The sequence below is a fragment of the Dyella sp. genome (genome assembly GCF_035508675.1).
In the GTDB taxonomy this organism is placed as follows: domain Bacteria; phylum Pseudomonadota; class Gammaproteobacteria; order Xanthomonadales; family Rhodanobacteraceae; genus Dyella_B.
The window spans coordinates 1-46,233 of the sequence record NZ_DATJMN010000037.1 but is presented as its reverse complement, the minus strand read 5'-3'; the positions used below and the strand labels follow the sequence as shown (position 1 = coordinate 46,233).

Annotated in this window: 37 protein-coding genes and 1 riboswitch; of the genes, 14 read left to right on the top strand and 23 right to left on the bottom strand. The window is 62.7% G+C overall.

Going from position 1 to position 46,233, the window contains the following annotated elements; genetic code table 11:
- Positions 1-115: 115 nt before the first annotated feature.
- The gene (locus VMA74_RS02335; protein WP_325364414.1) at positions 116-1,108 is read right to left on the bottom strand and encodes an aldo/keto reductase; all 993 of its coding nucleotides are present in this window, start codon (positions 1,106-1,108) and stop codon (positions 116-118) included.
- Between the two features lie 111 nt (positions 1,109-1,219).
- On the opposite strand from VMA74_RS02335, the gene VMA74_RS02330 reads away from it, so the two are divergent.
- Positions 1,220-2,119 (top strand): LysR family transcriptional regulator, encoded by a 900-nt coding sequence (locus VMA74_RS02330; RefSeq protein ID WP_325364412.1) that lies wholly within the window; start codon positions 1,220-1,222, stop codon positions 2,117-2,119.
- Between the two features lie 36 nt (positions 2,120-2,155).
- Here the strand turns inward: VMA74_RS02330 and VMA74_RS02325 are convergent, their stop codons facing one another.
- From VMA74_RS02325 to VMA74_RS02315, 3 genes are all read right to left on the bottom strand, one after another.
- On the bottom strand, positions 2,156-3,319 hold the full coding sequence (locus VMA74_RS02325) for an alpha/beta hydrolase (protein WP_325364410.1): 1,164 nt from the start codon (positions 3,317-3,319) through the stop codon (positions 2,156-2,158).
- A gap of 182 nt (positions 3,320-3,501) precedes the next feature.
- Entirely contained in the window at positions 3,502-4,035 is a 534-nt protein-coding gene (locus tag VMA74_RS02320) for a TlpA disulfide reductase family protein (protein ID WP_325364408.1), read from the bottom strand.
- A 180-nt stretch (positions 4,036-4,215) separates the two neighbouring features.
- Complete coding sequence (locus VMA74_RS02315) at positions 4,216-4,965, bottom strand: glutathione S-transferase family protein (protein ID WP_325364406.1); 750 nt, start codon at positions 4,963-4,965, stop codon at positions 4,216-4,218.
- 189 nt (positions 4,966-5,154) lie between these two features.
- Between VMA74_RS02315 and VMA74_RS02310 the strand changes: the two genes are divergently transcribed.
- Together VMA74_RS02310 and VMA74_RS02305 are read left to right on the top strand one after the other, a co-directional pair.
- Positions 5,155-7,500 carry a S9 family peptidase gene (locus VMA74_RS02310; protein ID WP_325364404.1) on the top strand — a complete coding sequence of 782 codons (2,346 nt, stop codon included), beginning with the start codon at positions 5,155-5,157 and terminating at the stop codon, positions 7,498-7,500.
- 4 nt (positions 7,501-7,504) lie between these two features.
- Positions 7,505-8,473 (top strand): hypothetical protein, encoded by a 969-nt coding sequence (locus VMA74_RS02305; protein WP_325364402.1) that lies wholly within the window; start codon positions 7,505-7,507, stop codon positions 8,471-8,473.
- Between the two features lie 260 nt (positions 8,474-8,733).
- On the opposite strand, the gene VMA74_RS02300 is transcribed toward VMA74_RS02305, so the two are convergent.
- The 4 genes from VMA74_RS02300 to VMA74_RS02285 all read right to left on the bottom strand — a co-directional run bounded on the left by VMA74_RS02300 (position 8,734) and on the right by VMA74_RS02285 (position 13,583).
- Entirely contained in the window at positions 8,734-9,948 is a 1,215-nt protein-coding gene (locus tag VMA74_RS02300; RefSeq protein ID WP_325364400.1) for an ABC transporter permease, read from the bottom strand.
- A 10-nt stretch (positions 9,949-9,958) separates the two neighbouring features.
- The gene (locus VMA74_RS02295) at positions 9,959-11,260 is read right to left on the bottom strand and encodes an ABC transporter permease (RefSeq protein WP_325364398.1); all 1,302 of its coding nucleotides are present in this window, start codon (positions 11,258-11,260) and stop codon (positions 9,959-9,961) included.
- 96 nt (positions 11,261-11,356) lie between these two features.
- Positions 11,357-13,195 (bottom strand): M56 family metallopeptidase, encoded by a 1,839-nt coding sequence (locus VMA74_RS02290; protein WP_325364396.1) that lies wholly within the window; start codon positions 13,193-13,195, stop codon positions 11,357-11,359.
- Between the two features lies 1 nt (position 13,196).
- Positions 13,197-13,583: a BlaI/MecI/CopY family transcriptional regulator gene (locus VMA74_RS02285; protein WP_325364420.1), complete on the bottom strand. Its 387-nt coding sequence runs from the start codon at positions 13,581-13,583 to the stop codon at positions 13,197-13,199.
- A gap of 190 nt (positions 13,584-13,773) precedes the next feature.
- On the opposite strand from VMA74_RS02285, the gene VMA74_RS02280 reads away from it, so the two are divergent.
- Positions 13,774-14,448, top strand: coding sequence for a DUF2076 domain-containing protein (locus tag VMA74_RS02280; protein WP_325364394.1), 675 nt, complete (start codon positions 13,774-13,776; stop codon positions 14,446-14,448).
- An 87-nt stretch (positions 14,449-14,535) separates the two neighbouring features.
- Here the strand turns inward: VMA74_RS02280 and VMA74_RS02275 are convergent, their stop codons facing one another.
- From VMA74_RS02275 to VMA74_RS02235, 9 genes are all read right to left on the bottom strand, one after another.
- Positions 14,536-14,967 (bottom strand): GNAT family N-acetyltransferase, encoded by a 432-nt coding sequence (locus tag VMA74_RS02275; RefSeq protein WP_325364392.1) that lies wholly within the window; start codon positions 14,965-14,967, stop codon positions 14,536-14,538.
- Positions 14,968-14,982: 15 nt separating this feature from the next.
- Positions 14,983-15,990: a ribonucleotide-diphosphate reductase subunit beta gene (locus tag VMA74_RS02270; protein ID WP_325364390.1), complete on the bottom strand. Its 1,008-nt coding sequence runs from the start codon at positions 15,988-15,990 to the stop codon at positions 14,983-14,985.
- Between the two features lie 16 nt (positions 15,991-16,006).
- Positions 16,007-16,243 (bottom strand): hypothetical protein, encoded by a 237-nt coding sequence (locus VMA74_RS02265; protein WP_414649542.1) that lies wholly within the window; start codon positions 16,241-16,243, stop codon positions 16,007-16,009.
- A 66-nt stretch (positions 16,244-16,309) separates the two neighbouring features.
- Complete coding sequence (locus VMA74_RS02260) at positions 16,310-18,712, bottom strand: ribonucleoside-diphosphate reductase subunit alpha (protein WP_325364416.1); 2,403 nt, start codon at positions 18,710-18,712, stop codon at positions 16,310-16,312.
- 305 nt (positions 18,713-19,017) lie between these two features.
- A riboswitch (cobalamin riboswitch) is annotated at positions 19,018-19,224 on the bottom strand.
- Positions 19,225-19,327: 103 nt separating this feature from the next.
- The gene (locus VMA74_RS02255; protein ID WP_325364388.1) at positions 19,328-19,624 is read right to left on the bottom strand and encodes a hypothetical protein; all 297 of its coding nucleotides are present in this window, start codon (positions 19,622-19,624) and stop codon (positions 19,328-19,330) included.
- Positions 19,625-19,635: 11 nt separating this feature from the next.
- Positions 19,636-20,031 carry a peptidase C13 gene (locus VMA74_RS02250; protein WP_325364386.1) on the bottom strand — a complete coding sequence of 132 codons (396 nt, stop codon included), beginning with the start codon at positions 20,029-20,031 and terminating at the stop codon, positions 19,636-19,638.
- Between the two features lie 140 nt (positions 20,032-20,171).
- Complete coding sequence (gene zapE / locus VMA74_RS02245; RefSeq protein WP_325364384.1) at positions 20,172-21,281, bottom strand: cell division protein ZapE; 1,110 nt, start codon at positions 21,279-21,281, stop codon at positions 20,172-20,174.
- Between the two features lie 109 nt (positions 21,282-21,390).
- Positions 21,391-22,077: an alpha/beta hydrolase gene (locus tag VMA74_RS02240; RefSeq protein WP_325364382.1), complete on the bottom strand. Its 687-nt coding sequence runs from the start codon at positions 22,075-22,077 to the stop codon at positions 21,391-21,393.
- Between the two features lie 126 nt (positions 22,078-22,203).
- Positions 22,204-22,725: a c-type cytochrome gene (locus VMA74_RS02235; RefSeq protein WP_325364380.1), complete on the bottom strand. Its 522-nt coding sequence runs from the start codon at positions 22,723-22,725 to the stop codon at positions 22,204-22,206.
- Between the two features lie 438 nt (positions 22,726-23,163).
- On the opposite strand from VMA74_RS02235, the gene VMA74_RS02230 reads away from it, so the two are divergent.
- The 4 genes from VMA74_RS02230 (at position 23,164) to VMA74_RS02215 (ending at position 31,809) form a co-directional block, all read left to right on the top strand.
- A complete protein-coding gene (locus VMA74_RS02230) occupies positions 23,164-24,423 on the top strand; it encodes an efflux RND transporter periplasmic adaptor subunit (protein ID WP_325364378.1) in 1,260 nt (419 codons plus the stop codon).
- 183 nt (positions 24,424-24,606) lie between these two features.
- The gene (locus tag VMA74_RS02225; protein ID WP_325364376.1) at positions 24,607-27,846 is read left to right on the top strand and encodes an efflux RND transporter permease subunit; all 3,240 of its coding nucleotides are present in this window, start codon (positions 24,607-24,609) and stop codon (positions 27,844-27,846) included.
- 201 nt (positions 27,847-28,047) lie between these two features.
- Entirely contained in the window at positions 28,048-31,191 is a 3,144-nt protein-coding gene (locus tag VMA74_RS02220; RefSeq protein WP_325364374.1) for an efflux RND transporter permease subunit, read from the top strand.
- Positions 31,192-31,254: 63 nt separating this feature from the next.
- The gene (locus VMA74_RS02215; RefSeq protein WP_325364372.1) at positions 31,255-31,809 is read left to right on the top strand and encodes a GNAT family protein; all 555 of its coding nucleotides are present in this window, start codon (positions 31,255-31,257) and stop codon (positions 31,807-31,809) included.
- Positions 31,810-32,100: 291 nt separating this feature from the next.
- Here VMA74_RS02215 and VMA74_RS02210 read toward each other — a convergent pair whose 3' ends face one another.
- Positions 32,101-35,181 carry a TonB-dependent receptor plug domain-containing protein gene (locus tag VMA74_RS02210; RefSeq protein WP_325364370.1) on the bottom strand — a complete coding sequence of 1,027 codons (3,081 nt, stop codon included), beginning with the start codon at positions 35,179-35,181 and terminating at the stop codon, positions 32,101-32,103.
- A gap of 510 nt (positions 35,182-35,691) precedes the next feature.
- A complete protein-coding gene (locus tag VMA74_RS02205) occupies positions 35,692-36,057 on the bottom strand; it encodes a hypothetical protein (RefSeq protein WP_325364368.1) in 366 nt (121 codons plus the stop codon).
- Between the two features lie 305 nt (positions 36,058-36,362).
- Here VMA74_RS02205 and VMA74_RS02200 point away from each other — a divergent pair, with 305 nt between their 5' ends.
- On the top strand, positions 36,363-38,588 hold the full coding sequence (locus VMA74_RS02200) for an NADP-dependent isocitrate dehydrogenase (RefSeq protein ID WP_325364366.1): 2,226 nt from the start codon (positions 36,363-36,365) through the stop codon (positions 38,586-38,588).
- A gap of 157 nt (positions 38,589-38,745) precedes the next feature.
- Positions 38,746-39,735: a TraB/GumN family protein gene (locus VMA74_RS02195; RefSeq protein WP_325364364.1), complete on the top strand. Its 990-nt coding sequence runs from the start codon at positions 38,746-38,748 to the stop codon at positions 39,733-39,735.
- A gap of 88 nt (positions 39,736-39,823) precedes the next feature.
- Here the strand turns inward: VMA74_RS02195 and VMA74_RS02190 are convergent, their stop codons facing one another.
- Positions 39,824-40,774 (bottom strand): aldo/keto reductase, encoded by a 951-nt coding sequence (locus VMA74_RS02190; RefSeq protein WP_325364362.1) that lies wholly within the window; start codon positions 40,772-40,774, stop codon positions 39,824-39,826.
- 84 nt (positions 40,775-40,858) lie between these two features.
- On the bottom strand, positions 40,859-41,038 hold the full coding sequence (locus VMA74_RS02185; RefSeq protein ID WP_325364360.1) for a hypothetical protein: 180 nt from the start codon (positions 41,036-41,038) through the stop codon (positions 40,859-40,861).
- Between the two features lie 114 nt (positions 41,039-41,152).
- Here VMA74_RS02185 and VMA74_RS02180 point away from each other — a divergent pair, with 114 nt between their 5' ends.
- Positions 41,153-42,070 (top strand): LysR substrate-binding domain-containing protein, encoded by a 918-nt coding sequence (locus VMA74_RS02180; RefSeq protein ID WP_325364358.1) that lies wholly within the window; start codon positions 41,153-41,155, stop codon positions 42,068-42,070.
- A 6-nt stretch (positions 42,071-42,076) separates the two neighbouring features.
- Here the strand turns inward: VMA74_RS02180 and VMA74_RS02175 are convergent, their stop codons facing one another.
- Positions 42,077-42,913 carry an energy transducer TonB gene (locus VMA74_RS02175; RefSeq protein WP_325364356.1) on the bottom strand — a complete coding sequence of 279 codons (837 nt, stop codon included), beginning with the start codon at positions 42,911-42,913 and terminating at the stop codon, positions 42,077-42,079.
- Between the two features lie 184 nt (positions 42,914-43,097).
- Here VMA74_RS02175 and VMA74_RS02170 point away from each other — a divergent pair, with 184 nt between their 5' ends.
- The 3 genes from VMA74_RS02170 (at position 43,098) to VMA74_RS02160 (ending at position 45,445) form a co-directional block, all read left to right on the top strand.
- Complete coding sequence (locus VMA74_RS02170) at positions 43,098-43,760, top strand: NYN domain-containing protein (RefSeq protein WP_325364354.1); 663 nt, start codon at positions 43,098-43,100, stop codon at positions 43,758-43,760.
- Between the two features lie 152 nt (positions 43,761-43,912).
- Positions 43,913-44,821: a methyltransferase gene (locus tag VMA74_RS02165; protein WP_325364352.1), complete on the top strand. Its 909-nt coding sequence runs from the start codon at positions 43,913-43,915 to the stop codon at positions 44,819-44,821.
- 87 nt (positions 44,822-44,908) lie between these two features.
- The gene (locus VMA74_RS02160; protein ID WP_325364350.1) at positions 44,909-45,445 is read left to right on the top strand and encodes a pseudouridine synthase; all 537 of its coding nucleotides are present in this window, start codon (positions 44,909-44,911) and stop codon (positions 45,443-45,445) included.
- 9 nt (positions 45,446-45,454) lie between these two features.
- Here the strand turns inward: VMA74_RS02160 and VMA74_RS02155 are convergent.
- The coding region (locus tag VMA74_RS02155; protein ID WP_325364348.1) for a TatD family hydrolase at positions 45,455-46,233 on the bottom strand (779 nt) is incomplete at its 5' end.

Below are 46,233 nucleotides of genomic sequence, written 5' to 3'. Positions count from 1 at the left end.
TGAGCGCAGCGAACCCCAACGTCGCTCAGCATGGCAATGTTGGGGTTCGCTGCGCTCACCGCCAACCTACGGCGGCCCGCGTCGATTCATGCATTGGGTTCGCGCCCATCGCGGCTCACCGCCCGATATGGGTCATGCCGGTCGGCGCATAGCGTGCACCAGCAACCGCTTCTGCCGGGAAGATGCGGTCGATCGACGCCAGCTCGTCCTCGCTCAACTGCACGTCGAGTGCGCCGATGTTTTCGTCCAGGCGTGAACGCCGGCGCGTGCCCGGAATCGGCACGATATCCTGCCCTTGTGCGAGTACCCAGGCCAAGGCGAGTTGCGCCGGCGTGCAGCCTTTTTCCGCGGCCAGCGTTTCCACCTGCTTCACCAGCTGCAGGTTGCGCGCGAAGTTTTCGCCCTGGAAGCGGGGGTTATTGCGACGGAAATCGCCTTCTTCGAAATCGTCGGGCGAGGTGATCGCGCCAGTAAGAAAACCGCGGCCCAGCGGCGAATACGCCACCAATGCGATGCCCAGCTTGCGGCAGGTGGCCAGCGTATCGTTTTCTTCCACGTCGCGTGTCCACAACGACAGCTCGTTCTGCAGCGCGGTGATGGTGTGCACCTTGGCGGCCCGCTCGATGGTTTGCGGCGCGGCTTCCGACAAGCCCAGGTAACGCACCTTGCCGGCTTTCACCAACTCGGCCATGGCGCCCACGGTTTCTTCGATCGGCACGTTGGGGTCGACACGGTGCTGGTAATACAGGTCGACGTGATCCACGCCCAGGCGTTTCAGGCTGGCATCACAGCTGGCATGCACGTATTCCGGGCGGCCGTTGACGTCACGGAAGGCGGGGTTGGCCGGATCGCGTACGATGCCGAACTTGGTCGCCAGGAACACCTGCTCACGGCGTCCCTGGATGGCTTTGCCGACCAGCTCCTCGTTGGTATGGGGGCCGTAGACGTTGGCGGTGTCCAGAAAATTCAGGCCACGCTCCAGTGCGTGGTGAATGGTGGCGATGGATTCGGCATCGTCATGCGCGCCATAAAACTCACTCATGCCCATGCAGCCGAGGCCGATGGCGGAAACCCTGGGACCGTGCTTGCCGAGTGTGCGTGTCTGCATGATGGTGATCTCGCGGCTGGGGGAGGGGGAAACCGAAGCATCATCGGCCGATGCGGTCCTCTGATAAATGCTCAATAATGAGCTTCACTATTTCATCAACGCCAACAATCCATGGACCGCCTCGATGCCATGCGCCTGTTCACGCGAATCGTGGAACTGGCCAGTTTTACCGCTGCGGCCGACGACCTGAACCTGCCGCGCGCCACCGCCACCCACACCATCAAGCGGCTGGAAGCGCAACTGGGTACGCAGCTGTTGCAACGAACCACGCGCCGCGTGCACACCAGCCGCGATGGCGAAGCGTATTACCGCCACTGCGTGCGGCTGCTGGCCGATGTCGACGCCGTGGAAGCGGATTTTCGCCAGGCCGCAGCGCAGCCGCGTGGACGATTGCGCGTCGATCTGCCCACCCAATTGGCAAGGCTGTGGGTGATTCCGGCGCTGCCGGCCTTCTTCGCACGCTACCCCTTGCTGGAACTGGACATCGGTACCGGCGATCACTTCGTGGATCTATTACGCGAAGGCGTCGATTGCGTCTTGCGCGTCGGCAACTTGCCCGACTCCGGATTGGTCGGCCGGCGCGTCGGTGCGCTGGAGCAAGCCACCGTCGCCAGCGCCGATTACGTACGCCGGCACGGTGTGCCGCGCAACCTGGCTGAGCTGCAGGACGGTCATTACGCGGTGAACTGGGCATCGCCCACCACGCATCGCGTAGAGCCGCTGGAATTCATGGTCGGACGCAAACAGCGGCAAGTAAGCCTGCCTGGGCGCGTCACCGTCAGCGGCGTGGAAGCTTATCGGGGATGCTGCGAGGCAGGCCTGGGCATTGCGCAATTCCCGCGCTATCACTTGACCGGTGCATTGGCGAGCGGGCAGCTCAAGGAATTCCTGCCATCGACGCCGCCGCCATCCTTGCCGGTCACCGTCCTGTATCCACCGCACCGGCAGGTGCCGGCGCGGTTGCGCGTATTCGTGGATTGGCTGGTGGAGGTGATGGGCAAGCAGCTGTGAGCGCTTTGCGCACGCATTGGCGTGCGGTCTTTCGCATCACTGCGTGCGCACGACCTCGGCGGGCGCGGCATCGCCGGCCTGCTGCGCCAGCGGCAGTGCATCGGTGACCAAGTGCACCAGGAAGCGGCCCGGCTGCTCCTGCATCATCATGTGCGCGGCATCGGCAAACACCACCAGCCGCTTCGACGGCGCCTCGATATGGGTAAACCACGTCTCGGCCAGTTCGTACGAGGTGGTGTAGTCGTGCGCGCCCACGTAAACGATCACCGGGCAGCGGAACCTGGTGACGTGATCGAAATTCGTTGCCAGCAAGGCCGGCAGCAGATGGTTCAGCGAGTACAGGCTGCCTTTGCCGATGGCTTGCAGATCGGCGCGGCTGTAGTCGGGCGATAGCGACTCGGCATCGTCTTCGAACTGATAGTCCTTGCGGCCCCAGGCAAGGCCGCCGTAATACATCTCCCACTTGCTGCGCACGCCGACGCTTTCGATCGTCGGCTTGCCGGTGCCCGGATAAGGCGCAATCGCCTGCAGTTCGCGCATGGCCGTCTGGTTGCCCTCCTCGCGCGCGCGGCGCAGGGCAAAGTTGTAGCCCACTTCTTCGTTGCGGCGCCCGTTCACCACCTGGCCCACCGAGATATACGCATAGAACCATTCGGGATGCTGCTGGGCCAGGGTGACGCCGAGGATCGTGCCCCAGGAATGGCCCAGCAGGAAGATCTTCGGCTTGTTGAACCGGTTGCGCAGGTATTGCACCAGCTCCGCGGCGTCGTGCGTCATGCCATCCACGCTCATGCCCGGATTCATCGCGGCTTCCGTATTGGCCGCATACGTCTTGCCGGCGCCGCGCTGATCCCACTGCACCACGGTGAAATAGTCTTCCCACGGCGTCTGGAAGGTGTAGGCCTCCGGCATCGCCGGTGACGCCGGGCCACCGTGCAGGAATAACAGGATTGGGTTGCGGCGATCCTTGCCGCGGATCGATACCCACTGGTCGATGCCGCCGATGCGCAACTTGATCTGCTCGTTCACACCCTGCGGTGTGCTGATCATGCGGTTGCTGTCGAGGATGCGCGTGACCTGCTCGCGCGTAAGCGCGGAAGGCTTGCCTTGTGCGGAGGCATCTGCGGCATGGATGGAAGTGGCGGCGATGCCTGTAGCCAGCGTAAGCATGAAGACCAGCGTCGTACGGAACGTGCTCAAAACGGTTCTCCCCAAGAAGGTGTTGTGCTCAAGGGGCAAATCACGTGCCAACGCGTGAGTGCTTTTTCAATCAAGGATTTGGCCTGGATGAGCGGCTGCGCAAGTGCGTCCGCGGACAACGGCGCGGACGTCCGGGAGAAATTTATGCGCGCATCATCATCGATGCGCAGGCGACTTGCGTGTCACGGCGACGGCGCAGCGGACGCCTGTGCCGGCCGCGCCAGCAAGTTGTTTATTTCGCTGGCAATGCCATCGAGCATGTCGTCGCCGTAGCCCGTATGCACATAGGCCACCTTGCCATCGCGACCGATCAGAAACGTATTGGGAATGCCGTTGATGCCGTAAGCCTTGCCCACCGCGCCGGGGTCGAAGGTGAGGATCAAGTCGGGCGTCTTCTTCGCCAGATAGCGGTTGAGCTTGAGAAAGGTATCGCGATCGTCCCGGTTGATGGCTACCACCTGCAATTGCTGTGGGCTGACGAGCTTCTGGATACCGGCGAGACTCGGCAACTCTTCCTGGCAGTAATGGCACCACGATGCCCAGAACGTGACCACCACCACCTTGCCGCGCATGTCGCTGACGTGCACGGCATCTTCCGCACGCGTATTGCCCAGAAAATCCGGCGGCGTATCGCCGGGGGCCAAGTGCGCTTGAGCGGCTGCCATGGACAGCCAAAGCGGCAAGGCCAACAGGCAGCGTTTGAGGATGGCCGACATGCGTTTTCCCCGAATCCCTTGCAGGTGCGGGACATCATATAGCCATTTCAAATAGCCACCGACGCGTATCCGGCATTTGCCCTGATTAGCGTCGACCCCCAATCACACCGTGCCGTGACTACGAGCAAAAAAGCAGCAAGCTGAGGCACGATGCCGGTGAAGTATTTTGTTGCAACATTCTCACCCGCGCGGCAACCCATGCTGCGGCACCTGGCTGCCCATCGTCTCCCGCGTAAGCGGCGCTCCCATCGTCGCCAGCGTTGTGCGCTGTTCGGTCACCGGAATGCGCAGTACGCCATCTTCCCAGCGCGCCAGTTTCTGGAACACCGGCAATGCCTGCATGCGCTGCACGAACGCCGCGGTGCGCGGCCAGCGGGTTGCATCCACGGCATAACGCACGAACGAAGCCGTGCGGAAATAGCAGGCGAGGCTGATGTCGGCGATCGACAAGGCTCCAAAAATAAAGCCGTCGACTGGCAGTTGCGTTTCCAGGTAATCGAGTGCTGCGGGAATTTCCACTTCACGCGCGTGCTGAACCACTGCTTCATCGGAGGTTTCGCGGAAAACATGCTTGCGCACGGCCAGCTGATAGAACAGCCGCCAGATCAATACGTCGGCCAGATACGTATCGGCATATTCCTCCAGCCAGCGGGCCTTGGCGCGTTGCGCGATATCGGCCGGATAAAGCGCAGGCTGCGGATGTTTGTCTTCCAGGTATTGGCAGATCACGCTGGAATCGTTGAGCACCAATGCGCCGTCGATCAGTACGGGGATGCGCCGCAACGGGCTGATGCGGGTGAAGGCCTCGTTGCCGACGAACGGCGTGATCGGGTCGATCTCGTAATCCAGCCCCTTCAGCTCCATGCATGCCAGCACCTTGCGCACATAGGGTGAAATGTAGTTGCCGATGATGGTGTAGCGCTGCGACATGTTCCGGCTCCAATCACGTATCGGATACCGGCATAGCGTACACAGTCTGCGTGTTGCACACGCACAATGGAGACGCCTTGCGGGGACCTTTGGCAGGGGCGGGGTGTGACGTCAACCGCTACGATGGCCGGTCATGGCAAGATGGCGGGAGGCCGCTGGCGCGGCTGTCTGTTTTCAATGGGAGCAAACATGCGTTCGATCATCGGTACGTCGCGTCTGTACGGCGCACTCGTATGCGGGCTGCTGGCCCTCGGTTCCGCAGGCGGGGCTGTCGCTGCAGGCCGCGTGCTCACCGCGCAAGATTATGCGCAGGCCGAGCGCTACATGCCGTACAACACCGCGCCGCTGGTCGATCACATGGTGCGCAGCGTGCATTGGCTGGACGGTACGCATTTCTGGTATGTCGATCATGACGCCAGTGGCGATCATTACCTGCGCATGGACGCCACCAACGGCAAGGCCGCGCCGCTGCTCGATCAGGCCAAACTCGCCGCGGCGCTGGCCAAGGCCGGCAACAAGGGCATCAAGGCGGACAAGCTCGGCATCAGCGACTACCGTGTCGCCGCCGACGGGCGCGACGACATCACCATCGGCGGCACGCATTACCTATGCGACCTGCATGCGGCCGGCACCTGCGTGAACCGCGCAACCCAGGTGAAGACCGGCAAGGAGCCCGGCGCGCTGTCGCCGGACGGCAAGCAGGAAGCCTTTATCCGCAACTGGAACCTGTGGGTGCGCGACGTCGCCACCGGCAAGGAAACCCAGCTCACCACCGATGGCGTGGAGAACTTCGGTTATGCCACCGACAACGCCGGCTGGCAGCACAGCGACAAGGCGATTCTGGAATGGTCGCCGGATTCGAAACAGATCGCGACCTTCCAGCAGGACCAGCGCAAGACCGGCGATATGTACCTGGTCACCACCAAGCTGGGGCATCCGGAACTGCAGGCGTGGAAATACCCGCTGGCAGGCGACAAGAACATCACCATGATCGAACGCGTGATCATCGACGTGCCGGCGCACAAGGTGCTGCGCCTGAAGATGCCGCCGGATCAGCACCGTTCCACCTTGTGCGATGACGTGAGCTGCGGCGACAACGGCGGTTGGGACGATGTGAAGTGGGCACCGGACGGCAAGACGCTCGCCTTCGTGTCGACCTCGCGCGATCACAAGCATGAGACTTTCCGCATCGCCGATGCGAACACCGGCGAGGTACGCACGGTGTTCCACGAAGACGTCGCCACCTATTACGAAAGCGGCAATGGCGCGGTGAACTGGCGCTATTTGCCCGACACGCACGAGGCGATCTGGTTCAGCGAGCGCAACAACTGGGGCAATCTGTATCTCTACGACCTCAATAATGGCCAGCTCAAGCGCGCCATCACCACTGGCCAGGGCAATGTCACTGAAGTGCTGCGCGTGGATGCGAAAACGCGCACGGTGTGGTTCCGCGGCGTAGGCCGCACGCCGGGTGTCAATCCGTACTACCAGCAGTTCTGGAAGGTGAGCCTGGACGGCGGCGAGCCGGTGCTGCTCACGCCGGAACCTGCCGATCACATCATCACGATGTCCGCCGACGGCAAGTACTTCGTCGACAGCTATTCCACCAACACCAAGCCGCCGGTTACCGTGCTGCGCGATGCCAGCGACGGCCACACCATCGCGACGGTGGCCACCACCGACATCAAGCGCCTGCTCGCCACCGGCTGGCAACCGCCGGAACTGATCGTGGTGAAGGCGCGCGACGGCAAGACGGATTTGTACGGGCTGATGTTCAAGCCCACGCATTTCGATCCGGCCAGGAAATATCCGCTCATCGATTACGTCTATCCCGGTCCGCAAACCGGTTCGGTCAGGACCTTTGGCTTTGCACCGTCGGAATACGATAACCAGTCGCTGGCGGAACTCGGCTTCATCGTCGTGGCCATCGATGGCATGGGTACGCCATGGCGCTCCAAGGCCTTCCACGATGCGTGGTACGGCCACATGGGTGACAACACGCTGCCGGACCAGGTCACTGCCATCAAGCAGCTCGCCCAGCGTTATCCGTGGATCGATCTGGATCGCGTCGGCATATGGGGTCACTCCGGTGGCGGCAATACCACGGCGGACGCCATGTTCCGCTATCCGGATTTCTTCAAGGTGGGCTGGGCCGAAAGCGGCAACCACGACAACCGCGAATACGAAGACGACTGGGGCGAAAAGTGGCAGGGCCTGCTGGTGACCAACCCGGACGGCAGCACCAACTACGACAACCAGGCCAATCAGCTCATCGCCAAGAACCTCAAGGGCAAGCTGATGCTGGTGCACGGCACCGTGGACGACAACGTGCCGCCGTACAGCACGCTGCTGGTGGTGGATGCGCTGATCAAGGCGAATAAGGATTTCGACATGTTGATGCTGCCCAACCAACGTCATCACTATGGCGACGACACGCCATACATCACCCGCCGCCGCTGGGATTACTTCGTGCAATACCTTGCTGGCGATACGCCGCCGCAGGCTTACGCGCTCAAGCCCTGGCCGTGGAACTGATGGCATGACCGCGAGCGGCAGCAAGGCGCTATGCCTGAGCCTGCTGCTCGCGGGTTTTGCGCCGGTTTGTGCTGCTGCCGGCGCGCCTTCGATCGCTTCCTCGTTTGCCGCGTTCTGGCCCGCCGCGGAAGGCAAGCCCTTCCTGCAGCAGGAACAGGTGTGGAACCGAAATATCGAAGCGCCGCGCCAGGCGATCTATGACACGGTGGTATGGGAAAAGCAGCACGATCCGTATTGGCAGGCACGCCGGCAGATCTGGCTGCGTGCGCGCTTCGCGAAATACCCCGCCTTGGCGGCAGGCATCCCGGGTGAAGTGCGTGCGTTGCAGGACGCCATTGCCAGGCAGTCGGTGCGCTTCAAGGCGTTGTTTCCCGATGCGGATGCGCATCCGCCGGTAACGATCCTGCTGGCGCCTAACTTCGATGCCAAGAGCGGTGTGCTCGGCAACGGCAAACCCGTGCTGGCGTTCGCAGCCGATTCGTTGTTGCTGGAGCACGCCCGGCTCGACATCGTGGTGCCGCACGAACTGTTTCACCTGTATCACGCACAGCATGCCGGCATCCGCAACGATGGCGTGATGCCGGATGCGCCGCTCAGCTTGCCGCTGTTCGAGGAAGGCCTGGCCACGTATGTCAGCGGCGAGCTTGCGCCGGGACATACGGATGGCGAGCTGCTGCTGCAGGATGAGCTTGGCGCGATGCCCGCCAGCCGTTTGCCGGACATCGCCCGGCGCTTCCTGGCGGATGCGCGCAACAAGGCCATCGATCCCGACCATCCCGACACCTTCAAGCGCTGGTTCAACGCCGCACCCAAGCCGTATCAGCAAGGCCTGCCCAATCGCAGCGGTTACTGGCTTGGCTTGCAAGTGATCCGCTATCTGCGCCGTACCTATACCTTGGCGCAGATCGCTGCGTGGTCGCCGGCGCAGGCCGAGGCGAAAGTCATGGCGGCGTTGCGACAGATCAGCGCGTAGGCTGGGATGCAATCTCAGCATCTAACACCATCGCGCAAACTTAAGCGCATAGCTTGCATTCGCAACGATGCGTCCCCTCCCCTGCGAAGTAGGGGAGGGCTAGGGTGGGGTGCGAGCGTAGCGAGCGGTGGGAGCCTGCCATCGCTGCTTGCGATCAGACGTCATGGCGACATTTGGCTGCGTGCTAAAGCACAAGCAACCCCACCCCAACCCTCCCCTACTGTCGCAGGGGAGGGCGCCGATCATCGCGAACATCACGTTCACGTCGCGCGCGTCGCCACCACCGGTGGCACCGAGGCGGCGCGCAGCGCGGGGCCGAGCACGGCAAGCTGGCCGAGCAGCCACAGTGCGAAGGCGCCGATGGCGGGGTAAAGCATCGGCAAGCGCGGCTGTTCATACTGCTGCATCAACAGCATGTTCAAGCCGTAGGCCAGCACCGCGCCCACAACGACGCCGGTGCCCACGATCAAGAAATTCTCCCACTGGAAATAATGCAGAATATCCCGCCGCGTTGCGCCGACCGCGCGGCGGATGCCGATGGAACGCCTGCGCTGCTGCACCCAGAAACTCGCCAGGCCCGCGATGCCCAGCGCGGTGACGATCAGCAAGCCCATGGCTGCGGCGATCAACAGTGCGATCATGGTGCGGTTGCGGTGAAAGAAATCGGCGCGCAACTGCTCGAACGTCTGCGCGTGGCGAAGGATGCGATTGCCGTGCACACGATCGAGTAGCTCAGCGGCCTGCTTCAGCACGCGTGCGCGGTCTTGCGGTGCCGTACGCAGCACATACGTCACGCTGTTTGCGTCGGGCAGCATCGGAAATACGGTGGCGTAGTCGTTGTCGGCGTTCTCGTGCGCCTGCGGGCGCAGCAGATGATCGATCACGCCGACGATGCGCACCGGCTTCTCATCCGGATAGATCGCCTTGCCGAGCGGATCCTGGCCTGGAAAGAGTTTTTCTGCGAGGGCGCGCGTCACGATGGTGACCGGCACCTGGTCGATGCCGCTCCAGTCGTGCGCACTGCCCAACGGCACGTAGTCGTTCGGCAGAAAACCGCGCCCTTCAACCAGGTGCAGGCCGAGCGTGGCCAGTTCATCCGGCGTGCCGTTGAACGCCGTGGCGGTGGCGCGGGTGGGGCCGTCTGGCACCAGCGCGATGCCATTGGTCCAGTCGTGGCGATTGAACGGCAGCGCATCGACCGCCGCCACCGACTTCACGCCGGCGATGGCACGCAAGGCGGCCAGGTCGGTGTCCTGTCGCACCAGCGGTTGCGCGTTGTCGTCCAGGTCGGTGCTGTCGATCGACACCAATTCGTTTTCCGCCACGCCGCTGGGCTGGCGCAACAGCTGCACGCGCTCGACGATCATGAAGGCGACATTGCACACGATGGCGCAGGTCAGGCTGACCTGCAGCACCAGCAGCAGGGCGGTGAGTTTATGGCGGGTAAGGCTGGCAACCAGTGGCGGTAAGGGCACGACACACACCTCATTGGGTTTTGAGTTGCAGGGCAGGCGTGACGTTGCAGGCGCGCCAGGCCGGTACCAGGCCTGCGCACACGCCGGCGATGATGGCGAGCAGGAACGTGCCCAGCAGCATGCTGATATCCATCTGCGCCAGGTGCGCATAGCCGTCCGGCCGCTGGCGCACGCTCCACAAGCCGAGCTCGGCCAACCCTAAGCCCAGCGCGCCGCCGGCCAGCCCGATCGCGCCGGCTTCGATGCCCAGTTGCAGGAACACGTCGCGCCGTCGTGCCCCCAGCGCACGGCGCACGCTGATCTCGCCGCTACGGCGCAGGAACTTGGCCAGCAGCAGGCCGACGATATTGAGCATGCACACGCCGAGGAAACCCAGCGCCAACCACAGCTGCAGGCGCAGATCGCCAGGCACCACATGCTGGTTGCTCAGCCAGTCCATGAGCCCGAACAGCTTTGCATCCACGGGACGCGGAAAGCGGCCGTGCGCTTGTTGATCGCGCCAGTAGCCGGCGAGGAAATCGCGATAGGCACGCGCTTTGGCCGGACTGTCCAGTTCCACCCAGAACTGCAGCCAGGTGCAATGGTCGCTCAGCCGCGCATCGCCGCCATTGCCCCAGCACGACATGCGCCCGGCGATGTCGAAATCCAGTTCCTGCGCCGTCGCCAGCGGCAGGAAGAACTGGTCGGTATTACCGAAGGCGCTGCTGTTGATCTGCGCGTAGAAGGTCGGCTGCGGCTGCCAGTCGTCGAGCACGCCGATCACGCGAAAATCGGTGTTCTTCAGGCGCACGCTGCGGCCGATGCTCGGCGTGTCGCCAAACAGTTTGCGGTTCAAGCCGGCGTTGAGCACGACCACGCGTGCATGATTGTCGTCATCCTGCGCGGTCCATCCGCTTCCCGCACGAAACGGCGTGGCGAACATGGGAAAGAAGTCGGCGGTGACGTAATGCCCCGATTCGAAAAACGGCCGCAGCGTCGCCTGCGCTGGCCGGATCGGCAACGCTGCCGGGGCCATCGCGGCCTGCCGATCCGCGCGTGCGGCGTGCAACAGGTATATCGCATCCGGCCAGGTCATGGCGCCATCTACGGTGGTGTCCTTGGGCTTGCTGCTGCTGACGGGATCAGGATTGATCACCGGCACGTACAGATGCGCGCTGCGCCCAGGCAGCGGATCGCCGGACATCACGTGCAGCACGGTGATCATGGTCATGCTGGCGCCTATCCCCAGGCCAATGGCCAGGATCATCAACGCGGTAAGCATGCGATTGCGCCGGAAGCTGTAGAGGGCAAGCAGGAGGTAGTAGCGGAACATGGTGAACGTTCTCTGGTTGAAAAAGGCGCGCAAAGGCCCGGCACCCGCCAGGCGGGCGTTTGTTCGTCTACGTAGTGGCTCCCTAGTTCGTGACGCTCAGCGATCCGCTGGTGTTGCCAGACCTTTCGCCACGGCTTCATCCAGCAGCTTGTCCAGTTGCTGGTTCACTTGCGTCGTTTCTGCGGTTCGCTGGCGCGAGATGGCGGATTCGCGCGCGGACAGCTCCGTTTCCTGTTGGGACAAGGCCGCGCTTTCCCGGCTTAAGGTCTGGTGCTCGCGGTCTATTTCCGCCTGCGTCGCGCGTATGCCGCGTTCCTCGCCTTGCAGGGTCAGCTCCCGGATGCGCTGCTCCTGCGGTTCGAGGTGTGCCAGTGCAAGGCGTTGCGCATCGATGCTGGCGAGCCGGCCTGCCAGCTCCGCTTCGCGGTTGGACAGGTCGGCGTTGCGCGAAGCAAGCGCGGCCTGTTGTCCGGCCAGTTCGCCTTGCTGGGCTGCCAGCGCTGCTTCGGCGCGCGTGGGACCATTGAACGGCTCGTAGGTGTTCTCGGCTTGGCGGATCAGGCCGGCATCGTGGCTGACATAGGCGTGGCCACCCCAGCGGAACCACAGCAGCGGGCTGTCCGACTTACTCATACGCTGGATGCTGCCGACGTCCGCGTCATTGCCATCCACGATCAAGGTGCCGCCGTCGTAGAGCACCATGCTGTGGGTTGCACCGACGTGCGTATGGATGTGCGTATGGTTGGCATGAAAGCCCAGATCAGTCGGTGGTGCAGGAGGTGCCGGTACGGGCGCCACGTCGGGTGCCGGCGACGCTGGTGGCGCTGGTGGCGCAGGTGGCGCAGGTGGCGCTGGTATGGCAGGCGGCGCTTGGATGCTTGCGGTGACAGCTGTGTCATGCGTCTGCGCTGCAATGTCACTGGCCGTCACGCGATACGGCAGCACGCCGACCAGCGCAACAGCCGCCACCAGCAGCCAGCTGCGCAAGCCCGGCGTGGTGCCGTTGACGCTTTGCTGCAACATGATCAGCCGCCGTTTCAAATGCAGGAACGTGGAGGACGCGCCGGCAAGGCTGGCATGCACGGGATTGACCACGCCCAGGCGAACCAGCAGATGGCCGTAGTGTTGCGGCGTGGCATCGTGGCGCTGCAGTACCTGCGCATCGCAGGCGGCTTCGCGGTAGATCGCGTATTCGCGCATCGCCCAGGTCACCAGCGGATGAAAAAAGAACAGCCGCTGCATCAGCGCCGGAATCCAGCCCAGCCACAGGTCGCCGCGATGGATGTGCGCCAGTTCATGCGCCATCGCCATGGCGAGTTCTTCTTGCGACAGCGTTTGCTCCGCCGGCAGCAACACCACCGGACGCCAGCAGCCGGTGACCTGCGGCGATACGATCGCGTCGGAGATGCGCAAGGCCGGCGCACGGCGCATGCCCAGCGCCCTGGCTTGCTGCGCGCACACCGACAGCAGGCTGTCGTCGGTGGCGGGGCGTGCTTCGCGCACCAGCGCCCGCGCTTCCAGCCCATCCCGCAGGGCGAACATCACTTGCAGCAGGATGATCGACAGCCACAGCCCAAGCGCCGCTTCGGACCACGACCAGCTCCAGTGGCTTGCCGGCGAAGCGAAGGTGATCGCCTGCGCGGCCGTCATCGCCGCGGCGGCGCTGTCGCCCGTGTGCACGATGATGGCGTGCGGCACGGCGAGCGGTTTTTGTTCGACCGGCTTCAACCAGTGCAATTGCACGGGGTTGCTGAGCGTCATGCCCAGCAGCAGCTGCGCCCCCACCAGCCACCACAACATGCAGCGCACGGCCGGCGAAAGCCGTGGCAGGCAGCGCATGACCAGCCACAGCGTGGCAATCAACACGACGGCTTGGGCGCTGGTCCAGGCCAGGCGCCCCAGCAGGACATCGGCGAAAGCGTTCAACCCAGTCATCTCAGTCCTCCTTGCGGCGCGATTGCAGTTTCGTCACCAGCGCTTCCAGTTCGGCCAGTTCGCTGTCGCTGACTTCCGCGCGCTGCGACATCCACGCGACGAACGGCGAGAGCGAGCCCGACAAGGTCTTCTCGACGAACTGACCCACGGCATTGCTCAAGGCTTCGTTTGGGCCGGTGGCGGTGCTGTAGCGGTACACGCCTTCGACGTGCTGGCGCTTGAGGTACCCCTTGCTGCGCAGGCGTTCCATCATGGTCAGCACGGTGGAGCGGGCCAGGCCGCGCGCCTCGCCGAAGTCGGCGGCGGCTTCGCCCACGCTGACGGGTTCGTGTTCGGCCAGATAGTGCAGGAGTGCAAGCTCCTGGTCTCCGATGGATGGTTTAGGCATGGCTTCGGCATGGGTGACTACACGTGTAATCACGCTACTCTCTGACTACAGCTGTAGTCAATAGGCCGAGTTGCACTGAATCGTGAACCGCCGGCCGCGACCACGACGACCGGCACTCTTGAGGTCATACATCCCGCGCATACTTCCCCTTTGCCGGCATCCTGCCGTCACGAAAACCATCGGTGAACCCATGACTCCCCAGGAACAGCTCCTCCTCGACGATTTCCTCCAGCGCCTGGCCGCCGTGAGCGGCGTGAACAAGGACGCGCAAGCTGATGCGCTGATCCACCAGCGCCTGGCCGGCCAGCCTGACGCCGTCTACTTGCTGGTGCAACGCTGCTTGCTGCAGCAGCACGCGCTGGATGCGGCCAAGGCGCAGATTGCCCAGCTGCAGGCGCAAGTGGCCGGCCAGCAGCAAGGCGGCGGCAGCTTCCTCGGTGGTCAGTCGCCGTCCGCATGGGGCAGCAACCCGCCGCCGTACCCGCCGCAACAGCAGGCAGCCCCGGCAGCCGCGCCGACGTGGCGCGAGCGTCTGTTCGGCAGCAGCGCGCCGGCCGCGGCGCAGCAGGGCGGCGGTTCCAGTTTCTTTGCCAATGCCGCGACCACCGCGGCCGGCGTCGCCGGCGGCATGTTCCTGTTCGATGGCATCGAAAGCCTGCTTGGCGGCCATCGCGGCGGCGGTTTCTTCGGCGGCGGTTTCGGCGGCCAGCCCGAAGTGATCGAAAATGTCACCGAGAACAACTTCTACGACGACGGCAACAACCAGCTGCCGAGCGGCGGCGATCAGGATTTCGCATCCAACAACGATTTCGACGATGCGAATTTCGATAGCGGCAGTTTTGATGACGACAATAGCTGGACGTGATCAGTGCCTGCATGTCCTCTCCCCACGTGGGGAGAGGATCAAGGTAGGAAGTCAGGTCCGCTTGGCAAGCAGGCGTCGCCAGCTAGGCTAGTTTCCTAGGTCCTTGCAGAAAAAAATCCGGCTGGTGCCCGGCGGATCGGACGGAAAGTTGCCGAACTCGCGCCAGCCATGTTTCCTATAAAACTCCGGCGCCTGGAAACTGTTCGTATACAAGATACCGGTGCGACAACCGCGGCGTAGTCCTTCTTCTTCGGCCATGCGTAGCAGCGTGCTGCCAAGGCCATGGCCGCGCATCGATGCGGGCAGGAAAAACACATCGATGAACAGCATGCCGCGCGAGGTGCGGCCGTTGAGTCCACCCACTACTTTCTGTGTAACAGGGTCGTGCACCAGCAACACCAGCGGACGCTGGTCGCTCACCCCGCATGCGGCAAGATTGAACTGATCGAGTCCCTGGCGGATCGCCCCCAGCGCTTCGGCGTCAGGGGCGTCGGTAAGCGTGATGTTCGCTGCGTCCATGCGGCGGATTATGCGTCAGAACGCCATGTCGAAGGCGACTTCGCCTTCCACGCCCACCTGATACGCCGACACGCGGCGCTCGAAGAAGTTGGTGACTTCCTGCACGTCCTGCAGATCCATGAAATCGAAGGGATTCTTCGCGCCGTATTTCTTGGGCAGATCGAGCTGCACCAGGCGCTGGTCGGCGCAGTATTCCAGATACTGGCGCATGTCCTTCACCGACAGGCCGGCCACGCCGCCGGAGAGCACGTCTTCGGCGAATTGCGTTTCGCAAGCGATCGCTTCTTCCAGCATCGCTTCCACCTGCGTGCGCATATCTTCGTCGAACAGGTCCGGCTCCTGCGCGCGCACGGTGCGCACCACTTCGAAGGCAAGCGCCATGTGGCCGGATTCGTCGCGGAACACCCAGTTGGTGCCCGAAGCGAGGCCGTGCAACAAACCACGCGAGCGCAGGAAGTACACGTAGGCGAACGCGGCAAAGAAGAACAGCCCTTCGATGCAGGCGGCGAAGCAGATCAGGTTGAGCAGGAATTGCCGGCGCTGTTCGCGCGTGTCCAGCCTGCGCAGGTTCTGGATGGAGTCGATCCACTTGAAGCAGAACGCGCCCTTCTGCTTGATCGACGGAATGTTCTCGATCGCCGCGAACGCCTTGTTGCGCTCGTTCGGATCAGGAATATACGTATCCAGCAGGGTGAGGTAGAACTGCACGTGCAGCGCCTCCTCGTACAGCTGGCGCGACAGATACATGCGCGCCTCCGGCGCGTTGATGTGCTGGTACAGGTTCAGCACCAGGTTGTTCGCCACGATGGTGTCGCCGGTGGCGAAGAACGCGACCAGGCGATGGATCAGGTGGCGGTCGGCATCCGTCATCTTCGATTTCAGGTCGGTGACGTCGAGCGAGAAATCCACTTCCTCCACCGTCCAGGTGTTCTTGATCGCATTGCGGTACATCTCGTAGAACTCCGGATAGCGCATGGGGCGCAGGGTGAGTTCGAAGCCGGGATCGAGGATGTGTTCGGACATGGATGTTCCTGGGTAGTCAGTCGAGTTTGCGCGCGTAGTTGCCGCGCACGAAACGGCTGATGTAGGTAGAAAGGCCGATGCCCGCCTGGGCCAGCGTCTGCATGTTGCGCACATGCATGCGGCCAGGCTTGGCATCGGTGTATTCGTAAGTGCCGTCGCGCACGAAATGCACCAGGATGAAACCCTCGCCGATCGCATACGCGCTCACGCCGGAGCGGCCGCGGCGGTTGCGATAGGGTTTCAAACTGGGCATGCGTGGTTAGGGTCCTTCACAAGAAGTCCCTGAGTCCCGGCTTTCGCCGGGGCGACGGGATTGGAGTTACTGGCAAGCCTCGCAGTATTCCGGATTCTCCAGCGAACAGAACACGGCAGCCGTAGCCTCTTCCTGCGCACTGGCCACAGGTGCTGCGGCAGCCGTCGCCGTCACGGTCGTCTTGGCAATCTTGGTCGCCGGCCGCGAGCGCAGGTAGTACGTGGTTTTCACTCCTGCCTTCCACGCATACATGTACATGGAACTGAGCTGGCCGATGTTCGGGTTTTCCATGAACAGGTTCAGCGACTGGCTCTGGTCGATGTACGCACCGCGCGCGGCGGCCAAGTCGATCAAGGCTTTCTGCGGCAGTTCCCACACGGTGCGGTAGATCTGGCGCAGGCGTTCCGGGATGGCGTTGATGCCCTGGATCGAACCTTCCGCCAGCTTGATCGCGTCGCGAATCTCCGACGTCCACAATCCCAGCGCTTTGAGCTCATCGACCAGGTAGCGGTTGACCACCAGGAAGTCGCCGGACAGCGTTTCGCGCTTGAACAGGTTGCTGACCTGCGGCTCGATGCATTCGTAGCAGCCGGCGATGGAGGCGATGGTGGCCGTGGGAGCGATCGCAATCAGCAGCGAGTTGCGTAGGCCCTTCGCCTTGATCGCTTCGCGCAAGGCGTCCCAGCGTGCGGCGTCATGCGGCTTCGCATTCGGCCAGTAATCGAATTGCAGTTCGCCATTCGCCGCACGGCTTTCCTCGAAGCCAGGATGCGCGCCGTGCTGCTCGGCCAGCGCATTCGACTGCGACAACGCATGGAAATAGATCTCTTCGGCAATGCGCGTGGACAGCTCCAGCGCTTCGGCCGAATCGAAGGGCAGGCGCAGCTTGAAGAACACGTCCTGCAGGCCCATCACGCCCAGGCCCACCGGGCGCCACTTGCGGTTGGCGGTGGCGGCGGTGTCGATCGGATAGAAGTTCAGGTCGATCACGCGGTCGAGTTGGCGCACTGCCGTGCGCACCGTGCTGGCGAGCTTGGCGAAATCGAAGGCACCATCGACGACATGGCGGGCGAGATTGACCGAGCCCAGGTTGCACACCGCCGTTTCGCCGGCGTTGGTGACTTCCAGGATCTCGGTGCACAGGTTGGACAGATGGATGACGTTTTCCGCTTTGGCCGTCTGATTGCTGGTGGCGTTGCTGCGGTCCTTGAAGGTCATCCAGCCGTTGCCGGTCTGCGCCAGCGTGCGCAGCATGCGCGCGTACAGCTCGCGCGCCTTGACCGTCTTTACCGCAAGGCCTGCGGCTTCCGCCTGGTGATAGGCGCGGTCGAAGGTTTCGCCCCAGCTGTCGACGAAGTGCGGCACGACCTTCGGATCGAACAGCGACCAGTTGCCGTCGTGCTCGACGCGGCGCATGAATTCGTCGGGAATCCAGTTGGCCAGGTTGAGATTGTGCGTGCGACGCGCTTCGTCACCGGTGTTGTCGCGCAGTTCGAGGAATTCCTCGATATCCGCATGCCATGGTTCCAGATACACGCAGGCTGCACCTTTGCGCTTGCCGCCCTGGTTCACCGCGGCGACCGAGGCATCCAGCGTCTTCAGCCACGGCACCAGGCCGTTGGAATGGCCGTTGGTGCCCTTGATCAGCGAACCGCGCGAGCGCACGCGCGAATAAGCCAGGCCGATGCCGCCGGCAAACTTGCTGAGCTTGGCGACGTCACCGTATTTCTCGTAGATCGACTCCAGCGAATCGAGCGGCGAATCGAGCAGGAAGCAGGAACTCAGCTGTTCGTGCGCCGTTCCTGCATTGAACAAGGTCGGCGAGCTGGCGATGTATTCCAGCGAGGAGAGCAGGCGATACAGTTCCAGCGTTTCGCCGATCTCATTGCCGCCCAGCGCGCAGGCGATGCGCATGAAGAAGTACTGCGGCGTCTCGATCACCTTGCGCAATTGCGGATGGCGCAGCAGATAGCGGTCGTACACCGTGCGCAGGCCGAAGTATTCGAAGCGGCGCGTGGCGAGCGGATCGATTGCGTCGTTGAGCTTGCGCGCATTGGCCGCCACGAAATCGCGCAGGCGCGCGTTGACGATGCCCAGTTCGGCACCGCGCGCGATCGACTGCGAAAAGCTCTGGATCTCCTGGCCGCTTACTTCCTTGTCGATAAACGCGCCGAGCAGGCGCGCGGCGAGCTGGCCGTATTCCGGCTCTTCCGCAGTAAGCGCGGCGGCGGTGCGAATGGATAGCTGATCCAGCTCCTGCGTGGTGGCGCCGTCATACAAGCCGCCGATGGTCTTCAGCGCCACGCGCAGCGGATCGACCGCATGCAGTCCTTCGGCGCTGCGCGTGACGGCGCGCACGATCTTGTTGACGTCGACCACTTCCTGCCGGCCGTTGCGCTTGGTGACGCGCATCTGGCCCGGATTGTGCGGCGGTGTCAGGGTGAAGGGTGCTTCGGCAGTGGCGGACATCGTGACCGGGTTGGCTGGGGCCGGCGCATTGGCGTCGGCGGAAAAGACGGCGGACTCCGCGCGATCGGCAGAGCGCTCGCGCGATTCGGTATCAACAGGTTGCATGTCGGATGCTCCAGGCTGCGGAACCGGCCCGTGCGGCGGACGCCGGTGGGTGCGGACAGGTTCCTTGGACTCAACCACCTGCTCCCGCGCGCAGGGCTGAGGCGGCGGCTGCCGTCGTGGTCGTGCTCGCCCGACACGGGTGACATCCGCGTCGCGCGACACGCCCCCGCCCGCGGAGGCCGTCACCAGCGGCATGGCGCTCCGGCCATGCCGTGTCGGCAGGTCTTCGGACTTGCGGATGTGGATCTTGCGATCCGCCTACTCGCCCCGCTTCCCGGCCGCGACGGCCAGTGCGTGAATCGGGCTTTGGTCTCCGCTTACCGCTGCGGGGCAGTTCCGGACTTGCACCGGATTCCCGAACCACCTCGAAATCGTCCGAAGTGGCAACCGACGAGGCACAACATATCGGGGTCGCCCCGCCCGGTCAACCCAATAATTTGTGGATAAGCCGGTGGATAAGCGGCGCCACACCAGCCGCCAAGCGGCCTGCGGCCCGCGCAGAATTTTTTTCTATCGCGCGATGGCGACGATGATCCCCAGCCACATCAGCACCAGCCCGGCGGCGAAGCTGCGGCGGGCCGGCCCGATGCGTTCGACGGCGTCGTGCGCCACCGGCGTGGTAGCGATCCAGATGGTCGCCCCGAAGGCGAAGAAGCTGAGAAAGGCCAGGCATACCACCACGATGTCACGCGCGTTCCATGGCGTAGGCTCGTGCACGCCCCAGTAGCCGAGAAAGGCCATGCCCATCGCCGACATGGTGGCGGAGGCGGAGCAGAGTCCGACGACCGAGCCGGTGGGTGCTCGCATGCCGTGCCTCCCTACATGCTTACGTCGATTTCGATGGGATAGCTCGCCGAGTCGGGCAGCTTGGGCGGCGCCGGGAACGTCCATGCGCTGAACTGGCTGGCAAGGCACTTCGCCACCGCCGTCGGGGCGCGCACTTCCACGTTCATGGGATGCCCGTCGGCAGAAATATCGGCCACCAGCGTGAAGGGCGATTTGTCGGCTGTTGCGCGATTCCCCAGGCAGGCGCGCAACGCATCGGTCATCGGGTTGCCGGTCTTGGCCCAGAACTGTTTCTGATAGGCGGGACCGGTAGGTCCGGCTTCGACCAGCTTGGCGCGATATACGCGGCCGGTGAATGTATCTGCAGGGGAGGGTGCCGCGGCGGTGGACGCGCCGGCAAGCAGTGCTGTCGCGATGAACATCAACATGCCGCCAACTCCGTGACGAAGCGAAGCACGCACCCTAGCACCTGGCACAGCCATTGGTGAAGCCGTCCGAACGATAGTGCACGGCCCTTATCGGGCGCTGTCTGTCGGCTAGGTGGACCGGCGTTCTCCGCCGTCGCGGCCTACGAATTCGGGCGATGTTCCAGCGCCAGGTATTCCTGGCTCTGCATCTCGATCAGGCGCGATTCGGTACGCCCGAATTCCGCACGCAAGCGCTCGCCGTCGTACAACTCGGTGATCGGCGCTGCGGCGGAAAGAATCAGCTTGACGTGGCGGTCGTAGAACTCATCGACCAATTGCACGAAGCGCTTGGCCGGATCTTCGCTGTAGATAGTGAATTGCGGCACGTTGGAAACGATGACGGCGGGCGCCAATTTGGCCAGCGCAATGTAATCGGCCACGGCGCGCGGGCCGTCGCACAACGCCGCGAAGTCGAACCAGAGTATCGCGCCGGCGCGCTTGCGCACCGGAATCGGCCGGTCGTTGATGACGATGTCGCCGCCTTCGACCACATCGCCTTGCGCTTGGCCGGCGAAGATACGCGCCAGTTCGCGTTCGGCCTCGGCGCCGGGCGGCGTGTGGTACACCGGCGCATGCGTGAGCGCGCGCAGGCGCCAATCGTGCGGGGAAACCATTTCCAGCACATGGCAGTGCTGCTTGAGCGAGGCGATCGCCGGCAGAAAGCGTACGCGTTGCAAGCCTTCTTTATACAGATGGTCGGGGGCTGTGTTGGAGGTCGTCACCAGCGTGACGCCGCGTGCGAACAAGGCTTCCAGCAGATTGGCCAGGATCATCGCGTCGGCGATGTCGTTGACCAGGAATTCGTCCAGGCACAACACGCGGCAACGTTGGGCGATGCCGGCGGCGACGTCGACCAGCGGGTCTTGCCGCTCGCCCAGTTCGCGCAAGTGCTCGTGCACCTCCATCATGAAGCGATGAAAGTGACGCCGCAGCGCCACGCCATGCGGCAGGCTGGCCGCGAACAAATCCATCAGAAAGGTTTTGCCGCGGCCGACGCTGCCCCATAGATACAGGCCGGGCACGGCTTGATGCTCCTCGCTGCCGAGCAGGGATTTCAGGCGGCCTAACAGGCCGTTGCCGTTGGTATGTGCGCATAGCGCCGATTGCATGCGATCGAATTCCGGCAGCGCGGCAAGTTGCGCGGGATCGATGTTCCAGCGATGGGCGGCGACGCCTTCCTGGTAACGCGCGCTGGGGGAGAGTTCGGTCATGAAAGAAGCAGTCGTGCGTAACGTTGATCTGTACCGCTATGGGCCGTCATTCCCGCTTTTGCGGAAATGACGGCCATAACGCATGGTTGGGGCTTGCAGTGCTGGTCAATCACTCACGGGCAGGCGGTAAATAATCCTGTACCCAATGTTTCACTGACCCGCGCAAATCCATCAGACGACGATGAAAGAAATGCCCGGTCTCGGGCATGCGTACCAGTTCGGGTGGCTCCTCGAGGCTGTCGATCCAATCGAACACCGCTTGCGGTTCCACGATTTCGTCTTCTTCGCCCATCACCACCAGCCACGGGCAGGTGGGCAAGTCGAGCGTTTCGTGCGACCAGCGGCCGACCGGCGGCGCGATGCTGATGAGGGCATCGGCCTTTAGTTGCACCGCGTTGCGCAGCGTGACGTAGCTGCCGAACGAAAAGCCGGCCAGCCACAGTTGATCATCCGGGCGTACCTTGCGCACCCATGCCACCGCCGCGGCGAGATCGTCGCTCTCGCCGCGGCCGTTGTCGTACTCGCCCGCCGATTCGCCGGCGCTGCGGAAGTTGAAGCGCAGCGTGTCGAGTCCGCATTCGCGCAGGCTGCGCTCCAGCATAGTCACCACTTTGTTGCGCATGGTGCCGCCGTCTTTGGAGTTGGGATGGCAGATCACCGCCACGCCGCGGCGTGCAGCGGGGCGCTCGGCCACGTCGCTGATCGCCTCGAGGGGGCCGACGGGACCCTGCAGCGTGAATTCAGTAAGAGCGTCCGGAAAAACGGACGGATCGGGAGAGGGGGCGGCTTGGGTCATGCAGGCAATGATAGCGGTGCCGTGTTTTCTGCATGTACTTTGACGATGCGCACCCTCTCCATCCATGGAAGGAGCAAGAAACAAAACGCCGCCCGAAGGCGGCGTCTGCATGGGCTCAGTCGAAAATTATTTCGCCTGGTCCACGATCCACGTCACCGCCGCTTTCACCTGCGCATCGGTCAGCGCCGGGTTGCCGCCCTTGGCCGGCATCGTGTTGCCATCCGGGCCGTGGTAGCCGTCGATGGCGTGCTTGACCAGCGTATCCAGGCCCTCGGCAATGCGCGGCCCCCACATCGCCTTGTTGCCCAGCACCGGCGCACCGGCCACGCCGGCGGTGTGGCAGCTGTGGCAGAGGTTGTCGTAGATGGTCTTGCCGTCGGTGGTGCCGCCGTAGGCCACTTGCGCGGCGGCGGCCTTGGCGGCGGCTTCCTGCGCGGCCAGCATCGCAGCGCGACCGGTGTTGCCCGCGTAGACCGCGCCGTTGGGGGCGAGGCTGGCGGAGAGCTGTTGCGCCGCCTCGGGATTGGTTTCCTTTGGCTCGTGCTCGTAGATCGTCCATGCGGTGAAGATCAGGACCAGGGTCAGTACGCCGAGGCCGGCGATAAGCAGTGAGAACTGACGCAGGAAACTCTGGTCGGATTTGCTCATGGAACCGCTCACGCAAGTACTCCAGTCATCAAATGATTAGTCTGGACAGCCGCCACGTTTCCCCCGTGACGTACCTTGGCGCCCCTGGCGACCATGCGGCGGCGGATCGGATGGACCCGCTCGCTGCGCACAACAAGGCCGGAGTATAGACGAAGCTCGCAACAAGTTGAGATGGCAGCCCACGGGATCGTCGGTGTCCGGCCGCGGCGATTTGTCCGAGGGCTTAGTAAAGTTGTGTAGATCCGTACGCGTGCGGCAGGCAATCGGTCACGCTTGGCTGTTAACCTTCCGGAGGGACCATGCCATCGGTCATGCGGCACCTGTGTCAACCGGCATTGTCCAAGTTCGCCGGGCGACGTCTATGCTTGTTCGCAAGATGTAGCGTCATTCGCGCCGTGCGGAATCGGGTGGTTCCGCCGTTCAATCCAGGAGTTTTACATGTCGCGTTTTTGGAAGATCGCGTTGATCGTGGTCGCCGTGCTCATCGTGGGTGGAGTCGCTTTCCGCTTGCTGCATAAGCCGGGGGCGGAGGCCGGAGCCGGTGGTCGCCATGGGCAATCGGCCCAGAATGGAGGCGCGCCTGGCGCCAAGGGCCAGGACAATGCGCCGGTACCGGTGACGGTGGAGCCCACCGTCAAGCAGAACGTGCCGGTGTATCTCACCGCGATCGGTACGGTGACGGCGCTCAATAGCGTGACGATCAACCCGCAGGTCGGCGGCCAGCAGTTGATGTCGATCAACTTCAAGGAAGGGCAGCCGGTGAAGAAGGGTGAGGTGATCGCCCAGATCGATCCGCGCACCTACCAGGCCGCCTACGACCAGGCCGTGGCCAAGCAGAAGCAGGACGAGGCCTCGCTGGCCACCGCCATCAGCACGCTGGACCGCAACCAGAAGCTGGTCGCCAACGGCTATGTGGCCGCACTGAACATCGACACCTACCGCAACAATGTTGCCCAGCTCAAGGCGACGGTGATTGCGGACGAGGCGGCCGTCCGCTCGGCCAAGGTGCAGTTGGATTTCACCAAGATCATTTCGCCGATCGACGGCGTGGCGGGTATCCGCCAGGTCGACCCGGGCAATGTGGTGAGCACCACCACCAATATCGTCACGCTGACCCAGATCCAGCCGATCTACATCATCTTCAACCTGCCGGAGCAGAATCTCGAAGCCGTGCGCGATTCGTTCAAGGACGGCGTCGACAAGCTGGAAGTGATCGCGCTGGATCGCGCCGACGCGCATCCGCTGGATACCACCGGCGCGCTGCAGGTGGTGGACAACCAGATCGATACCAGCACCGGCACTTTCAAGCTGCGCGCGATTTTCGCCAATCCCAACCGCACGCTGTGGCCGGGCCAGTTCGTGAACGTGCGCCTGCGCGTGCGCACCGTGCAAGGCGGGCTGGTGATTCCTGCGCAGGCGGTGCAGCGCGGTCCCGATGGCGATTTCGTCTACAAGCTGCAGCCGGATCAGACGGTGGCGATGCAGCCGGTGCACGTGGCGGGTGAGGTTGGCGATAGCCAGGTCATGGTGAGCAGCGGCTTGAACGACGGCGACCAGGTGGTCACCGAAGGCCAGTTCCGGCTCAAGCCCGGCAGCAAGGTGAAAGCGCTGAAGCCGGGCGAAGTGCCGCCGGTGCAGGTGGCATCGGATGGAAACAAGGGCAAGCAGGGCCGTAAGCACCGTGGCAACGCTGGCTGATACCGCTGAGCGCCATGCACTCCCCTTCTCCCGGTGGGAGAGGGCCGAGGGTGAGGATTCGGGCGAAGCGTATCGGCACGTCTTGCGCGTTTCATCCGACCCTGCGCGCACTCTCACCCCACACCCTTCTCCCGGAGGGAGCGGGGCTTCAATCAGGCTCTGACCACGGATAGTCCGACGATTATGGGATTTTCGACCCTCTTCATCCGCCGCCCCATCGCCACCTCGCTTCTGATGGTGGCGGTGATGCTGCTCGGCGTGCTCGGCTATCGCGAGCTGCCCGTCTCCGCGCTGCCGGAAATCGAAGCCCCCAGCCTGGTGATCACCACCACGTATCCGGGCGCCAGCGCTTCCACCATGGCTTCGCTGGTCACCACGCCGCTGGAGCGCCAGCTCGGCCAGATCTCCGGCCTGGACATGATGACGTCTGACTCGTCCGCGGGCCTGTCCACCATCGTGTTGCAGTTCAACATGGACCGCGACATCGACGTCGCCGCGCAAGACGTGCAGGCGGCACTCAACCAGGCGCGTGGCACGCTGCCGAGCACGCTGCCGTATCCGCCGGTGTACAACCGCGTAAATCCGGCCGATGCGCCGATCATGACGCTGATGCTCACCTCCGACAGCCGCCAGCTGCGCGACGTGAACGACCTGGCCGACTCGATCCTGGCGCAGAAGCTGTCGCAGGTGCAGGGCGTAGGCCTGGTGTCGATCGCCGGCAACGTGCGCCCGGCCGTGCGCATCCAGGTAAACCCGGCCCAGCTGGCCAATCTTGGCCTCACCATGGAAGACGTGCGCAGTGCGTTGACCGAGGCCAACGTCAACGCGCCCAAGGGCACGCTCAACGGCGCCACGCAGTCGTACACCATTTCCACCAACGACCAGTTGGCGACCGCGGCCGAATACAAAGACACCATCATTTCCTACAACAGCACCAACAACGCGCCGGTACGCCTGTCCGACGTGGCCAAGGTGGTCGATGGTGTCGAGAACGACCAGCTCGCCGCCTGGGCCAACGGCAAGCCGGCGGTGCTGCTGGATATCCGCCGCCAGCCGGGCGCGAACATCGTGCAGACCGTGCAGCACATCCGCGACATTCTGCCGCAGCTGCGCAGCGTGCTGCCGGCGGACGTGCACCTGGATGTGTTCGCCGACCGCACCATCACCATCCGCGCCTCGGTGGAAGACGTGCAGTTCACGCTCGTGCTCACCATCTTCCTGGTGGTGGCGGTGATCTTCGTGTTCTTGCGCCGCTTGTGGGCCACCTTGATTCCGTCGGTGGCCGTGCCGTTGTCGTTGCTGGGTACGTTCGGCGTGATGGCGTTTGCCGGCATGTCGCTGGACAACCTGTCGCTGATGGCGCTGACCGTGGCCACCGGTTTCGTGGTGGACGATGCGATCGTGATGATCGAAAACATCGTGCGCTACATCGAGCAAGGCAAGGACGGCAAGGAAGCCGCGGAAATCGGCGCGAAGGAAATCGGCTTCACGGTGTTGTCGCTGACCGTATCGCTGATCGCCGTGTTCCTGCCGCTGCTGCTGATGCCGGGCGTCACCGGCCGCCTGTTCCATGAGTTCGCCTGGGTGCTCGCCACGGCCGTGGTGATCTCCATGCTGGTGTCGCTGACGCTGACGCCGATGATGTGCGCCTACCTGCTGAAGCCCGACGCATTGCCCGAGGGCGATGATGCGCACGAACGCCATCTCGCCGCCGGCAAGCGCACCGTGTGGGCGCGCACGGTCGGTGTGTACGAGCGCACGCTGGACTGGGTGCTCGATCACCAGCGCATGACCGTGCTGGTCGCCGTGGTGGCCGTGGCGGTGACGATCTTCCTGTACATCGTCATTCCAAAGGGATTGCTGCCGGAGCAGGACACCGGCCTGATCACCGGCGTGGTGCAGGCCGACCAGAACGTCGCCTTCCCGCAGATGGAACAGCGCACCAAGGCGGTGGCCGATGCGCTGCAGAAAAATCCCAACGTGGCCGGCGTGGCGGCGTTCATCGGCGCCGGCTCGATCAATCCCACGCTCAACCAGGGCCAGCTCAGCATCGTGCTGAAGGACCGCAGCAAGCGCGGCAGCCTGGATGAGGTGGTGCGGAGCCTGCAGAACGATGCCGCCAATATTCCGGGTGTGGCGTTGTATCTGAAACCGGTACAGGACGTGACGCTGGATACCCGCGTGGCCGCCACCGAGTACCAGTACTCGATGTCCGACGTGAATTCGCAGGAGCTGTCGCAATACGCCACGCAGATGACGCAGGCCTTGCGCCAGCTGCCGGAACTGGCGGATGTGGACAACAACCTGGCCGACCAGGGCAACGCGCTCAAGCTCACCATCGACCGCGACAAGGCGAGCACGCTGGGCGTGCCGGTGCAGACCATCGACGACACGCTGTACGACTCGTTCGGCCAGCGGCAGATCTCCACCATCTTCACGCAGTTGAACCAGTACCGCGTGGTGCTGGAGGTGGCGCCGCAATTCCGTAGCAGCACCGCGCTGCTCAACCAGCTCACGGTCAAGAGCAACGGCAGCGGCGCGCTCACCGGCAGCAATGCCACCACCTTCGGCCAGCCCGCCTCGAGCAATTCCTCCACCACCACCGGCATTGCCACTGCCAACACCGGCATCATCATCGGCGCCGGCGGCACCATTCCGCTGGCTTCGCTGGTGAACGCACAAGTGACCACCGCCCCGCTGGTGATCAGCCATCAACAGCAACTGCCGGCGGTGACCATTTCGTTCAACCTGGCGCCGGGCTACTCGCTGTCCGAGGCGGTGGATGCGATCCACAACGTGGAGAAGCAGCTCAACCTGCCGCCGCAGGTGCGGGGGCAGTTCATCGGCAAGGCGGCGGAGTTCTCTTCCTCGCTAGGCAATGAAGCCTTGCTGCTGCTCGCCTCGATCATCGTGATCTACATCGTGCTGGGCGTGCTGTACGAGAGCTACATCCATCCGATCACCATCATCTCGACCCTGCCGCCGGCCGGCGTGGGTGCGTTGCTGGCCCTGATCCTGTGCAACATGAGCCTGTCGGTGGACGGCATCGTCGGCATCGTGCTGTTGATCGGCATCGTGAAGAAAAACGCGATCATGATGATCGATTTCGCGATCGAGGCGCAGCGCACCGGCATGCAGCCGCGCGAAGCGATTCGGCGTGCATGCCTGCTGCGCTTCCGCCCGATCATGATGACCACCGCCGCCGCCATGCTCGGCGCGCTGCCGCTGGCGCTGGGCAACGGCATCGGCGCCGAGTTGCGCCGTCCGCTGGGCGTATCGATCGTGGGCGGCCTGTTGTTGTCGCAGCTGGTCACGTTGTACACCACGCCGGTGATCTACCTGTACATGGAACGGTTTTCGGAGTGGCTGCAGGCGCGCCGGGAGCGGCGCGCGTTGCGTCACGCGGCGCGTGATGCCGTGTAGGTTGGCGGTGAGGCAGCGCCGAACCCCAACATCGCCATGCTCGCGATCGCCTGGGCGTGCGGCCGCGTCTCACTCCAACCCGCTCGGCTCGCTACCGTCGCCCCGCTTTTTGCCGGGGCGACGATTTCCGTATTTCCATGGGCGCACACGGGGAGGGGATGAAAGCCTCAACCGATTCGCCCATCGCACGTTGTTTCCCGTATGAACATCTCCGCCCCTTTTATCCGCCGTCCCATCGGTACCTCCCTGCTGGCCATGGGCGTATTCGTGATCGGGGCGATCTGCTATTCCCTGCTCGGCGTATCCGCGCTGCCGAACATGCAGTTTCCGGTGATCTTCGTGAGTGCCAGCCAGGCCGGTGCGAGTGCCGAAAACATGGCGGCCACCGTTGCGGCGCCATTGGAACGCCATCTGGGCCAAGTGCCCGGCATCGACACCATGCGTTCGGTAAGTTCGCTGGGCAGCACCTTCGTGTTCCTGATGTTCGACGGCGGACGCAACATCGATGACGCAGCGCGCGACGTGCAGGCGGCGATCAATGCGGCGCAGGCGGATCTTCCGTCGGGTCTCAACGCTCCCCCAAGCTACGAAAAGGCCAATCCGAACGACGACCCGATCATCGCCTTCGCGCTCACCTCCGAAACCCAGTCTGCGCGCGATCTGTACGACGTGGCCGATTCGCTGCTGGCCCAGCGCTTGCGTCAACTGACCGGCGTGTCGGAGGTGGACATTCTCGGCGCCGCCACGCCAGCCGTGCGCATCGACATCAATCTGCGCGCGCTCAATGCCATGGGTTTGTCGCCCGACCAGGTGCGCAATGCGCTGACCGCCGCCAACGTATTCGAGCCGAAGGGATTTTTGTCCGACGGCAACACCACCATGGCGGTCGAGGCCAACGATGCCCTGCATACCGCGAGCGATTTCGCGAACCTGGTGATTTCCAACAACGGCAAGGGTGCGCCGGTACGCCTCAAGGACGTGGCGAAGGTGTACGACGGCCAGCAGGACGCCTATCAGGCCGCCTGGTTCCAGGGCAAGCCGGCGATCCTGATGTATGTGTACCGGCAGTCGAACGCCAACATCATTGACGTTACCGATCGCGTGAAGGCCGAAGTGCCGCTGCTGCGCGGCTACCTGCAGCCAGGCACCACGCTTACGCCGTATTTCGACGGCACGCCGACCATCCGTGCCTCGCTGCATGAGGTGCAGGCCACCTTGCTGATCAGCCTGGCGATGGTGGTGCTGGTGATGGCGCTATTCCTGCGCCGGCTGGCGCCCACGCTGATCGCCGCCGCGGCCGTGCCGCTATCGCTGGCGGGTGCCGCCGCGATCATGTACGCGATGGGCTTCACGTTGAACAATCTCACCTTGCTCGCCGGCGTGATCGCGATCGGCTTCGTGGTGGACGATGCGATCGTGGTGATCGAAAACGTCATCCGTCATATCGACCAGGGCATGACGCGCGTGCAGGCGGCCTTGACCGGGGCGCGCGAAATCGGCTTCACCATCGTCTCGATCACGGCATCGCTGGTTGCCGTCTTCATCCCTTTGTTGTTCATGCCTGGCATCACGGGCATGTTCTTCAAGGAATTCACCTTGACGCTGGTGGGCGCGATCGTCGTCTCCGCCTTGGTATCGCTCACGCTCACGCCATCGTTATGCGGGCTGTTTCTGCGGGGCCATCGCGATGCGCAAGCGAGTTCCAAATTCGGACGGGCCATCGAACGCATGCATGAGCGCATGGTGGCGTTGTACGCGAGCGCGTTGGATTTCTCGCTCCGCCATGCCTTGCTGCTGTCGCTGACGCCGCTGATCCTGATCGGCCTGACGGTGATGATCGTGATGTCCGGCCAAATCAAGAGCAGCCTGTTCCCGATGCAGGACACCGGCCTGATTCGTGGCCGGGCCACCTCCGGCGCCACGGTTTCCTTCCAGGATTCGGTGGCGCGCCAGCAGCGGTTGATCGACATGCTGCTGCGTGATCACGATGTGGCCGTGGTGGGTTCGCGTCTGGGCAGTACGCGCACAGGCACGTCGGGCTCATTCGACATTGAACTCAAAACCCACGCGCAGGGACGCAAGGACGACACCTTCACCGCGTTGACGCGGCTCAGCAAGAAAGCCGCGCGGTATCCGGACCTCAATGTGCGCCTGCGCGCCATCCAGGACCTGCCCAGCTTCGGCGGCGGCGGCACCAGCCAGGGTGCGCAATACCAGATATCGCTGCAGAGCGATGACTCGGCCAAGTTGCAGCAATGGCTGCCGAAGCTCGTCGACGAGCTGCGAAAGAGTCCCAAGCTGCGCGATGTGGGCAGCGACCTGGACGACGCCGGCCTGCAGCAGAACATCGTCATCGATCGCGACCGCGCCGCGCGCTTGCAGGTCAATGTCGGCACCATCGATTCGGCCATCTACGACTCCTTCGGCCAGCGCCAGATCAGCAACATCTACGCCGACCTCAACCAGTACAAGGTGGTGGTCAACGCACTGCCCGGACAAACCGCCACCCCACGCTCGATCGACGACGTCCTGGTGCGATCCAGCAATGGCAACATGGTGCGGCTGTCTGCCTTCGCGCATCAGGTGCCGGGGCTGGCGCCGACCCAGGTGTCGCATATGAACCAGTACACCACGATGAGCCTGAGCTTCAATCTCGCGCCCGATGTAAGCATGGGCGAAGCCTTGCAGATCGTGCAGGCCACCGCGAACAACATGCGCATGCCGGGCGATATCAAACTCGACATCGGTGGCGATTTCCGTCGTTTCAAGGAAACGCAGACAGGCGGGATATGGCTGATTTTCGGCGCCATACTCACGGTGTACATCGTGCTGGGCATTCTCTACGAAAGCCTGATCCATCCGGTGACCATTCTCTCCACGCTGCCCGCGGCAGGTGTCGGTGCGTTGCTCGCCTTGTGGTTCACCCATACCGACCTGTCGGTGATCGCGCAGATCGCGCTGGTGCTCCTGATCGGCATCGTGAAGAAGAACGCGATCATGATGATCGACTTCGCGCTGGTCGCGCAGCGCGAACACGGCAAGACGCCGTTGGAAGCCGTACGCGAGGCAAGCCTGGTGCGTTTCCGTCCGATCATGATGACCACGATGGTGGCGATTCTCGCCGCACTGCCGATCGCGATCGGCCTCGGCGAAGGTTCCGACCTGCGCCGTCCGCTGGGCATCGCCTTGATCGGTGGCCTGTTGATTTCGCAGAGCCTGACCTTGCTCAGCACGCCGGCGTTGTATGTGATCTTTTCCTGTCTCGGCGAGCACTGGGCCACCTGGCGTGCGCGCAGGCGGGAACGAAAAGGCCGTCGGCAGCAGGTGCTTGTGCGCGAGTCTTGATGTCGTCAGGCGCTGTCTGTACTTTTTCAGGCAATGCACCAAGCACTCCGCGGTGTTCCTTCAATGAGCGACTTCCCCACGCTCGAAACCGAGCGATTGCTCCTGCGCGAGATCGTCGCGGCCGACGCTCCGGCCTTGTTTGCTGTTCACGGCGACATGGAGGCAATGCGCTGGTTTGGCGCAGATCCGCTTACGGATCTTCAGCAGGCAGAGAGGCTGGTCGAAACCTTCGCCGCCTGGCGCCAGATGCCTAACCCCGGAACACGCTGGGGTATCCAGAGAAAGTCGGACCACCAGTTCGTGGGTTCATGCGGCCTGTTCAAATGGAACCGCGGGTGGAGGAGCTGCATCGTCGGGTACGAGCTCGCACGGTCTGCGCGTGGTGCGGGCTTGATGCGGGAGGCATTGTCGGCTGTGTTGGCATGGGGGTTCGAGCACATGGGGCTGAACCGCGTCGAGGCACAAGTTCATCCGGACAATGCTGCGTCCCTCAGGCTTCTGCGTGCGCTGGGGTTCGTTCAGGAGGGCCACATGCGGGAGGCGGGCTTCTGGCTCGGTGAACACCACGACCTGCTGCTATTTGCGCTCCTCCGGCGTGAGTATCCAGCCCCTGCATAGAGCAGGCAGCCCCAAGCTGCGTCTGAGTTCGCCGCTCGTGTCGAACGTTAGCACTAGTAGTACTTCGCTCTTACTTTGCGCAGCATGCAAGAGCCGCAGGACAAGCCCTAGGGGATCGGCGCGCGATGATGGGAGATCCTTCGGGCAACGTATGGCAGGTCGCGACTCATCGAGGGTGGTCTACGCCGTAACTTGATCCAGCCCTGCGGGCAAGCCGCCCAATGTCGCAAGCGTCAAAAAAAGAACCCCGGCAACGCCGGGGTTCGCTGGAACAGCTCACAATAATCAAACTTAGAACAATTTCTGGTCGTACTTCAGGTACACCACGCGACCGAAATCGTATTGCGGGTTGTACGGGAACTGCGAATAGCCGTCCGTACCGGTTGGACCCAGTGGGCCGATCACGCTGAATGTGCCGTTGTAGCTGAGCGGAGCATGGCGGTTGAAGAGATTGGTCGCGCCAACCGAGATCTGGCCATGCCACGGCGCCTTCCAGCTGAACTGCAGGTCGTTGAAGGCCAGGGCTCCCTGGCGATATGCACCTAGCTGGCCCTGCACGTAAGAGTTGGGATTGTTGCAGGGGAAGTACTCTTGCAGGTTGGGCGCATCCGGACGGCAAGGTTCTTTCAACGCCGAGAAGTAGCGGACGGTCCAGGTGGCGCCGAAGTTACCCCACGACCAGTTGATGTTGGTGGTGTCGCGGAAACGCCATACCGGGCCGAGGATGGGATCGTAGGTGCCGATGTTGTAGCCGACCACCGGGCCGCCGGTGACGGCCTGTTCCTTCAGCGAGCTGATATAGGTGCCGCTGGTGTCGATCTTGAACTTGCCGACCGGCGTATCGGGGAACAGATAGCTCATTGTCAGATCCGTGCCACGCTCATCGACGAAGCCCTCGTTGACCAGGGCTTGCAGCAGATTGATGACCTGGCCGTTCGCTGCCGAGCGTTGGAACTGCCCACATTGCTGTGCTTCGCCCAGTTGGTAGCAGTTGTCCAGAATGCTGTTGGCGGATGGCAGGGTGATGATGTTGTCGACGCGGATACGGTATGCATCGAGCGTGATGTTGAAGCCGGTCAGCCAGCTTGGGCTGTAGACGATGCCGGCGGTGTAGTTTTTGGATGTCTCGGGCTTCAGTGCCGCATTGGCGCCGGTGTAGTAAGGCGTAGTGCTGGTGTTGTTGGGCCCGGTGACCGGTACGCCCGTTGTGGTGAGCTGGGTGAAACCTGGGCCCACTGCAGGCAGGCCGGCATAGCCGTTGAGGCAGCGCTGTGCAACCACCGGATTGCTGGTCAAGCCGAAATTGACGTCGCAGGGATCGGTGTAATTGGTGAAGCTCTGCATCGTGCCGCCGTACAGATTGGAGATCGACGGTGCGCGGAAGCCGGTGCCGTAGCTGGCACGCACCAGCAGGTCATTGATCGGTTGCCAGGAAAGTTTGTACGAATTGTTGTTGGTGTCGCCGAAGTTGCTGTAGTGCGAGAAGCGGTGCGACACGTCGAAATTCAGCAGCTGCGCACCCGGCAGATCCTTGAGCAAAGGCACGTTGACTTCGGCATAGGCTTCGTTGATGCCATACGAACCGCGGCCGGGATTCTGCTGCAGGTTCGTGTTGAGCCCCTGCTGGGTATAGGCGTCCGGTGTCACGCCGCCGGCGACATCGCGGTGATCGCCGCCCACGGCGAAGGTTACGTCACCGGCGCCCAGGGATTGCGGCAAGGTGAACATGTCGCCGCTCAAGTTGGCTTCGACATTGCGCGTTTGGCTCCAGGAATGCGTGAAGTAGCTGTAGTTGAGGTAGTCGCTTTCGGCCGGCGTCAGGCCGCCCGCGCCGGAGAACGGATTGAGCGGCACACAACCGGCAATCACGTTTCCTGGCGTGCCGCAATGCACGGCGCCGTCCGATCCCAGGAAAGAGGGGCCGAGGGCGTTGTACAAATGCACCAGATTGAGGTTGCCGGGACCACCCATGTCCTGGATGTAGCGATAAAGACTGTAGCCCGCGTTCCAGTTGAACTCGTTCTGGCCTAGCGAGAACTCGCCTTCCAAGCCTGCGCGGAACCCGTACTGCTTGATGTCGTTCACCGTGACGCGGTTGGGTTCGTACAGCGGGAGGCTGAACGCCACGGTGTTGCCCGGCAGCGGGTTGTAGTAACTGTTCGGCGAAAGCATCGGGAACCATGCGGCGCCAAGGCTTCCGGCGGGCAGGCCCAGTGCGTTGGCCAGATTCATGCCATTGGCCGGCGTCAGCGAACTGAGCGGATAGCCGCCGATGTAGTCGGTTGCGTTATTGCTGTTATACGTACCGGTGAACACGGCCTTGATGTTGTCGGTGATCTTGAAATCGCCTTTCAACGTGTACGATTTCAGGCGGTTGTCCGGGATCAAGGTTTCATACGCAGCCTGATTGGCGTAGTCATTGCTGTAGTAGGGGGTTGGATAGACCACGCCGAACGTATTGGGGTGATAGTTGGCGATGTTCATCCCGTTCTGACCCGCGTTGACCGTAAGCGGGAAGGAATACAGCGTACCGGCCGGCCCTGTTGCTCCCAGAATGGTGCCGTAGTTGGATGCCTGCACCGACGCTGGATACTGCGGGAAACTGAAATAACCGTTTTTGCTGAACCAGGTCTGGTTCGCCGTGATCTGATTCAGGTTCTGAATCGAGATGTTGAAAGTGAACGAACCGCGCGAGAATTTGTGGCCGCCGGTCAGGCTGAACTGGTTTTGTTTGCCGTAATTGCCGGGCGCGTAAGTGCTGTTGTAGGTATCGAGATAGAGGCCATCCACATTCTTGGTATGGATGTTGATCACGCCTGCAATCGCGTCGGAGCCGTAAATCGACGAGGCGCCATCTTGCAGGATGTCCACACTGTCGATCAGTGAACTTGGGATCGTGCTGAGGTCGGTCTGGCCGAAGATATCGGTGGTATAGCGCTCGCCGTCCACCAGGATCAGGGTGCGGGGGGCGCCCAGGCCGCGCAAGCTGGCGTACTGGCCGACGATGCCGCCGAGCGAGCTTTGGTTGCTGGTGCCGGAAGAACCCACTGAAGTGACGTTCTGCAGGATCTGCCCGACGCTGACGAAGCCCTGCTGTTGCAACGCCGCATGCGAGATTTGGGTAACCGGTTGCGCCGTCTCCACGTCGACGCTGCGGATCAGCGAGCCGGTGACGGTTACGGTCTGCAAGGTCTTGGTGTTCTGCTGCGGTGTCGCCGTCGATGATTGCGGTGTGTTGCCCTGGGTCGCCTGACCCGTTGTTGCCGGCGACGGCGTCGTGTTTTGTGCGGTAGCCGCTGTTGCCAGTGCGCCGCTTCCCAGTGCCAAAGCGATGCGTATCGCCAATGCGATGTTTTGATGCTGCAAGTTCACGTTTAAATCCCCTTTGATTATGGATGGACCAGTGCCTGCAGGCTTTTCCTCGCCTGTATTGACATACCCCGCCAAACGGCTGTGAGGGTGTTAATGCACGCTTGGCGCGTGGAGCTTAAAATAAAATTAAGTCGCCGGCACGTGACTAATGTCGCGTGTGTTATTGCGGTGAAAACTTATTCGAAAATTTATGCGAATACTTCACGTCATTTATGCATTTGAAGGTTGCCTTCTACCTCCATTTGCATGAGAAATCCAGCGCCATTTTTTGGTTTCTTTTCATGAAAAACCAAGCCATTTAGGTGGCGCATGCATCGCCATCGGTCAATGCGCATGAATGAAAGGGACGTAATGACGCATTCAATCAATTGTCAGGCATGCGTAAGTTTTTCTGCGCTCGCAAATACCATGGCGGTTAATTCGCCGCCAATGCATCGATAGAAATTAACCGGCGTCCATTAACCGGCCCCGGCTGCAGTTAATGACGCGCGCCGCACGCCCCGTTCTTTATCAGGAGCGCAATATCATTTGGATATGCGGCAGGTTGCCGCAGATATTACGCAGTTGCGCCAGCAATATTTCACGGTGCGCGGCGATTTCCCACGATGGCTTTCCGACACCCTCCAACTCCGCGCAACGCAGTGCTGCGTGATAGGCGAGCAACGGACCAGGCAGCTCCGATCGGCGATGCGCATCGCCCTGCCAGAGCACGGCGATCCAACCCTCTTCCTTTTCGTGATGCGATTCGTCGACCGGCATGTACAAGGTGCCGTCCGCCAGTGACAGTGCACAATCGTGGCCGTCCGCAAACTGGAAGGTGTGCAGCGGCTTCAGCTCGGCGATGTAGTTGACGATGCGTTGGCTTAGTCCGGTCATACGGATTCCCTGGGGCACGAAAAGGGGCCAGATGGTAGCGATAAGCCATATCGAATGAGTGAGATGCGGCCGGCAGTCCTGGTCATCGGATGTCCACAGCCGCGCGTGCCTGATCCTCGCGCTTCCGCCAACCTTCTGAAAACGCGACAATAGGTGGATTTCCCTATAGGACCCCGCCGCCATGCCGGTGGCTTGATTTTGGCGGGTCCGACGCCACTAGCGTGGGGCGCGCCGCATGTCCTGTTCCGGACTCAGCGGCGTTTCCCTTACGTATCACGCCGTTGCCTAAAGAGGTTGCCCGACCCATGTCCCAGACGCCGAAGATCATCTACACGCTGACGGATGAAGCCCCGTACCTTGCCACGCAATCCTTGCTGCCGATCATCACGGCATATACCGCCACGGCAGGCATTGCGGTGGAGACGCGCGACATTTCGCTGGCCGGCCGCATCCTGGCGCAGTTCTCGGACACGCTGAAAGAGGGTCAGAAAGTCTCCGACGACCTCACCGAGCTGGGGCAACTCGCCACCACGCCGGAAGCCAACATCATCAAGCTGCCCAACATCAGCGCCTCGATGCCGCAGCTCAAGGCGGCGATCAAGGAATTGCAATCCCAAGGGTATGCGTTGCCGGACTATCCGGAAGAGCCCAAGGACGTGAGCGACTGGAATATCCGCGCGCGCTACGACAAGGTAAAGGGCAGCGCGGTGAATCCGGTGCTGCGCGAAGGCAATTCCGACCGCCGCGCGCCGCTCTCGGTGAAGAACTACGCGCGCAAGCATCCGCACAAGATGGGCGCGTGGAGTGCGGATTCGAAGACGCATGTGGCGCACATGAGCGGCGGCGATTTCTACGGCAGCGAGAAATCCACCGTGGTTGAACAGGCGACGGTGGCCAAGATCGAATGGGTCGGCAAGGACGGCAGCAGCACGGTCCTGAAAGAGAAGACCAGCCTCACCGCCGGCGAGATCATCGATGCCGCCGTGATGAGCAAGAAGGCACTGGCCAGCTTCATCGACGCGCAAATCGAAGACGCCAAACAGCATGGCGTGCTGTTCTCCCTGCATCTGAAGGCCACCATGATGAAGGTCTCCGACCCCATCATGTTCGGCCAGGTGGTCAACGAGTTCTATAAGGACGTGCTGGCCAAGCACGCCGACACGCTCAAGGGCATCGGCTTCAATCCGAACAACGGCATCGGCGACCTGTACGCGCGCATCGGTGCGCTGCCGGCGGACAAGCAGGCCGAGATCAAGGCGGATGTGGATGCCGAGTACGCCAAGCGTCCAGCACTGGCCATGGTGAATTCCGACAAGGGCATCACCAATCTGCACGTGCCTAGCGACGTGATCATCGACGCCTCGATGCCGGCGATGATCCGCGACTCCGGCAAGATGTGGAACACCGAAGGCAAGCTTGCGGATACCAAGGCGGTGATCCCGGATCGCAGCTACGCCGGCGTGTACCAGGCCGTGATCGATGATTGCAAAGCGCACGGCGCCTACGATCCCACCACCATGGGCAGCGTGCCGAACGTGGGCCTGATGGCGCAGGCGGCCGAGGAATACGGTTCGCACGACAAGACCTTCCATATTGCCGGCGATGGCGTGGTGCGCGTCACCGACGCAAACGGCAAGCTGCTGCTGGAACACAACGTGGAAGCGGGCGACATCTGGCGCATGTGCCAGACCAAGGATGCGCCGGTGCAGGACTGGGTGAAGCTGGCCGTGAGCCGCGCGCGCCTCAGCAATACGCCGGCCGTGTTCTGGCTGGATGCGAACCGCGCACATGATGCGCAGATCATCAAGAAGGTGGAGCGTTACCTGAAGGATCACGACCTCAGCGGCCTGGACATCCGCACGCTGTCGCCGGTCGACGCCACCATGTTCTCGCTGGAGCGCATCCGCAAGGGCAAGGACACCATTTCGGTGACCGGCAACGTGCTGCGCGACTACCTCACCGACCTGTTCCCGATCATGGAACTGGGCACCAGCGCCAAGATGCTCTCCATCGTGCCGCTGATGGCCGGTGGTGGCCTGTTCGAGACCGGTGCCGGCGGTTCGGCGCCCAAGCACGTGCAGCAGTTCCTGGAAGAAAACTGCCTGCGCTGGGATTCGCTGGGCGAATTCCTGGCGCTCGCCGCCTCGCTGGAACACCTCGGCAACCGCCACCACAACAAGGCGGCCGGCGTGCTCGCCAAGACGCTGGATCAGGCGACCGGCAAGTTCCTCGACAACAACAAGTCGCCCGCGCGCAAGGTCGGCGAACTCGACAATCGTGGCAGCCACTTCTACCTGGCGCTGTATTGGGCGCAGGCGCTGGCCGAGCAGAACGACGATGCGGCGCTCAAGGCCAAGTTCGCGCCGTTGGCGAAGGCGTTGACTGAAAACGAAACCAAGATCGTGGCCGAACTCAACGGCGCCCAAGGCAAGCCGGTGGACATTCATGGCTATTACCACGCGGATCTTGCGCTGATAAGCAAGGCGATGCGGCCGAGCGAGACGTTCAATCAGGCGTTGGCAGCGTTGTAGCCAGCGGCCGGCGCGAAGAACATGGGGAGCCTTCGGGCTCCCTCTTTTTATCCGAATGCACGCATCATGATCCGCGGCAGACAAGCATTTAGAATCACCGCGGACGATTCATCATGCAGGAACTCCCATCATGCGTGTTTCCTTAGCAATAGGATGCTTGGCTCTTGTCGTGGCGATGCAGGCACGGCCGCAATCGACACCGGCTTCTTCCAGTACGACATCGCCGCATGCCAGTACCGTCCTTCCGGCCGTGACGGTCACCGGCGAACAACCCGGTCCCGGCCTATGGAAAGTAAGCAAGGGCGGCCACGTGATGTGGGTGCTGGGTACCTTGAAGCCCTTGCCCAAAGGCATGGAATGGCGTTCCTCGGAAGTGGAGGACACCGTCGCACATTCGCAGGAAGTGCTGGAGGCGCCCAAAGCGGAGGTGAAAGTGGATGTCGGCTTCTTCGGCAAGCTGTTCCTGATGCCTTCGGTTTACAGTGCGCGCAAGAATCCCGGCGGCGCTACCCTGCAGCAAATTCTGCCGGCGCAGATGTACGCGCGCTGGGAAGCCGTGAAGCCGCAATATTTCGGTAACGATCGCCGCATCGAATCCTGGCGGCCGATCCTGGTCGCACTCGAGCTTTACAAGAGGGCGCTGGCCAAGGCGGGGCTCACCAGCCGCAACGACATCAACAAGCTGGTGTTCAATCTGGCCGACAAGCATGGCGTGAAACGGGTGCCGGTGAAATACAAGCTGGTGGTGGAGCATCCGCGCGCAGCGTTGGATGCCATCAAGCAGACCAATCTGCACGACATCAGTTGCTTCAACCAGACGCTGGATACGGTGCAGAACGACATGAGCATCCTGACCGAGCGGGCCAACGCCTGGTCCACGGGCGATATCCAGACACTGCGCAGCTATGCCATGGACGACCGCTACCAGTCCTGCTTGATCGCGGTGCTCAATGCGGAATTCGCCGAGGAGATGGGCTTGCACGATTTGCCCAAGCACATGGAGCAAGCGTGGCTGAAGGAGGCGGAAGCTGCACTGACCAACAACACGCAAACCTTTGCCGTGCTGCCGATGGAGGAAGTGCTGTCACCGGACGGTTATCTGGCGCAGTTGCAGGCGCGTGGCTATACCGTCGAAGCGCCGGAGTAACGCTGGCAGCAATCGTAAGCTGGGATGAAATCCCAACTTCGTCATGCCTCCGATGCCGGAATTTCATCCCAGCCTATGTTCAAAGCCTTCAGAAGCTTGCGCTGGCGTCGTTCAATGCGCTGATTTCTTCCGCTGCCAGCGAAAGCTCCACCGCGCCAGTCAGTTCGCGTAACTGCGCTGCGGACGTGGCGCTGACGATCGGCGCAGTAATGCCGGGACGCGCCATCTGCCATGCCAACGCCACTTGTGACGGCGTCGCCTTGTGCACGGCAGCGATGTCATCCAGCGTGGTCAGCACGCTCAAGCCTTGCGGCGTGAGGTATTTTTTCACCGCACCGCCGCGCGCCTTGCTCTTGGCAAGATCTGCTTCGCTGCGGTATTTGCCGCTGAGAAAACCGCTGGCGAGTGCGTAATAGGTGATCACGCCGACCTGCTGCTGACGGATCAACGGCTCCAGTTCCCGTTCGTAACCGCTACGGCTGACCAGGTTGTATTCGGGCTGCAGGCTTTCGTAGCGCGGCAGCTTGTGCTCGCCGGAAACCTTCAGGGCTTCGGCAAGGCGATCGGCACCGTAATTGGAGGCGCCGATCGCGCGTACCTTGCCTTCCTCGATCAGCCGAGCGAACGCGCCGAGGGTTTCGCTCAGTGGTACGGTGGCGTCGTCCTCATGCGCCTGGTACAGGTCGATGTGATCCGTCTGCAGGCGCTGCAGCGAACCCTCGACCGCCTGCCGGATGTTCAGCGGCGATAGGCCGCGATGCTCCACCCACTTGGCGACCTTGGTGGCGATCAGCACTTTGTCGCGCTTGCCGCTGCGCTTGATCCACTTGCCGATGATGGTTTCCGACTCGCCGCCGCGATTGCCCGGCACCCACGCCGAATACACGTCGGCGGTATCGATCAGGTTGAGGCCGGTATCGACGAAAGCATCGAGCACCTCGAACGAGCGTTGCTCATCGGCGCTCCACCCGAACACATTGCCGCCCAAGGCGAGCGGGGCAACGGACAGGGTAGAACGGCCCAATTGGCGCAGTTGCATGGAAACAATCCTCGGCAGTGAGACGAAAGCATCCGCCTTGGGCGGCGTGCCATCTTTGCCGAGTTGGGTGCAAGCCTGCGTTAATCAAGCGCAGCAGGGTGAGTTGTCGCGCGGTCTGGCGGGCAGCGGCAATTGCGCCACGTCCACTTTGATATGGGCCGGCTTGGTTTCGCAGTCGCCAGGCGGCGTATCGACGTGCCAGCTGAGATTGGAAGGGGTGATGTGCCCGTGAAGGAACAACAAATCGACCCATGGCGAACGCATGGCGGCGGTTTCCTGATCGAGTGTGAGTAGGCGCAAGGTAATGGGCTAGGCCCACAAGAAAAAGCGATATATTCGCAAGCCTGGTTTGACCGACATTCAATATGAGCTAGCGCCATGAGTCGAATACCGCTCAGTCTTTTGCAGCAGTTCGTCCAGGTGGCGCGATTGGGCAATCTTTCGCGCGCGGCCGAGCAGGCCAACCTTACCGTCAGTGCATTGAGCCATCAGATGCGGCAGCTGGAAGAGCGCCTGGAGCGCCGCCTGCTCGAGCGTGGTCCGCGCGGCGTGACGCTGACGGTGGAGGGCTGCAGTTTGCTCGAAGCGGTGGGCGAGCATTTCGACAGTATCGAGCATGCGCTGGCGCGCTATCGCGTGCGTCGTCACGACGCACTCACCTTGAGCGCCAGCCCCGGCATCATTTCCAGCTGGCTGATGCCGCGCCTGCCGCGGCTGCTGGCATCGCATCCGGAGCTGGAGCTCAATCTGCAATCCACCAACCTGCTGGTGAATTTCGAGCGCGAAGCGGTCGATGCCGCCGTGCGCTACGGCAAGGGCGAGTGGGAAGGCTTGCGCTGCGAGTATCTGTTCGGCGAGTGGATCGCCCCGGTGGCCGCACCCGAACTGGTCGCGCGCATGGCGGGCGCCGATCCGCTGGATCTGGCGCAGTGGCCGCTGATCGGCGACCCCAATCGCAACAATCGCTGGAACGACTGGTTTGCGCACTACGGCGGCGAACCGCCGCATCGCTATGTTGCGCACGTGGATACGATCGATGCGTTACGCCAGGCCGCGCTGGAAGGGCTTGGTGTGGCGCTCGGACGCATGGTGACATCCAAGTCGTGGATCGACGCGGGCCGGCTGGTGGTGCTCGGCGACCGCTATCTACCGGTGCCGGAGGCGTATCACCTGGTGTATCCGCCGCGTTCGGAGGATCACCGTGGCATGGCGACGTTCCGTGCGTGGTTGCACGAAGAGGCGGATGCGTATTGTCGTGAGATGCCGCAGCCGCAGCGGGATGAGGCTGCGGCTTGACGATCGTTACGCGCCGTCGAGCGCCGTCTTCAACTGCATCGGTTGCTCTGCTTGCGAGAGAGTGCCGACAGGCACCGCATCGGATGTGCTCTGGTTGCTTGCCGCCCACGGGATCGAAGCGCGCGGACCCGGGATATAGGCTTCCCACTTGCCGTAGGTGTCTGCGCGGGAAGTGCCGATGGGATGAGGATCGAAGTTCACCGGCGCACGCATATCCCAATAAGGGGCCGATGCATTTTTGCCGGTCGTGGGCGGGTTGAACGTCCAGCCTTTGGCGGCTTCCAGGGCGGCATCGCCGAGCACGCTGCGGAAATGGCGCATCTGTGCTTCGCGCCCGTACGAACCCAGATTCACTTGTTCCACTGCAAGGTTCTGAACCTGGCCTTGCCGGTCTATGCGCAAGAGCAGAAACACAGTGCCGCCGACATGTTCGCGGATGGCTTCTTGTGGGTACCGGGGTGGCTGCATGTTCTTATAGGTGACGCGCGCGCCATCGGCGCCGGCGTGACCGAAGCTGGCGCCGACGAGATGCAGCACTTCATGCTGGTCATCGACAGGTTTCGCGATAATGCGCAAGCTCATCTTTGCATGTTGGACGGCATCCACGCGTTCGGCGAATTGAAACCTCCAACCGGGCACGCTGTTCTTGATCAGGTCGACGACGACAGGGGGAATCTTTTCGGGTCGATCGATGCTGTAGCCGTGGACACTGCCATCAGGTGCCACGTCGATCGATCCGGTGACCAGCATGGTCGCTTCGGCGGTCTTGCGTATGTCGCCAGCATTTGCCGCGGCGACATACGCCATCAGCATGCACAGCACGATCGCCATCCTTCGATTCATATGCCATCCCCTTGCAAGTTTGCGCTGAAGTATAGCCGGCCAAATGCCTGGGTGGCCTCTCAAGACAAATGGCTAATCCGGCGAACGGTTACGATATCCTTACACATGCCGTAAACTGCCGATCGCCGAACATTATCCATCGGCGATGCATCACTTTCTCGTGGCACTTCAATAGGGATCCACTATGCCAAGTACCGCCATCCTCGTCGACGGCGCTTTCTTTCTTGCCCGCTATCGCAAGGTGTGGGGCGATCGCGATGCGAATGACGCGCGCACCGTCGCCAAGACATTGTTCGGCATGGCGTTGGAGCATCTCAAGGCGCTGGATCGTCCGCGTGAAGCGCTTTACCGCGTTTTCTTCTACGACTGCCCGCCGCTGGAAAAAGTGCTGATCAAGCCGATCAGTGGCGAAAGTATCGACTATGCGCGCACGGGCGCCGCAGCCTTTCGCCGCGATCTGCACGATCAGTTGCGCCGCCAGCGCAAGATGGCGCTGCGCCTGGGCCGGCTCACCGATCGCGGCGAGTGGAAGCTCAGGCATCAGGCCTACCAGCAACTGCGCGACGAATCGCTGTACTGGGACGAGCTGAGCGACGAGCACTTCGAGCCGGACATGCGCCAGACGCAGGTCGATATGAAGATCGGTATCGACATCGCCGCGCTGGCCTACAAGAAGCAGGTGGACCAGATCGTTCTGGTGGCGGGCGACGCCGACTTCATTCCGGCCGCCAAGCTTGCCCGTTACGAAGGCATCGACTTCATTCTCGATCCGATGTGGCAGGGCATTGCGCCGGATCTGCACGAACACATCGATGGCCTGCAGTCGGTCTGCCCGCGACCCTTTTAGCTAGGCATGACCTGCTGGGCGCGTCGGCCACCCGGTGGCCTGCAGCCTCGTACGCGGCGGACGGTGCGCGATTCGTAAACTAATCGTAAAATGTCCGCGCTCGCTGTACAGGGGCTGCGGCAGCTGCCGCGCATCGCCAATGAGGAGTCGTCATGAAGACCCGGTTCGCCTTCGGTTTGTCCATTGCCTTGTTGTTCGCCGGCGTGGCCCACGCGCAACAAGCGGGGCAGGATCAGCCCGCCGGTGATCTGGTGCCGCCGACCAGCGCCAGCGATTTCACCTCGGGCCAGCTCGATGCCGTGCTGGGCGGTGCTTGGCGCTCGGAGCACAACAAGGCGCGCGACGTCTATCGCCATCCCAAGGCCACGCTGCAGTTCTTTGGCCTGCAGCCGGACCAGACGGTGATCGAAATCACCCCCGGCGGCGGCTGGTATACCGAGATCCTGGCCCCGCTGTTGCGCGACAACGGCCATTACATCGCCGCGGTATCCGGCGGCAAGAGTGGCGAGGACAAGCAGGACGCCGATGCCCTGCGCGCCAAGTTCAAGACCGATCCGGCCGAATACGGCAAGGCCAGCATCGTCGTCTTCAATCCCAAGGCACCGGTATTGGGTCCGCCCAATTCGGCGGACATGGTGCTGACCTTCCGCAATGTGCACAACTGGACGATGGCCGGCAATGCCGAGGCGATGTTCAAGGCCTTCTATGCCGTGCTGAAGACCGGCGGCACGCTGGGCGTGGTCGATCATCGTGCCGCACCGGGCGCCACCCTGGATGCGGTCAAAGGCAGCGGTTACCTGCCCACCGATTACGTGATCAAGCTCGCCACCGACGCCGGTTTCAAGCTGGATGGGCAGAGCGAGATCAACGCCAATCCCAAGGACACCAAGAATTATCCCAAGGGCGTGTGGACGCTGCCGCCTACGCTTACGCTGGGCGACAAGGATCGCGACAAGTACCTGGCCATGGGTGAATCCGATCGCATGACCCTGCGCTTCGTGAAAACCGGCGTCAACAAAGCGCCGGCAACGCCCGCGCCGGGCAGCACCCCCAGCCATTGAAGCGCGTAGGCTGGGATGACAATCCCAGCCTTGGAAGCTGCGAGAAAAGCTGGGATTGTCATCCCAGCCTACGACACGCCGTACATCATGCTCATTGCACTGAACAAACCGTACGGTGTGCTGTGCCAGTTCACCACCCACGATGGGCGCCCGACGCTGGCCGATTATGTGCGGCAGAAAGACGTCTATCCCGCCGGCCGCCTGGACCATGACAGCGAAGGCCTGCTGCTGCTGACCGACGACGGCGCGCTGGCGCATCGCCTTACCGATCCGAAGCACAAGCAGCCGAAAACCTACCTGGTACAGGTCGACGGCGCAGTCGGCGATGAAGCGGTGCAGGCGCTGCGCCGCGGCGTGGTGCTGAAGGATGGACCGACCTTGCCGGCCATCGTCGAACAGGCGCAGGAGCCGGCATGGCTGTGGCCGCGCGATCCGCCGGTGCGGTTTCGCAAGAGCATTCCCACCAGCTGGTTGTCGGTCACGCTGCGCGAGGGGCGCAATCGCCAGGTGCGCCGGATGACCGCGGCGGCGGGCTTTCCTACCTTGCGCCTGATACGGGTAAGCATGGGCGGCTACGCCCTGGATGGATTGGCGCCCGGCGAGATGCGCGTGCTCTTGCGGTGATTTGAACGATCACAACCCAAAAAACGCCCGCGCCGCTGCCGTGCTATTCGCCGCCGTCTGTTCCGCCGACTCGCCGCGATCCCGCGCAATCTCTTCGCAGATATGCTTTAAATACATCGGCTCGTTACGCCGGTGGCTTGGCTGCGGCCGTACCGTGCGCGGCAGCAGGTACGGCGCATCCGTTTCGATCAGCAGGCGATCAGCCGGAATCTCGCGCACGAATTCGCGTAAATGCATGCCGCGCCGCTCGTCGCATATCCAGCCGGTGATGCCGATGTGGCAATCCAGCGCGAGATAGTCATGCAGCGACTCGCGCGTGTCGGTAAAGCAATGCACCACCGCTGCCGGCACCTTGTCGCGGTAGCGCTTGAGCAATGCCAGGAAATCGTGATGCGCATCACGCTGATGCAGGAACAACGGCTTGCTGACGTCTGCGGCGATGCGCAATTGGCGCTCGAACACCGCCAGCTGCACATCGCGCGGCGAATAATTGCGGTTGTAATCCAGTCCCGTTTCGCCCACCGCGCGCACTTCCGGTGCCTGCGCCAGTTCGCGCAGATGCGCATCGGTCACATCGCTGTAATCGACCGCATGATGCGGGTGCACGCCCGCCGTCGCATATAGCGTGCCCGGATGCCGGCGCGCCAGTTCCAGGGCGTGATCACTACCGCTATGTGACGCGCCGGTGACCACCATTTGAGTCACCCCTTGCGCGTGGGCGCGTTGCAGCACAGCATCGAAATCGTGCCGGAACGATTCGTGGGTGAGGTTGGCTCCGATATCGACGA

Coding starts and splice junctions, on each gene's coding strand:
- VMA74_RS02335 (WP_325364414.1), bottom strand. CDS start 1,108: ATGCAGACACGCACACTCGGCAAGCACGGTCCCAGGGTTTCCGCCATC.
- VMA74_RS02330 (WP_325364412.1), top strand. CDS start 1,220: ATGGACCGCCTCGATGCCATGCGCCTGTTCACGCGAATCGTGGAACTG.
- VMA74_RS02320 (WP_325364408.1), bottom strand. CDS start 4,035: ATGTCGGCCATCCTCAAACGCTGCCTGTTGGCCTTGCCGCTTTGGCTG.
- VMA74_RS02315 (WP_325364406.1), bottom strand. CDS start 4,965: ATGTCGCAGCGCTACACCATCATCGGCAACTACATTTCACCCTATGTG.
- VMA74_RS02310 (WP_325364404.1), top strand. CDS start 5,155: ATGCGTTCGATCATCGGTACGTCGCGTCTGTACGGCGCACTCGTATGC.
- VMA74_RS02305 (WP_325364402.1), top strand. CDS start 7,505: ATGACCGCGAGCGGCAGCAAGGCGCTATGCCTGAGCCTGCTGCTCGCG.
- VMA74_RS02295 (WP_325364398.1), bottom strand. CDS start 11,260: ATGTTCCGCTACTACCTCCTGCTTGCCCTCTACAGCTTCCGGCGCAAT.
- VMA74_RS02290 (WP_325364396.1), bottom strand. CDS start 13,195: ATGACTGGGTTGAACGCTTTCGCCGATGTCCTGCTGGGGCGCCTGGCC.
- VMA74_RS02285 (WP_325364420.1), bottom strand. CDS start 13,583: ATGCCTAAACCATCCATCGGAGACCAGGAGCTTGCACTCCTGCACTAT.
- VMA74_RS02280 (WP_325364394.1), top strand. CDS start 13,774: ATGACTCCCCAGGAACAGCTCCTCCTCGACGATTTCCTCCAGCGCCTG.
- VMA74_RS02275 (WP_325364392.1), bottom strand. CDS start 14,967: ATGGACGCAGCGAACATCACGCTTACCGACGCCCCTGACGCCGAAGCG.
- VMA74_RS02270 (WP_325364390.1), bottom strand. CDS start 15,990: ATGTCCGAACACATCCTCGATCCCGGCTTCGAACTCACCCTGCGCCCC.
- VMA74_RS02265 (WP_414649542.1), bottom strand. CDS start 16,243: ATGCCCAGTTTGAAACCCTATCGCAACCGCCGCGGCCGCTCCGGCGTG.
- VMA74_RS02260 (WP_325364416.1), bottom strand. CDS start 18,712: ATGTCCGCCACTGCCGAAGCACCCTTCACCCTGACACCGCCGCACAAT.
- VMA74_RS02255 (WP_325364388.1), bottom strand. CDS start 19,624: ATGCGAGCACCCACCGGCTCGGTCGTCGGACTCTGCTCCGCCTCCGCC.
- VMA74_RS02250 (WP_325364386.1), bottom strand. CDS start 20,031: ATGTTGATGTTCATCGCGACAGCACTGCTTGCCGGCGCGTCCACCGCC.
- zapE (WP_325364384.1), bottom strand. CDS start 21,281: ATGACCGAACTCTCCCCCAGCGCGCGTTACCAGGAAGGCGTCGCCGCC.
- VMA74_RS02240 (WP_325364382.1), bottom strand. CDS start 22,077: ATGACCCAAGCCGCCCCCTCTCCCGATCCGTCCGTTTTTCCGGACGCT.
- VMA74_RS02235 (WP_325364380.1), bottom strand. CDS start 22,725: ATGAGCAAATCCGACCAGAGTTTCCTGCGTCAGTTCTCACTGCTTATC.
- VMA74_RS02230 (WP_325364378.1), top strand. CDS start 23,164: ATGTCGCGTTTTTGGAAGATCGCGTTGATCGTGGTCGCCGTGCTCATC.
- VMA74_RS02225 (WP_325364376.1), top strand. CDS start 24,607: ATGGGATTTTCGACCCTCTTCATCCGCCGCCCCATCGCCACCTCGCTT.
- VMA74_RS02220 (WP_325364374.1), top strand. CDS start 28,048: ATGAACATCTCCGCCCCTTTTATCCGCCGTCCCATCGGTACCTCCCTG.
- VMA74_RS02215 (WP_325364372.1), top strand. CDS start 31,255: ATGAGCGACTTCCCCACGCTCGAAACCGAGCGATTGCTCCTGCGCGAG.
- VMA74_RS02205 (WP_325364368.1), bottom strand. CDS start 36,057: ATGACCGGACTAAGCCAACGCATCGTCAACTACATCGCCGAGCTGAAG.
- VMA74_RS02200 (WP_325364366.1), top strand. CDS start 36,363: ATGTCCCAGACGCCGAAGATCATCTACACGCTGACGGATGAAGCCCCG.
- VMA74_RS02190 (WP_325364362.1), bottom strand. CDS start 40,774: ATGCAACTGCGCCAATTGGGCCGTTCTACCCTGTCCGTTGCCCCGCTC.
- VMA74_RS02185 (WP_325364360.1), bottom strand. CDS start 41,038: ATGCGTTCGCCATGGGTCGATTTGTTGTTCCTTCACGGGCACATCACC.
- VMA74_RS02180 (WP_325364358.1), top strand. CDS start 41,153: ATGAGTCGAATACCGCTCAGTCTTTTGCAGCAGTTCGTCCAGGTGGCG.
- VMA74_RS02175 (WP_325364356.1), bottom strand. CDS start 42,913: ATGAATCGAAGGATGGCGATCGTGCTGTGCATGCTGATGGCGTATGTC.
- VMA74_RS02170 (WP_325364354.1), top strand. CDS start 43,098: ATGCCAAGTACCGCCATCCTCGTCGACGGCGCTTTCTTTCTTGCCCGC.
- VMA74_RS02165 (WP_325364352.1), top strand. CDS start 43,913: ATGAAGACCCGGTTCGCCTTCGGTTTGTCCATTGCCTTGTTGTTCGCC.
- VMA74_RS02160 (WP_325364350.1), top strand. CDS start 44,909: ATGCTCATTGCACTGAACAAACCGTACGGTGTGCTGTGCCAGTTCACC.